General features: G+C 68.6%; 52 protein-coding genes (2 of these 52 cut by a window edge). 22 read left to right on the top strand and 30 right to left on the bottom strand.

Annotated elements, in window-relative coordinates; all coding sequences use genetic code 11:
* The 13 genes from IEX88_RS10100 to hemA all read left to right on the top strand — a co-directional run.
* Window positions 1-468 carry the 3' portion of a ferredoxin:protochlorophyllide reductase (ATP-dependent) subunit N gene (locus IEX88_RS10100; protein ID WP_188850772.1) on the top strand. It extends 768 nt beyond the left edge of the window, so 468 of the gene's 1,236 nt are visible here — the last part of the coding sequence; its start codon lies beyond the left edge, outside the window; it ends in the stop codon at window positions 466-468.
* On the top strand, window positions 468-2,036 hold the full coding sequence (gene bchB / locus IEX88_RS10095) for a ferredoxin:protochlorophyllide reductase (ATP-dependent) subunit B (protein ID WP_188850485.1): 1,569 nt from the start codon (window positions 468-470) through the stop codon (window positions 2,034-2,036). The genes IEX88_RS10100 and bchB overlap by 1 nt, the downstream gene beginning before the upstream one ends.
* Window positions 2,011-5,805: a magnesium chelatase subunit H gene (locus tag IEX88_RS10090; RefSeq protein ID WP_188850484.1), complete on the top strand. Its 3,795-nt coding sequence runs from the start codon at window positions 2,011-2,013 to the stop codon at window positions 5,803-5,805. The genes bchB and IEX88_RS10090 overlap by 26 nt, the downstream gene beginning before the upstream one ends.
* On the top strand, window positions 5,802-6,722 hold the full coding sequence (gene bchL, locus IEX88_RS10085) for a ferredoxin:protochlorophyllide reductase (ATP-dependent) iron-sulfur ATP-binding protein (protein ID WP_188850483.1): 921 nt from the start codon (window positions 5,802-5,804) through the stop codon (window positions 6,720-6,722). Before IEX88_RS10090 ends, bchL begins: the two co-directional genes overlap by 4 nt.
* A complete protein-coding gene (gene bchM, locus IEX88_RS10080; RefSeq protein ID WP_188850482.1) occupies window positions 6,722-7,423 on the top strand; it encodes a magnesium protoporphyrin IX methyltransferase in 702 nt (233 codons plus the stop codon). Before bchL ends, bchM begins: the two co-directional genes overlap by 1 nt.
* Entirely contained in the window at window positions 7,420-8,853 is a 1,434-nt protein-coding gene (locus tag IEX88_RS10075) for a BCD family MFS transporter (RefSeq protein WP_188850481.1), read from the top strand. Before bchM ends, IEX88_RS10075 begins: the two co-directional genes overlap by 4 nt.
* Window positions 8,854-8,873: 20 nt before the next feature.
* Window positions 8,874-9,638 (top strand): photosynthetic reaction center subunit H, encoded by a 765-nt coding sequence (gene puhA / locus IEX88_RS10070; RefSeq protein ID WP_188850480.1) that lies wholly within the window; start codon window positions 8,874-8,876, stop codon window positions 9,636-9,638.
* A complete protein-coding gene (gene puhB, locus IEX88_RS10065) occupies window positions 9,638-10,318 on the top strand; it encodes a photosynthetic complex putative assembly protein PuhB (RefSeq protein ID WP_188850479.1) in 681 nt (226 codons plus the stop codon). Before puhA ends, puhB begins: the two co-directional genes overlap by 1 nt.
* Complete coding sequence (gene puhC / locus IEX88_RS10060; RefSeq protein ID WP_188850478.1) at window positions 10,315-10,800, top strand: photosynthetic complex assembly protein PuhC; 486 nt, start codon at window positions 10,315-10,317, stop codon at window positions 10,798-10,800. Before puhB ends, puhC begins: the two co-directional genes overlap by 4 nt.
* The gene (locus tag IEX88_RS10055; protein WP_188850477.1) at window positions 10,797-11,108 is read left to right on the top strand and encodes an O2-dependent cyclase accessory protein; all 312 of its coding nucleotides are present in this window, start codon (window positions 10,797-10,799) and stop codon (window positions 11,106-11,108) included. The genes puhC and IEX88_RS10055 overlap by 4 nt, the downstream gene beginning before the upstream one ends.
* The gene (gene acsF, locus IEX88_RS10050; RefSeq protein ID WP_188850476.1) at window positions 11,105-12,172 is read left to right on the top strand and encodes a magnesium-protoporphyrin IX monomethyl ester (oxidative) cyclase; all 1,068 of its coding nucleotides are present in this window, start codon (window positions 11,105-11,107) and stop codon (window positions 12,170-12,172) included. The genes IEX88_RS10055 and acsF overlap by 4 nt, the downstream gene beginning before the upstream one ends.
* A 12-nt stretch (window positions 12,173-12,184) precedes the next feature.
* Window positions 12,185-13,036, top strand: a complete 852-nt coding sequence (puhE, locus tag IEX88_RS10045) for a putative photosynthetic complex assembly protein PuhE (RefSeq protein WP_188850475.1) — start codon at window positions 12,185-12,187, stop codon at window positions 13,034-13,036.
* 97 nt (window positions 13,037-13,133) lie between these two features.
* Complete coding sequence (gene hemA, locus IEX88_RS10040) at window positions 13,134-14,348, top strand: 5-aminolevulinate synthase (protein ID WP_188850474.1); 1,215 nt, start codon at window positions 13,134-13,136, stop codon at window positions 14,346-14,348.
* Window positions 14,349-14,440: 92 nt separating this feature from the next.
* Here hemA and IEX88_RS10035 read toward each other — a convergent pair whose 3' ends face one another.
* The 13 genes from IEX88_RS10035 to IEX88_RS09975 all read right to left on the bottom strand — a co-directional run bounded on the left by IEX88_RS10035 (window position 14,441) and on the right by IEX88_RS09975 (window position 25,815).
* Complete coding sequence (locus IEX88_RS10035) at window positions 14,441-14,830, bottom strand: ester cyclase (RefSeq protein WP_188850473.1); 390 nt, start codon at window positions 14,828-14,830, stop codon at window positions 14,441-14,443.
* A 46-nt stretch (window positions 14,831-14,876) separates the two neighbouring features.
* Window positions 14,877-15,269 carry a GFA family protein gene (locus tag IEX88_RS10030; protein WP_188850472.1) on the bottom strand — a complete coding sequence of 131 codons (393 nt, stop codon included), beginning with the start codon at window positions 15,267-15,269 and terminating at the stop codon, window positions 14,877-14,879.
* Between the two features lie 472 nt (window positions 15,270-15,741).
* On the bottom strand, window positions 15,742-16,665 hold the full coding sequence (gene pufM / locus IEX88_RS10025) for a photosynthetic reaction center subunit M (protein ID WP_188850471.1): 924 nt from the start codon (window positions 16,663-16,665) through the stop codon (window positions 15,742-15,744).
* Between the two features lie 102 nt (window positions 16,666-16,767).
* Window positions 16,768-17,592 carry a photosynthetic reaction center subunit L gene (pufL, locus tag IEX88_RS10020; RefSeq protein WP_188850470.1) on the bottom strand — a complete coding sequence of 275 codons (825 nt, stop codon included), beginning with the start codon at window positions 17,590-17,592 and terminating at the stop codon, window positions 16,768-16,770.
* 120 nt (window positions 17,593-17,712) lie between these two features.
* A complete protein-coding gene (gene pufA, locus IEX88_RS10015) occupies window positions 17,713-17,901 on the bottom strand; it encodes a light-harvesting antenna LH1, alpha subunit (RefSeq protein ID WP_188850469.1) in 189 nt (62 codons plus the stop codon).
* A 12-nt stretch (window positions 17,902-17,913) separates the two neighbouring features.
* Window positions 17,914-18,129, bottom strand: coding sequence for a light-harvesting antenna LH1, beta subunit (pufB, locus tag IEX88_RS10010; RefSeq protein WP_188850771.1), 216 nt, complete (start codon window positions 18,127-18,129; stop codon window positions 17,914-17,916).
* A 123-nt stretch (window positions 18,130-18,252) separates the two neighbouring features.
* The gene (locus IEX88_RS10005) at window positions 18,253-18,483 is read right to left on the bottom strand and encodes a hypothetical protein (RefSeq protein ID WP_188850468.1); all 231 of its coding nucleotides are present in this window, start codon (window positions 18,481-18,483) and stop codon (window positions 18,253-18,255) included.
* 47 nt (window positions 18,484-18,530) lie between these two features.
* Window positions 18,531-20,006 carry a chlorophyllide a reductase subunit Z gene (gene bchZ, locus IEX88_RS10000; RefSeq protein WP_188850467.1) on the bottom strand — a complete coding sequence of 492 codons (1,476 nt, stop codon included), beginning with the start codon at window positions 20,004-20,006 and terminating at the stop codon, window positions 18,531-18,533.
* Window positions 20,006-21,649 (bottom strand): chlorophyllide a reductase subunit Y, encoded by a 1,644-nt coding sequence (bchY, locus tag IEX88_RS09995; RefSeq protein ID WP_188850466.1) that lies wholly within the window; start codon window positions 21,647-21,649, stop codon window positions 20,006-20,008. The genes bchZ and bchY overlap by 1 nt, the downstream gene beginning before the upstream one ends.
* 4 nt (window positions 21,650-21,653) lie before the next feature.
* On the bottom strand, window positions 21,654-22,661 hold the full coding sequence (locus IEX88_RS09990; RefSeq protein WP_188850465.1) for a chlorophyllide a reductase iron protein subunit X: 1,008 nt from the start codon (window positions 22,659-22,661) through the stop codon (window positions 21,654-21,656).
* Window positions 22,658-23,593 carry a chlorophyll synthesis pathway protein BchC gene (bchC, locus tag IEX88_RS09985; RefSeq protein WP_188850464.1) on the bottom strand — a complete coding sequence of 312 codons (936 nt, stop codon included), beginning with the start codon at window positions 23,591-23,593 and terminating at the stop codon, window positions 22,658-22,660. Before bchC ends, IEX88_RS09990 begins: the two co-directional genes overlap by 4 nt.
* 153 nt (window positions 23,594-23,746) lie before the next feature.
* Window positions 23,747-24,931, bottom strand: a complete 1,185-nt coding sequence (locus tag IEX88_RS09980) for a methyltransferase (protein WP_188850463.1) — start codon at window positions 24,929-24,931, stop codon at window positions 23,747-23,749.
* Window positions 24,932-24,936: 5 nt separating this feature from the next.
* Window positions 24,937-25,815 (bottom strand): polyprenyl synthetase family protein, encoded by an 879-nt coding sequence (locus IEX88_RS09975; protein ID WP_188850462.1) that lies wholly within the window; start codon window positions 25,813-25,815, stop codon window positions 24,937-24,939.
* Between the two features lie 67 nt (window positions 25,816-25,882).
* Here IEX88_RS09975 and crtD point away from each other — a divergent pair, with 67 nt between their 5' ends.
* Both crtD and IEX88_RS27380 read left to right on the top strand, forming a co-directional pair.
* On the top strand, window positions 25,883-27,481 hold the full coding sequence (gene crtD, locus IEX88_RS09970) for a 1-hydroxycarotenoid 3,4-desaturase CrtD (protein WP_244640023.1): 1,599 nt from the start codon (window positions 25,883-25,885) through the stop codon (window positions 27,479-27,481).
* Window positions 27,454-28,341 carry a carotenoid 1,2-hydratase family protein gene (locus IEX88_RS27380; protein ID WP_188850770.1) on the top strand — a complete coding sequence of 296 codons (888 nt, stop codon included), beginning with the start codon at window positions 27,454-27,456 and terminating at the stop codon, window positions 28,339-28,341. The genes crtD and IEX88_RS27380 overlap by 28 nt, the downstream gene beginning before the upstream one ends.
* Window positions 28,342-28,444: 103 nt before the next feature.
* Here IEX88_RS27380 and bchO read toward each other — a convergent pair whose 3' ends face one another.
* Genes bchO through bchI form a run of 3 tightly spaced genes read right to left on the bottom strand, consistent with a single transcriptional unit; the run spans window position 28,445 to window position 32,344 of the window.
* Window positions 28,445-29,419: an alpha/beta fold hydrolase BchO gene (bchO, locus tag IEX88_RS09960; protein ID WP_188850460.1), complete on the bottom strand. Its 975-nt coding sequence runs from the start codon at window positions 29,417-29,419 to the stop codon at window positions 28,445-28,447.
* Window positions 29,420-29,423: 4 nt separating this feature from the next.
* The gene (locus IEX88_RS09955; protein ID WP_188850459.1) at window positions 29,424-31,310 is read right to left on the bottom strand and encodes a magnesium chelatase subunit D; all 1,887 of its coding nucleotides are present in this window, start codon (window positions 31,308-31,310) and stop codon (window positions 29,424-29,426) included.
* Between the two features lie 8 nt (window positions 31,311-31,318).
* Window positions 31,319-32,344: a magnesium chelatase ATPase subunit I gene (gene bchI, locus IEX88_RS09950; RefSeq protein WP_188850458.1), complete on the bottom strand. Its 1,026-nt coding sequence runs from the start codon at window positions 32,342-32,344 to the stop codon at window positions 31,319-31,321.
* Window positions 32,345-32,539: 195 nt separating this feature from the next.
* On the opposite strand from bchI, the gene IEX88_RS09945 reads away from it, so the two are divergent.
* Window positions 32,540-32,935 (top strand): c-type cytochrome, encoded by a 396-nt coding sequence (locus IEX88_RS09945; protein ID WP_188850457.1) that lies wholly within the window; start codon window positions 32,540-32,542, stop codon window positions 32,933-32,935.
* A 153-nt stretch (window positions 32,936-33,088) separates the two neighbouring features.
* A complete protein-coding gene (dxs, locus tag IEX88_RS09940) occupies window positions 33,089-35,023 on the top strand; it encodes a 1-deoxy-D-xylulose-5-phosphate synthase (RefSeq protein ID WP_188850456.1) in 1,935 nt (644 codons plus the stop codon).
* Window positions 35,024-35,358: 335 nt separating this feature from the next.
* On the opposite strand, the gene IEX88_RS09935 is transcribed toward dxs, so the two are convergent.
* The 3 genes from IEX88_RS09935 to IEX88_RS09925 form a co-directional block, all read right to left on the bottom strand.
* On the bottom strand, window positions 35,359-35,580 hold the full coding sequence (locus tag IEX88_RS09935; RefSeq protein WP_188850455.1) for a hypothetical protein: 222 nt from the start codon (window positions 35,578-35,580) through the stop codon (window positions 35,359-35,361).
* Between the two features lie 258 nt (window positions 35,581-35,838).
* Window positions 35,839-36,441, bottom strand: a complete 603-nt coding sequence (locus IEX88_RS09930) for a response regulator transcription factor (protein ID WP_188850454.1) — start codon at window positions 36,439-36,441, stop codon at window positions 35,839-35,841.
* Entirely contained in the window at window positions 36,434-38,716 is a 2,283-nt protein-coding gene (locus IEX88_RS09925) for an ATP-binding protein (protein ID WP_188850453.1), read from the bottom strand. Before IEX88_RS09925 ends, IEX88_RS09930 begins: the two co-directional genes overlap by 8 nt.
* 288 nt (window positions 38,717-39,004) lie before the next feature.
* Between IEX88_RS09925 and ppsR the strand changes: the two genes are divergently transcribed.
* Both ppsR and IEX88_RS09915 read left to right on the top strand, forming a co-directional pair.
* A complete protein-coding gene (gene ppsR / locus IEX88_RS09920) occupies window positions 39,005-40,402 on the top strand; it encodes a transcriptional regulator PpsR (protein ID WP_188850452.1) in 1,398 nt (465 codons plus the stop codon).
* A gap of 375 nt (window positions 40,403-40,777) precedes the next feature.
* Window positions 40,778-41,272, top strand: coding sequence for a MarR family winged helix-turn-helix transcriptional regulator (locus tag IEX88_RS09915; protein ID WP_188850451.1), 495 nt, complete (start codon window positions 40,778-40,780; stop codon window positions 41,270-41,272).
* 209 nt (window positions 41,273-41,481) lie between these two features.
* Here the strand turns inward: IEX88_RS09915 and IEX88_RS09910 are convergent, their stop codons facing one another.
* Together IEX88_RS09910 and IEX88_RS09905 are read right to left on the bottom strand one after the other, a co-directional pair.
* A complete protein-coding gene (locus IEX88_RS09910) occupies window positions 41,482-41,730 on the bottom strand; it encodes a DUF6894 family protein (protein WP_188850450.1) in 249 nt (82 codons plus the stop codon).
* Window positions 41,731-41,902: 172 nt separating this feature from the next.
* Window positions 41,903-44,491 carry a response regulator gene (locus IEX88_RS09905; protein WP_244640021.1) on the bottom strand — a complete coding sequence of 863 codons (2,589 nt, stop codon included), beginning with the start codon at window positions 44,489-44,491 and terminating at the stop codon, window positions 41,903-41,905.
* Window positions 44,492-44,949: 458 nt separating this feature from the next.
* Between IEX88_RS09905 and IEX88_RS09900 the strand changes: the two genes are divergently transcribed.
* Both IEX88_RS09900 and IEX88_RS09895 read left to right on the top strand, forming a co-directional pair.
* Window positions 44,950-46,209, top strand: coding sequence for an FAD-dependent oxidoreductase (locus tag IEX88_RS09900; protein WP_244640019.1), 1,260 nt, complete (start codon window positions 44,950-44,952; stop codon window positions 46,207-46,209).
* A gap of 20 nt (window positions 46,210-46,229) precedes the next feature.
* The gene (locus IEX88_RS09895) at window positions 46,230-47,231 is read left to right on the top strand and encodes a 4-hydroxyproline epimerase (protein ID WP_188850449.1); all 1,002 of its coding nucleotides are present in this window, start codon (window positions 46,230-46,232) and stop codon (window positions 47,229-47,231) included.
* On the opposite strand, the gene IEX88_RS09890 is transcribed toward IEX88_RS09895, so the two are convergent.
* The 7 genes from IEX88_RS09890 to IEX88_RS09860 form a co-directional block, all read right to left on the bottom strand.
* Entirely contained in the window at window positions 47,228-47,470 is a 243-nt protein-coding gene (locus IEX88_RS09890) for a hypothetical protein (protein ID WP_188850448.1), read from the bottom strand. The genes IEX88_RS09895 and IEX88_RS09890 overlap by 4 nt on opposite strands.
* A 127-nt stretch (window positions 47,471-47,597) precedes the next feature.
* A complete protein-coding gene (locus tag IEX88_RS09885) occupies window positions 47,598-48,623 on the bottom strand; it encodes an endonuclease/exonuclease/phosphatase family protein (protein WP_188850447.1) in 1,026 nt (341 codons plus the stop codon).
* An 11-nt stretch (window positions 48,624-48,634) separates the two neighbouring features.
* The gene (locus IEX88_RS09880) at window positions 48,635-49,549 is read right to left on the bottom strand and encodes a sugar phosphate isomerase/epimerase family protein (RefSeq protein ID WP_188850446.1); all 915 of its coding nucleotides are present in this window, start codon (window positions 49,547-49,549) and stop codon (window positions 48,635-48,637) included.
* Window positions 49,550-50,665 carry a sn-glycerol-3-phosphate ABC transporter ATP-binding protein UgpC gene (gene ugpC / locus IEX88_RS09875; RefSeq protein ID WP_188850445.1) on the bottom strand — a complete coding sequence of 372 codons (1,116 nt, stop codon included), beginning with the start codon at window positions 50,663-50,665 and terminating at the stop codon, window positions 49,550-49,552.
* A gap of 40 nt (window positions 50,666-50,705) precedes the next feature.
* On the bottom strand, window positions 50,706-51,620 hold the full coding sequence (locus IEX88_RS09870) for an ABC transporter permease subunit (protein ID WP_188850444.1): 915 nt from the start codon (window positions 51,618-51,620) through the stop codon (window positions 50,706-50,708).
* 7 nt (window positions 51,621-51,627) lie between these two features.
* Window positions 51,628-52,512: an ABC transporter permease subunit gene (locus IEX88_RS09865; protein WP_188850443.1), complete on the bottom strand. Its 885-nt coding sequence runs from the start codon at window positions 52,510-52,512 to the stop codon at window positions 51,628-51,630.
* Between the two features lie 74 nt (window positions 52,513-52,586).
* Window positions 52,587-53,933 (bottom strand): extracellular solute-binding protein, encoded by a 1,347-nt coding sequence (locus IEX88_RS09860; protein WP_188850442.1) that lies wholly within the window; start codon window positions 53,931-53,933, stop codon window positions 52,587-52,589.
* Window positions 53,934-54,497: 564 nt separating this feature from the next.
* Between IEX88_RS09860 and IEX88_RS09855 the strand changes: the two genes are divergently transcribed.
* Window positions 54,498-55,499, top strand: coding sequence for a 2-hydroxyacid dehydrogenase (locus IEX88_RS09855; RefSeq protein ID WP_188850441.1), 1,002 nt, complete (start codon window positions 54,498-54,500; stop codon window positions 55,497-55,499).
* Between the two features lie 30 nt (window positions 55,500-55,529).
* Here IEX88_RS09855 and IEX88_RS09850 read toward each other — a convergent pair whose 3' ends face one another.
* Entirely contained in the window at window positions 55,530-56,300 is a 771-nt protein-coding gene (locus IEX88_RS09850; protein ID WP_188850440.1) for a pentapeptide repeat-containing protein, read from the bottom strand.
* 249 nt (window positions 56,301-56,549) lie between these two features.
* A protein-coding gene (solA, locus tag IEX88_RS09845; protein WP_274604596.1) for an N-methyl-L-tryptophan oxidase crosses the window boundary here: on the bottom strand, window positions 56,550-56,737 show its 3' end. It continues 952 nt past the right edge of the window; the window shows 188 of its 1,140 coding nt (coding positions 953-1,140); the start codon falls outside the window, past its right edge; its stop codon occupies window positions 56,550-56,552.

Here is a 56,737-nt window from a genome sequence, read left to right as displayed (position 1 = left end):
CGTTTCGCCGCGGTCACCGATCCCGGCCGCGCCCGGGCCCGGACCGCCGTCGCCCGCTACCGGCCGATGCTGGAAGGCAAGCGCCTGTTCTTCTTTCCCGACTCGCAGCTGGAGCCGTCGATGGCGCGGTTCCTGCACCGCGAGCTCGGCTGCGAAATCGCCGAGATCGGCTCGCCCTTCCTGCACCGCACGCATCTGGCGCCGGAGTTCGCGCTGCTGCCGGACACGATCCCGATCAGCGAGGGGCAGGACGTCGACCGCCAGCTCGACCGCTGCCGCGCCGAGCGTCCCGACCTCACCGTCTGTGGCATGGGGCTCGCCAATCCGCTGGAGGCCGAGGGCCTGGCGACGAAATGGTCGATCGAGCTCGTCTTCACCCCCGTCCAGGGGTTCGACCAGGCCGGCGACCTCGCCGGACTCTTCGCCCGCCCCTTGCAGCGGGCCGAACGGTTGAAGGTGGGGATCTGATGCAGCTCACGGTCTGGACCTATGAGGGACCACCCCATGTCGGCGCGATGCGGATCGCCGCCTCGATGCGCGGCGTCCATCTCGTGCTGCACGCGCCGCAGGGCGACACCTATGCCGATCTCCTGTTCACCATGATCGAGCGGCGCGCCAGCCGCCCGCCGGTCACCTACACCACCTTCCAGGCGCGCGATCTCGGCAGCGATACCGCGGAGATCTTCAAGACCGCCTGCCGCGAGGCGGTGGACCGTTTCCAGCCCGATGCCGTGCTCGTCGGCGCCTCCTGCACCGCCGAGCTTCTCCAGGACAATCCCGGCGGCCTCGCCGATGCCCTCGGCCTCGCCATCCCGGTGGTGACGCTGGAACTGCCGTCCTACCAGAAGAAGGAGAACTGGGGCGCGGCCGAGACCTTCTACCGGCTGGTGCGAACCTTCGCGCCGGCGCCGGCCGGACGGGCCGAGCCTCGCGCGCCGGCCCCCGTCTGCAACATCCTCGGCCCGACCTCGCTGGGTTTCCGCCACCGCGACGACACCGTCGAGGTGCGCAGACTCGTCGAGAGCCTCGGCATCACCGTCAATGTCGTGGCGCCGCTCGGCGCCGGCATCGCCGATCTCGCCCGACTGCCGCAGGCCGCCTTCAACATCGTCCTCTATCCCGAGATCGCCGGCACCGCGGCCGACTGGCTGATGCGCCACCATGGCCAGCCTTCCGTCACGGTGCCGCCGATCGGAGTGCTGGCATGCGGCGACTTCGTCGCGGCGGTCGCGGCTGCCGCGGGGCTCGATAGCGAGTCGCTCCAGGAATTGCGTTCGCGCCTGCCCTGGTACTCGCGCTCGATCGACTCGACCTACCTCACCGGCAAGCGCGTCTTCATCTTCGGCGATGCCACGCATGCCATCGCCGCCGCCCGCATCGCCGCCGACGAGCTCGGCTTCACCGTCTGCGGGCTCGGCAGCTACAGCCGGGAATTCGCCCGCGAGGTCCGCGCCGCCGCCGCCCTTCATGGCATCGAAGCGCTGATCTCGGACGATCACCTCGCCGTCGAGGACGCGATCGTCGCGGCCCAGCCGGAACTGGTGCTCGGCACCCAGATGGAGCGCCATGTCGCCAAACGGCTGCGCATCCCCTGCGCGGTGATCTCGGCGCCGACGCATGTCCAGGATTTCCCAGCCCGTTATTCGCCGCAGATGGGTGCGGAAGGCGCGAACGTGATCTTCGACAGCTGGGTCCACCCGCTGATGATGGGGCTGGAAGAGCACCTCCTGCAGATGTTCCGCGACGATTTCGAGTTCAACGACGCCGCCGAGCCCTCGCACCTGCCGCAGTCCGCCATGGGCAACGCGGCGCCCAAGGCGCCCTCCCTGCCGCTCGCCGAGGAAGCGACACCCCCGCTCGCCCCGGTCGAGGCGTCGCTCCGCTGGGCGGAGGAGGCGGAAAGCGAGCTGAGAAAAATCCCCTTCCTCGTGCGCGGCAAGGCGCGCCGCAACACCGAGAAATTCGCTGCCGAACAGGGACTGGTCAACATCACCGTCGAGACGCTGTACGATGCCAAAGCCCATTTCAGTCGCTGACGCCGGCCCCTCGCGAGGGCCCCTTTCCGGAGCGCCACGCCAGGTCGTGCCGCTCAGGGTCGTCATCGTGACGATGGACACGCATCTGGCCAGCGCCACCGAGCGCGCGGCGCGCCTGCTTCAGCGCGAGCTGCCGGGCCTGTCGATCGTCCTGCACGCGGCGACCGAATGGGCCGGCGATGCCGAGCGCCTCGACCACTGCCGCCGGGACATCGCTAGCGCCGACATTCTCGTCTGCGCCATGCTGTTCCTGGAAAGCCACTTCACCGACATCCTGCCCGACCTGAAGGCCCGGGCGGAACACTGCGACGCCATGGCCAGCATGCTGTCGGACGGCGCGGTGATGAAGCTCACCCGTCTCGGCCGCTTCCGCATGGACTCGCCCCAGGGCGGGGCGCTGGGCTTCCTGAAGCGCCTGCGCGGCAGCGGCAAGGACCGCAAGGCCAGCGTCGGCGCGCAGCAGATGAAGATGCTGAAGCGGATCCCGCAGATCCTGCGCTTCATCCCCGGCACGGCGCAGGACGTGCGGGCCTATTTCCTGACGCTGCAATACTGGCTGGCGGGATCGGACGAGAACATCGCCAACATGATCCGCGCCCTCGTCGACCGCTATGCCGACGGCGAGCGGCGGTCGCTGCGCGGCGCATTGAAGCCCGCGGCCCCCGTCGCCTATCCCGAGGTCGGCGTCTACCATCCGGACATGCCGGGCCGCATCGCCGAACGCGCCGCCCTCCTGCCGGCCCATGGCCGCCGCGGCACCGTCGGCCTGCTTGGCCTGAGGTCCTACATGCTGGCCGGCAATGCCGAGCACTATGATGGCGTCATCCGCGCGCTCGAGGCGCGGGGAATCAACGTCGTCCCGGCCTTCGCCAGCGGGCTCGACTCGCGCCCGGCGATCGAGGCCTTCTTCATGCGGGACGGCCATGCCACGGTCGATGCCCTGGTCTCGCTCACCGGCTTCTCGCTCGTCGGCGGTCCCGCCTACAACGATTCCCGCGCCGCCGAGGACATGCTGGCGAAGCTCGGCGTGCCCTACATCGCCGGTCACCCGGCCGAGCTGCAGACGCTGGAACAGTGGGGCGCCTCGGATCGCGGCCTGCTGCCGGTGGAATCGACTATCATGGTGGCGATCCCCGAGCTCGACGGCGCCACCGGCCCGATCGTCTTCGGCGGCCGCTCCGACCATGCCGGCAAACCCTGCGCCGGCTGCGAGCGCGGCTGCACCTTCGCCCCGGGCCCGCAGAGCCGCGACATGCACGCCTGCCCGGAGCGGGCGGAGATGCTGGCGGCCCGCATCGACCGTCTGGTGCAGCTCCGGCGCACGGCGCGGGCGGAGCGCAAGATCGCCATCGTCCTCTTCAACTTCCCGCCCAATGCCGGCAATTCTGGCACCGCCGCCTTCCTCTCGGTCTTCGCCTCGCTGCACGCGACCCTGACCGCGATGAAGCGCGCGGGCTACCGCGTCGACGTCCCGGCGACCGTCGACGCGTTGCGACAACAGCTGATCGAGGGCAATCGTGAGTGTTTTGGCGCGCACGCCAATGTCCATGCCCGCATCCCCGCCGACACTCATGTCCGGCGCGAGCGCTGGCTGAAGGAGATCGAGGCGCAATGGGGGCCGGCGCCCGGGCGCCAGCAGAGCGACGGTTCCTCGATCTTCGTCCTCGGCGCTGAGTTCGGCAATGTCTTTGTCGGCATCCAGCCGGCCTTCGGCTACGAGGGCGACCCGATGCGGCTCTTGTTCGAGAAGGGCTTTGCGCCGACACACGCCTTCTCCGCCTTCTACCGCTATCTCCGCGAGGATTTCGGCGCGGCCGCGGTGCTGCATTTCGGCACGCATGGCGCGCTCGAACTCATGCCGGGAAAACAGTCCGGCCTGTCGGCGCGCGACTGGCCGGACCGGCTGATCGGCGACCTGCCGAACCTCTACCTCTACGCCGCCAACAATCCCTCCGAGGGCGCCATCGCCAAGCGCCGCTCGGCCGCGACGCTGATCAGCTACCTCACGCCGCCGATCGCCCATGCCGGCCTCTACCGTGGCCTGCTCGACCTCAAGGCCTCGATCGAACGCTGGCGCGGCCTTGGCCCCAACGCCGGGTCGGAGCGCGCGGACCTCGCGGTGCTGCTGCAGGCGCAGGCGGCGGCCGTCGATCTCGCCGAGGTGGCGCCCGCCTGGGAGGACGCGATCGAGGCGCGGGTGCAGAGCCTGGCGGAAAAGATCCTCGAGCTGGAATACACGCTGATCCCGCACGGGCTCCACATCGTCGGCCATGCGCCCGACGCGGCCGAACGCGCCGACATGCTGCAGGCGATCGCCGACTCCGGCCACGCGCTCCGGCTCGACCGCCGCCTCGCCGAGGCGATCGTCGCCGGCGCCGAGCCGGCCGAGGCGCTGATGCAGGCGGGCCTTGCCAGCGACGCCGCGCTGCGGGCGACGCTCGCCGATCTTGCCGCCATTGACAGGCTGCTCGCCGAGGACACCGAGATCGCGGCGATTCTCAAGGCCCTCGATGGCGGCTTCATCCGCCCGGCGCCGGGCGGCGACGTCCTGCGCAATCCGGCGATCCTGCCGACCGGGCGCAACCTGCACGGCTTCGATCCCTTCCGCATCCCCAGCGCCTTCGCCGTCGCCGACGGCGCCCGCCAGGCGGAACGGCTCGTCGCCCGCCATCGTGCCGATGCCGGCGCCTATCCGGAGACGGTCGCCATCGTCCTCTGGGGCACGGACAATCTGAAGAGCGAGGGCGGCCCGATCGCCCAGGCGCTGGCGCTGATCGGCGCGCGGCCGCGCTTCGACAGCTACGGACGCCTCGCCGGCACGACGCTCGTTCCCCTCAAGGAACTCGGCCGGCCGCGCATCGACGTCATCGCGACGTTGTCCGGCATCTTTCGCGATCTCCTGCCCCTGCAGATCAAGCTTCTCGCCGAGGCGGCCTTCATGGCGGCGTCGGCCGACGAGCCGGAGGACCAGAACTTCATTCGCAAGCACGCCCTCGCCCACCAGGCCGCGACCGGCTGCGACCTCGAGACGGCGGCACTGCGCGTCTTCGGCAATGCCGAGGGCGCCTACGGCTCGAACGTCAACCACCTGATCGAGAACAGCGGCTGGGAGGAGGAGGACGAACTCGCCGAGACCTACAGCCGCCGCAAGAGCTTTGCCTACGGCCGCGCCGGCCAGCCGGCCGCGCAGGGCGCGCTCCTGCAGGACATTCTCTCCGGCGTCGACCTCGCCTACCAGAACCTCGATTCCGTCGAGCTCGGCGTCACCAGCATCGACCACTATTTCGACACGCTGGGCGGCATCAGCCGGGCCGTCACCCGCGCCCGCGGACGCGCCGCGCCCGTCTATATCGGCGACCAGACCCGCGGCGAAGGCGTGGTGCGCTCGCTCTCGGAGCAGGTGGCGATCGAGACGCGCACCCGCATGCTCAACCCCAAATGGTACGAGGGCATGCTGAGCCACGGCTACGAGGGCGTGCGCCAGATCGAGGAGCATGTGCGCAACACCATGGGCTGGTCGGCGACCACCGGCGAGGTGGAGCCCTGGGTCTACCGGCAGGTGACGGAGACCTTCCTGCTCGACCCCGCCATGCGCGAGCGCCTCGCCGCGCTGAACCCGACCGCCTCCGCCAAGATGGCGAACCGGCTGATCGAGGCGCACGAGCGCCACTACTGGACCCCCGACCCCGCCATGCTGGATGCCCTGCGCGCCGCCAGCGACGAACTCGAAGACCGTGTCGAGGGCATCACCGTGGAGGCTGCCGCATGAACGTGTTCACCCATCCAAGGGTCGCCAAGGATGCCGAGCGGGCCGAGGCCGCCCGGCTCGACGGCGAGGGCAGCGTCCAGGTCATGCTGGACCCCAAGGTCGAGATCGGCACGGCAAAGGTCTTCGCCATCTATGGCAAGGGCGGCATCGGCAAGTCGACGACCTCGTCCAACCTCTCGGTCGCCTTTTCCAGGCTCGGCAAGCGCGTCCTGCAGATCGGCTGCGACCCCAAGCACGATTCGACCTTCACCCTCACCAAGTCGCTGATCCCCACCGTCATCGACATTCTGGAAGGCGTCGACTTCCACACCGAGGAGCTCAGGGCCGAGGATTTCGTCTTCGAGGGCTACAACGGCGTGCGCTGCATCGAGGCGGGCGGGCCGCCGGCCGGCACCGGCTGCGGCGGCTATGTCGTCGGCCAGACGGTGAAGCTCCTGAAGGAGCACCATCTCCTGGAAGACACCGACGTCGTCATCTTCGACGTCCTCGGCGACGTCGTCTGCGGCGGCTTCGCTTCGCCCCTGCAGCATGCCGAGCGGGCACTGGTGGTGGCCGCCAACGACTTCGACTCGATCTTCGCGATGAACCGCATCGTCGCCGCGATCAAGGCGAAGGCGAAGAACTACAATGTCCGCCTCGCCGGCGTCATCGCCAACCGCTCGCGCGAGACCGACCAGATCGACCGCTTCAACGACGCCATCGGACTGAAGCGCCTCGCCCATTTCGGCGATGTCGACGCCGTCCGGCGTTCGCGGCTGAAGAAGGCGGTGCTGTTCGAGATGGAGGAGTCGCCCGAGGTGCTCGCCGTCTGCGCCGAATACATGCAGCTCGCCGAAACGCTGTGGGCCGGCACCGATCCGCTCGACGCCGTGCCGATGAAGGATCGCGAAATCTTCGATTTTCTGGGGTTCGACTGATGGACGGGACCACCTACCAGCGCCGCCGCGGCGAGATCCGCACCTATTTCGACGAAACCGCCGTCGAGGCCTGGAAGCGCTTTGCCAGCGAGGCGCCGCTCGGGCGCATCCGCGCCAGCGTGCGTGCCGGCCGCGCCTTGATGCGGGCGGAAATGCTGGCCTGCCTGCCCGGGGATCTCCGGGGCTGGCGCATTCTCGACGCCGGCTGCGGCACCGGGGCTCTCGCGGTGGAACTCGCCCGGCGCGGCGCCGACGTCCTCGGCGTCGACATCGCGCCGGAAATCATCCGCTTTGCGACGGAAACCGTGCCGGCCGATCTCGGCCCCGGCCGCATCACCTTTCGCGCCGGCGACATGCTGGACGCGGGCCACGGCCGCTTCGACGCGGTGACGGCGATGGATTCGCTGATCCACTACAGCGCCGCCGACGCGGCGGCCGCCCTTGCCACCCTCGCGGCGCGCACCGAGCGCCGCATCGTTTTCACCCACGCGCCGCGCACTCCGGCGCTCACCGTCATGCACGCCATGGGCAAGCTGCTTCCCCGCGCCAACCGTTCGCCGCGGATCGTCCCGACGACGCCACAAAATTTGCTCGGCCGATTTGCCACCAACCCCGCAGCGGCCGGCTGGACGGCAGGGCGCACGGCCCGCGTCGCGCACGGCTTCTACACCTCGCAGTGTCAGGAGCTCTGCCGGCCATGAGCATCGGAGGCGCCAGACTGGCCAAGGCCTGGACGAAGGTGGGGACGCGTTTCCTGCCCTTCGCCGATGCGGCGAGCGAAGGCCTGCCGCTGTCGCGCCTCGTCCGCCTGTCGCTGTTCCAGGTCTCCGTCGGCATGGCCATGGTGCTGCTCACCGGCACGCTGAACCGGGTGATGATCGTCGAACTCGGCGTCCCCGCCTCGGTCGTCGCCTTCATGGTGGCGCTGCCGATCGTCTTCGCCCCGGTCCGGGCCCTCATCGGGCACCGCTCGGACCACCACCGCTCCTATCTCGGCTGGCGCCGGGTGCCCTACATCTGGATGGGCACGCTGCTGCAGTTCGGCGGCTTCGCCGTCATGCCCTTCGCGCTGCTGGTGCTGACCGGGGAAGGCGCGGTGCAGGCGCCCTATGCCGGCGAGATCGGCGCGGCTTTGGCCTTCCTCCTCGTGGGCGCCGGCATGCACACCGTGCAGACGGCCGGGCTGGCGCTCGCCTGCGATCTGGCGCCGGAGGAGACGCGGCCGCGCGTCGTGGCGCTGCTCTATTTCATGCTGCTCGTCGGCATGCTGATCAGCGCGCTGGCCTTTTCCGCGGTCCTTGCCGACTTCACCCATCTGAAGCTGATTCAGGTGGTCCAGGGCGCCGCCGTGATCACCATGGCGCTGAACCTCGTCGCCTTGTGGAAGCAGGAAAGCCGCAGTCCGCGCCGCACCGATCCCGCGCTTCCGCGCCCGCCCTTCCGGCAGGCGATGGCCGCCTTCGCCGCCCCGGCGCGCAACCGCCGCACGCTCCTCGCCGTCGCGCTCGGCACGGCCGGCTTCGCCATGCAGGACGTGCTCCTCGAGCCCTATGGCGGGCAGATCCTCAACCTCGGCGTCGGCGCGACGACGCTTCTGACCGCGATGCTGGCCGCCGGAACCCTCGGAGGTCTGGCGCTCGCGGCCCGCGCGCTGACGGCCGGCGTCGATCCCGCAAAGCTTGCCGCCTTCGGCGTCCTCGCCGGACTGCCGGCCTTTGCCTTCGTGATCTTCTCCGGGCCGCTCGAATCGGTCGCGCTGTTTCGGCTGGGCGCGACGCTGATCGGCTTCGGCGGCGGCCTGTTTTCCGTCGGCATGCTGACCTGCGCCATGGACCTCGCCGACGGCAGCGACACGGGCCTTGCGCTGGGCGCCTGGGGCGCAGTGCAGGCGAGCGCGATGGGCCTTGCCATCGCCGGCGGCGGCGCCATCCGCGACCTCGTCGTCGCCCTGTCGCAGCGCGGCCTCTTCACCGGCACCGCGCTCGGGCAGCAGGAGATGGCCTACGGCATCGTCTACGCCATTGAGATCGGCCTGCTGCTCGCCGCGCTGGCGGCGATCGGGCCGCTCGCCCGCTACATCCGCGCGCCCGGCGAGGGGCGCCATTTCGGCCTCGCCAGCCTTCCCGGATAGGGCCCCAAAGGGAGACGGACATGGAAAGCAACTATCTGACCAGCTATCTCGACGTCGCGCAGGTCACCCTCTACGCCTTCTGGGCCTTCTTCTTCGGGCTCATCTTCTGGCTGCGCAAGGAGGACCGGCGCGAGGGCTATCCGCTCGAGACCGATCCCGGCGGACGTTTCCGGACGAACCACTATCTCTTGATGCCGAAGCCAAAGATCTTTCGGCTGCGCGACGGCTCGACCCGCCAGGCTCCCGATGGCCAGCGCGACACCCGCCCGATCGCCGCCCGCCGTGTCGCGAAATGGCCGGGCGCACCGATGACGCCGACCGGAAATCCCCTCGTCGACGGCGTCGGGCCGGCGGCCTGGGCGGAACGGGCCGACCGGCCTGATATCACCTGGGACGGCCGTCCCCGGATCGTTCCGTCGCGGGTCGAGCCGCATTATTCCGTCGCGTCCGGCGATCCCGACCCGCGCGGGCTCCCGGTGATCGCCGCCGACGGCCGGCTGGCCGGCACCGTCACCGACATCTGGGTCGACCGCGCCGAACACGTCGTACGCTATCTCGAAGTCAATTCCGGGCTCGGCGTCGGCGCGCTGCTGGTGCCGATGACGCTGGCAAAGGTCGGGCGGGACGACGTCAAGGTGAAGTCGGTCCTCGCCGCGCACTTCGCCCAGGCGCCGCGCACCAAGAGCGCCGACAGCGTGACGCTGCTCGAGGAGGACAAGGCCAGCGCCTACTTCACCGGCGGCCATCTCTACGCCACCGCCGGCCGGACGGAGGCGCAGCTGTGATGGAGGACCACGACGATTTCGCCTTCGAGCCGATCCCCGGCCTGCCAGACCACCTGCCGCCGGGCGAGACGCTGCTCTGGCAGGGCAATTCGGACTGGCGGTCCCTGGCGCTCTCGGCCTTTCACGTCCGCAAGGTCGCGGTCTATTTCGGCCTCGTCCTTCTCTGGCGCATCGCCACGGCCGGCGAGACGACGCTGACGGAGCAGCTGTTTTCCAGCGGCTGGATCCTCGCCGCGGCCGGCGCTTCCGTCGCCATCCTCTGCAGCCTGGCTTTCCTCTACGCCCGCGGCACGATCTACACGCTGACCAGCCGGCGCATCGTCATCCGCTCGGGGCTGGCTCTGCCGGTGACGTTCAACCTGCCTCTGGCGCTCGTGGAAAGCGCCGAGGTGACGCGGGCCCGCGGCTCCGTCGGCAGCATCGCGCTGGCCGTGACGCCGCCCAACCGCGTCGCCTTCCTGGTCCTGTGGCCCAACGCACGCCCCTGGCACGTCAACCGCCCCCAGCCCATGCTGCGCTGCATCCCCCACGTCGATGCAGTGGCCCGGCTGCTCGCCGAGACCCTGAGGGCGGGGATGGGCACGGCGCCCGTCCGCGCGCCCCGGCGCGGCTCCATCGCCGCGCCGCCGGCGTCGGTGCCGGCCGGCCGGGCGAGTCCGTTCGGGGAGGCGCACGGATGAGCCAGGCGCTCGACACCCCGCCGCGACAGGCGGGAACAACCCGAACGAAAGACCCGCATGCCAAGCCGGCGCTGGCCTGCGGCGGCATGATCGCCGTCGCCCTCGCGCTGGCCTTCTTCGGCCGGCACCCGCCGACGGTCGTGACGATCGACCCCACCGCCGTCAGCCGCTCCCTCGACCTCGCCTTCCGCGATCTGCCGGACGGCAGCGTCATGGTCGTCGACGCGACCACCGGCCAGGACATCCAGATCATCGCGCCGGGCGGCGGCGGCTTCGTGCGCGTGACCATGCGCAGCTACGCCCGGGAGCGGATGCAGCGGGGCCTGTCCGACGCCACGCCCTTCCATCTCGCCGAAATGACCGACGGCACCGTGTTCCTGCAGGACAGGCTGACCGGGCGGACCATGCATCTCAACGCCTTCGGGCCCGCCAATGTCGGCGCCTTCCGGGCGATCCTCGACCATGGGAGGGCGACGCGATGACGGTGAAACTCGGACTGTCGGACCTCGGGCGACGCCGCATCGAGGTTCCCTGCACGATCGAGATCGAGAACACTTGGGAGAGCCTGCACGCCCATGTCGATCTCGAGGGCATTGCCGTGGAGCCGGGCGACGAGGTGCATGTGCATGGCGAGCCGATCGTCGTGCCCTATGGCGAAACGCGCCTCCTGCACCGCACGGCGACCGTCACCAAGGCCAGCGCGCCGGAGCGGCTCTGGGTGAAGATGACCGGCGATTTCGAATTCATGGAACTCCTGGAATTCAGCTTCTCATCGGGAGAACGGCTATGACCATCGACACAATGTCGCTGCGCGCCCGCGACACCGACGGCATGGCGCGCGAAAGCACCCTGCTGTCGCCGCGCTTCTACACCACCGATTTCGACGCCCTCGACAAGATGGACGTCTCCGGCGTGCAGCGGGAATGGGACGAGCTCCTCGCCGAGATGGAATCCGACCCCAACCGCGGCCACTTCAAGCAGGACGAGCGCTGGGACCACATCGACTTCGAGGGTCTGCCCCCGGGGCTGCGCGACGAGTTCACCGACTTTCTCGTCTCCTCGCTCACCGCCGAATTCTCCGGCTGCGTGCTCTACAAGGAGATGAAAAAGCGCGGCACCAATCCCGAGATCGTGCGCCTCTTCTCCTATATGAGCCGCGACGAGGCGCGGCACGCCGGCTTCATCAACGACGCGCTGAAGGAGTTCGGCATCGGCGTCAATCTCGGCTTCCTGACCAAGGCGAAGAAGTACACCTACTTCCGGCCGAAATTCATCTTCTACGCCACCTATCTCTCGGAAAAGATCGGCTATTCCCGCTACATCACGATCTTCCGGCAGCTCGAACGGCACCCTGACCGCCGCTTCCACCCGATCTTCAAATGGTTCGAGAAGTGGTGCAACGACGAGTTCCGCCACGGCGAGGCCTTCGCGCTGCTGATGCGCGCCAATCCGGACTATCTGAAAGGGCTGAACCGGCTCTGGGTGCGGTTCTTCCTCGTCGCCGTCTACGCCACCATGTATGTCCGCGACCATGCGCGGCCGGAATTTCACAAAGCGCTCGGCATCGACCCGACCGACTACGACTACAAGGTCTTCCACCTCACCAACGAGATCACCCGCCAGGTCTTTCCGCTCGTTCTCGACATCGAGCATCCGAAATTCCGCGCCGGCCTCGAACGGCTCCGCCGCATCAACGACAAGGCTTCGGCCCTTCCCAAAGACCAGAAGCTCGGGACGCGGCTGCGCCGCGTCGGCCTCGGCGCGTCGGCGGCCCTCGCCTTCTCCAGGCTCTACCTCGTCCGCCCGAAATCCAACGCGCTGCCGGACACCAGCCGGCTCCAACCAGTCTGGTAGGGGGCGGGGCGCGTGACGGGCTATCTCTCGCCGATCTTCTTCGCCCTCTTCGTCTGGTGGTTCTCGACCGGCGCGATCATCTATCTCGACGGCCTGCCGCGCCGGACCTTCAAATGGAGCATGCTGGCGGCGACGGGCGCTTTCGGCGTCTCGCTCTACGGGTTGTGGGAGACCGGCGACGACGACAGCGTGCGCGGCGCCCATCTCGCCTTCGCCGCGGCGCTGGTCGCCTGGGGCTGGCACGAGATCAGCTTCTACATGGGCTATGTCACCGGCCCGCGGCAGCATGAATGCGCGGAAGGCTGCCGCGGCTGGAAGCATTTTGGCCACGCGCTGCAGGTCAGCCTCTGGCACGAGCTCGCGATCCTCATCTCCTTCGCCGTCATCGCCGCCCTCACTTTTGACGGCGCCAACGAGATCGGCCTGTGGACCTTCCTGATCCTGTGGGGGATGCACGAGAGCGCCCGGCTCAACGTCTTTCTCGGCGTGCGCAATCTCAACGCCCACTTCCTGCCGCCGCACCTCGCCTATCTCCGGAGCTTTCTGCGGGAAGCGCCGATGAACCTCCTGTTCCCGGTCTCGGTGACGGTCTCCACGGTGATTGCTTTCATGCTCATCTCGGCCGCGGCCACCGCTCCGACCGAGTTCGAGCAGACCGGCTACACCTTCCTCGCCACGATCATGACCGTCGCCGTGCTCGAGCACTGGTTCCTCGTCCTGCCGATCCCGGCCGAGGCGATGTGGAACTGGAGCATGAAATCGCGCGAGCGGCCGGGCCTCCCCGCACCGCGCCCGACCTGCGCGCATCGGTCGGACGCCCTCCGGGCGCCGCGGCCGGTCGCGGTGGCCGCCAACCCGGACTGAACGCCGAGGACAAGCCGCCGGCGGCCCACCATCTCGATGCCTGCCGAAATGCCAGCGCGGCCGAAACAAAAGCGCCGCCCACGCCAGGAGGAAACACATGGACTTCGAAGCGATCTTCGCGACGCGGATCGACGACCTCCACCGCGAGGGCCGCTACCGCGTCTTCGCCGAGCTGGAACGCCGGGCGGGCGATTTTCCAAGAGCCCGGCGCCATCATGGCGGCGGCACCAGCGACGTCACCATCTGGTGCTCCAACGACTATCTCGGCATGGGCCAGCATCCCAAGGTCATCGCCGCCATGCATGCCGCGCTCGACAGCTGCGGCGCCGGCGCCGGCGGCACGCGCAACATTTCCGGCTCGGCGCACGAGCACGTGCTGCTCGAGCGCGAACTCGCCGACCTGCACGGCAAGCAGGCCGCCCTCCTCTTCACCTCGGGCTATGTCTCGAACTGGGCCGCGCTGTCGACGCTGGGATCCGAAATCCCGGGCTGCGTGATCTTTTCCGACGAGGGCAACCATGCCTCGATGATCGAGGGTATCCGCCATTCCCGCGCCGAAAAGCGGTTGTGGAAGCACAATGACCCGGCCGATCTCGACCGGCTCCTGTCAGAATACGGGCCCGAGGTGCCAAAGCTCGTCGCCTTCGAATCCGTCTACTCCATGGACGGTGACATCGCGCCGATCGCCGCGATCTGCGACGTCGCGGAAAAGCACGGCGCGATGACCTATCTCGACGAGGTCCATGCCGTCGGCCTCTACGGCCCGCGCGGCGGCGGCATCGCCGAGCGCGACGGCGTCATGCACCGCCTGACCCTCATCGAGGGCACGCTCGGCAAGGCCTTTGGCGTCGTCGGCGGCTATGTCGCGGCGTCGGCAAAACTCTGCGATTTCATCCGCAGCTTCGCCTCCGGCTTCATCTTCACCACCGCGCTGCCGCCCGCCGTCGCCGCCGGCGCCAGGGCCTCGGTGATGCATTTGAAGCAGAGCCCGTTCGAGCGCGCCCGCCACCGCGACCGCGTCGCCCGGGTGCGCAGCCGGCTGCAGGGTCTGGGCATTCCGATGCTCGACAACCCCAGTCACATCGTGCCAGTCATGGTGGGCGATCCCGTGAAGTGCAAATGGATCAGCGACCAGCTGCTCGACCAGCACGGGATCTACATCCAGCCGATCAACTACCCGACCGTGCCGCGCAAGACCGAGCGCCTGCGCATCACCCCCTCGCCGCTGCACTCGGACGAAGACATCGACCATCTCGTCGACGCCCTCTCCGGCCTCTGGTCGCAATGCGCCATGGCGCGGGCGGTGGCGTGAAGCGGGGTACACCCCACATCGCGGGACGGGACGGGCAAGACGGCAGCTCTGGCTTGCGAAGGGAATACGTGCGCCGCTCCGGATGCGCCGCTTCACGAAAGCTGAGCCTCGATGGCAGCCTTGTCGATGACCGACCACACCGCCTTGATCCGGTCGCCGGCAAATTCGTAGAACACGTTCTCCGTGAGGGATACGCGCCGGCCGCCGATGTCGAGGCCGAGAAATCGGCCGACCGGCGTGCAGTCGAAAATCAGGCGGCTGGCGATCAGAGGCGGATCGCATGCGAGAAGCTCGACCTCGAAACGCAGGTCGGGAATCTCCCGAAAATCCCGCTCCAGCATGTCACGATAGCCCGACAGGCCGACGGACCGACCGTTGTGTGACACCGCCTCATCGACGAAACGCCCGAGCTGCGGCCAATCCCTTGCGTTGAGACAATCGATGTAGCGGCGATAGATCGCCGAAAGACTGGAATCTGTCACTGCAGGTGTCCTGCTTGTCGTTCAGGTGCAGCCCCGAGAGAGGCCATCAATCGAATCCGTCATGCTGCGGAAGATCGTCGGTGATGTCGTACCAGGGCGCCTTCGATCCGACGAAGATGTGGTGCGTCGGCCGGATGCTCGGCGCGTCGACGAGCGTGCCCATGGGAACATGGACGAAGGTCCCCTCCCGGACGGTGGCGTAGAGCAGCGAGCCACACTTGCCGCAGTGGCGGTATTGCGCCTCGTCACCATAGCGGACGGTGCTCTCCTCCCCCTCGACGATCGCGATCTTCCCGATCTCGATCCCCGCTAGCGGCTTGAAGGCGGACCCTGTCGCCCGCCGGCAGTTCGAGCAGTGGCAGTTCACGGCGTAGGCAAAGGCGTCCTCCACCGCGTAGGTAACCGCCCGGCATCGGCACTGGCCCTTGAGGATCTTCATCGACGTGTCTCCCCCACTGCCCGTACCGCCGGCCATACCGCCTGCCGGGGGCAATCCGCCGCCCTTCAGGACCCGGCCCCGAGTCCGCGGCCCCTCAGAATAGTCATTCCCGGGCTTGACTGGAGAACCGATGCCGAAACGCCGGACAAGCCCAATCGGGGTCCGAACGCCTCATTTTGATCCCGCTGAAGTCCGGCTCCGACATGGCATGGGTCCTCGGATCAAGTCCGAGGATGACTAATTCTGAAGAGCCGCTGCCGAGACAACGGCGGACGGTCGCCGGCATCATAGAGCGCATCTTTCAGACGCCGCTATCTGACGCCGCGCGCGGATCATATAGCTCAGGAGTGCCTACGCGGCGCACAGACGGCGTTTTCAGCCCGAAATCGTCCCGCCCCTGAAACGGGGACGACCGGCTCCGCTCATGCGGGCCGGCCGTCAAGATTACCCGGAAACTCTCCTCGCTGGCGGCCTACAGCGGCGCGAGGCCGTGTTTCTGGCCCCATTCGAACCAGTTGTCGACGACGGTGCCGCTGAGGAGGATGCCGATGGCGCCGGTCAGGGGGCAGAGGACCGCGAACCACCAGGCCCAGCGATGGATGGATTCGAACGTAGCGTTGAAGCCCATGGTCCAGCGCCAGAACAAAGCGGCGCGCTCGGCCGCCGTGCCGCGGTCGACGATCTGCTCGATCTCGCGCTCGCCACCGAGGCGGCTGACGGCGAGGATCGTCGCGCCGTGCATGGCGAACAGCACGGCCGATCCGTAGAGGAAGACGATCGAGAGCATGTGGAAGGGATTGTAGAAGAGATTGCCGTGGTTCAGCGAGAAATTGTTGGTCCAGTCGAGATGCGGGAAGATGCCGAACGGCACCGCCTCGCTCCACGAGCCCATCAGGATCGGCCGGATGAAGCCGAGGCTGAGATAGAGGAAGATCGCCGCGGCGAAGGCCCAGGGAATATGGGTGCCGAGCCCCAGTGCCCGCGCCCGCCGGTACATCCGCGCCCACCACAGGAGGATCGCCGTGGTCAGGAAGAAGCCAGCCATCAACCACCAGCCGCCTTCCTTCAGCGGCGGGAAGATTTTCAGCCCGTGCTCGGGCAGCGGCGGATCGAGCGACAGCCAGAAGAACTGTTTGATGAATTCCTGCGGGCTCCAGTTCACCTTGGCCAGCATGTTGAGACCGATGATCTCGATCGCGACGAAGCCGCACATCAGCGACGCCAGCCCGAGAATGCCGAGGTAGAACGGCCCGATCTGCGCGTCGCCGATCTTGCCGAGCCAATAGGAATAGCGGACTTTTCCTTCTCTCTGCCAGACGGTCGTTCGGATCGGTACGCCTTGATCGACCTCGCCGCGCAGCTGCACCCGCGTGAAAATGTTCTGATATTCGGCCATGGAGGCCTCCTCGCCCCATCAGGGAAAGCGCCGGGCGCCTTCCGTTAAAGCTCGAACTTCATGATCGGGACCGCCGGCCGGCCCCGGGCCGATCGGAAGCGCTCAGCTCCAGATCGGAATGCGCTGCCACCAGTCCCACCATTCCGGCCAGCCCTCGGCCCACAGCGGACCGGAGATGACGATGCAGACGGCGCTGAAGAAGGAGGCGGAGACGGCGAGGAAGAGGCCGAGACGGTGGATGCCGAGCGTGCCGATGGAATAGCCGATCGTGTCGCGGAAATAGGCGTTCTCGTGCTCGGCCGTCTTCACAAAGCCGCCCTTGCCGGGGTTCGTCGCCGACAGGATCAACCCGCCATGCAGCGCCAGCGCCAGGCAGTTGGTGAAGAAGAAGGTGATGGCCACCATGTGGACCGGGTTGTAGTGGAAATTGCCGTACTGGTAGCCGGTGTTGGACACCCAGTCCAAATGCGTGATGATGCCGTAGGGAAAGCCGTTGGCCCAGGCGCCCATCAGCACCGGCCGGATCACGACCAACGTCACATAGGCGAGGATGGCGAAGCTGTAGGCCCAGGGAATGTGCATCCCCATGCCGAGCTTGCGGGCGATCTCCGCCTGGCGCATGGCCCAGGATCCGAAGGCGCCGATGGCGCAGATGGTGATCACCTGCCACAGGCCGCCCTCCTTCAGCGGGGCGAAGCCGAGGCCCACCTCCGGGGCGGGCGGGTTGATGCTGATCTGCCAGAGGTTCCAGGTCGGACCCAGCGCCGCGCCGTAGACGATGAGCAGCGTGCCGAGCGTGGCGAAGAAGATGGTGGTGACCCCGAAGAAGCCCACCCAGAACGGGCCGATCCAGAAATCGAAGAGGTCGCCGCCGATCAGGGTGCCGCCCCGCACCCGGTATTTCCGTTCAAAGCTGAGCATGGCCATGGGCCTATCCTTCCCTGAAACAGCTTTTGCACGGCGTCGGCCCCCCCGGCGCCGGGGGCGCGGGCGACGGGGCTTGCCGGCCGCCCGCACATCTTTCGTCTGGTCGGGCCGGTCGCCCGGTCAGGCCACGTCCACCGTCTGTTCGATCGTCAGCGAAGCCGCCGGCGCGGGCGCCTGCGGGCCTTCCAGCCAGTTGAACCGGTTGGTGCTGAGCAGGATGAAGTGAATCACCAGCGCCAGGATGAACAGGAACAGGAACAGGGAGATCAGCGTCCGGCGGGGATCGAAGAGAAGCCAAACTTTCCACATGTCGGTTCCCTCCTAGCTCAGCATGGTGAGGACGGTGCCGGCAGCGTTCCGGACTCCGTCTTCGAGCATGGCGTAGCCATTGGGACCGGGCAGCCAGGGGCGCCACATCCAGGCAAGGATATGGGCGACCACGGCAACACCGACGAAGACCAGGAAACTGGTCACGAAGATGCTGTGGAATTCCTTGGCTTCCGCTTCGGTCATGCCGGAAACGGGACCATCGTGCATTGACATGTCTACCTCCTTCTCCAGGCCTTTCGGCCAGCTGCCGCACGAACCATGCGGCCGGCTTGCCACCGCCCTTCCGGGCCGTGGCGCTTTCCGGACGTCGCCGGCCGGAAATCCTACCGTTCACATGAAGGCGAACGGGATGCAGGCCGCCGTCGCCGCCTTCGCCTCGGCGAAGACCGAGCGCCGGGGCGCGTCGCCAAGGGACGGGCGGCTTCCCCCCGCGATGCGCTCCACGATCGTCGTCATCAGCATGGGCAGGTAGGCGACACAGAAGATGAGCCAGTATTCCCGGCTTTCGGCGCGCCGGCGGCTGAGATAATCGGAATGCTTGTGGGTCTGGGTAACGGCCATCGACTTTTCTCCCCTCAGATCCCCAGTAGCCGGCGCGGGTCTCCGCGTCAGGCCGGCTCGGGCGAACGTTCCAATGTTGCTGCCACGCGCATGACGCTCACCCGGCTTTCGCCGGACCGTCGCGCCTGTTCCTCCACTCGGTCGCGCAGCCGCTTGGCGGCGGAGATCCGGACCAGCACCGGCTGTGCGGCGATCTCGTCGTCCATCATCGCCAGCGCGTCGGCGTCCCACGGCAGCTCGCGGTGCAGACGGCTCGCCGTCGGCTCGACCTTGTCGAGCTCGGCCGCCAGCGGCAGGATCCTGAACAGCGCGTCGAACAGCGCGTTGCAGACCTCCTGGACGATGTAGGTGGCGCCGGAATAGCCCATGAACGGCGTGCCGGTGTGGCGCCGGATGATGGCGCCGGGAAACGACGCCGGGATGTAGGACGAGCGCCCTCCCGCCTCGGAGGCATACATGCGCTCGTTGAACGAGCCGAAGAGCACCAGCGGCGCCTTGCTCTGGACGGCCTTGCGGACCGCGTCGTTGTCGGTCTTCTCGCCGGCGCGCCGGGCGATGGCGAAGGCGCAGGGAAAACCCATGTCCGTCTCGAGGAAATGCCGGACGCCCCGCGCGTAAGTCTCATTGGCGACGATGCCGAAACTGGCGGTGGCGAAAAAGTCCTGCGTCACCGAGCGCCAGAGGTCCCAGAGCGGCTTGATCGTCGTCATTTTCTCCCGGGCGATGAAGGGCTCGGTATCGACGCCCGTCAGTTCGCCCAGCCGGCGCAGGAAGGCGGTCGTCGAATGCAGCCCGATCGGCGCCTGCAGATAGGGTTTTCCCAGCGCCTCGCAGAGCTTTCGCCCGAATTCGCGGTAGAGGCAGACATTGACTTCGGCGTCGGCCAGCCGGCCGACATCGGCGATATCGGTGCCGAGCGGGAAGACGAGATTCACCTCGCAGCCGATGCCTTCGACGAGCCGTTTGATCTCGGCGAGGTCCGACGGCATGTTGAAGATGCCGTAGATCGCGCCGATGATGTTCACGCGCGGCTTTCTGGCCGGCGCTTCGCTTGCCTGTCCCTGGGTTTTCGGCGTCTTGATAACGGGCCGCTTCGGCTTCTTCTGGCCAAATTCCTTCCACAGCCAGGACAGCGCCCGGTCGGCGGTCTGCCACTGGTCCTCGTCGATGGTGCGCGGCAGGAAGCGCATGATGCGCGTGCCCTCGGGCGTCACCCCGCCGCCGATCATTTCGGCGATCGAGCCGGTGACGACGACGCTGGGCTTCTGCGGATCCAGCACCGCATGCGCCCGCTTCATCGCCCCTTCCGTGCCCTTCTGCCCCAGTTCCTCCTCGCCGAGCCCGGTGACGACGATCGGCAGTTCGTGCGGCGGCAGCGCGTCGGTGTAGTGCAGCACCGAGGTCACCGGCAGGTTCTCGCAGCCGACGGGACCGTCTATGATCACCTGCAGCCCCTTCACCGCGGTGAAGACGTAGACCGCCCCCCAATAGCCGCCGGCGCGATCGTGATCGAGGACGAGCATCAAAAGTCCTCCATCGCGACGGAGGTCTTGGCCGCCACCAGCGGCGCCGTCGGGGCCAGGGCCGATGGCGCGCTGGGAAGGCGCATCGCGTCCGGCCAGACCCCCGTGGTATGGCCGGTGCCGACGCCTTCGAAGAAGGCCGTCATGGTGTCGAACCGCTGCTGATTGCCGACCGCGGCATTGACGACGGCGGCAAGCGAGCCGGCGCCGGCCGGGCCCATCAGCGGGCGGGCCGAGATCAGATTGGTGAAGTAGAGCGCCGGAATGCTCTTCTGCTTGGCGTGCTGAACGACCGGCGTCGTGCCGATGGCGAGTTGCGGGGCAAAGCTGTCGACCGCCGCGATGTCCTTTTCGAGCGACGCCCGGAATTCGACATGCACGCCCTGCGCGGCGAGCCAGTCGGCATCCTCCGCGTTCCACCGCGTCTTCGGGCAGGCGGTGCCGACATAGCGCAGGTCCGCGCCCGACTCCTTCAGGAGCCGCCCCACGATCAGCTCCGATCCCTCGTAGCCCGACAGCGTGATGCGCGCGGTGATCGGCGCCGAGTCGAGTGCCGCGCGCGTCGCGGCGAGGATCGGGGCCTTGGCGGCGTCGACCTTGGCGGCGGGGATGCCACAGGCGGCGCCAATGGCGTCGAGCCAGGCGGCGGTGCCGGCGACGCCGACCGGCGCCGAGCCGACGACGCCGCGGCCGGCCGCCCCGAACTCGCGCACGCTGGCCGTGTAGAAGGGATGGAGGGCCGCAACGACGGCGCAGTCGAGCGCCGCGTAGAGCTCGCGCCATTCGCGCGTCGGCACGACCGGGCCGGCGGCGAGACCCATCGGCTCCAGCATGCGGCCAATGGCGACGGGATCGGCCGGAAAGATCTCGCCGAGCAGCGTCACCGTCGGCAGGCTGGAGCGGCCGCCGCGCGGCTCCGGCACCGGGCCGGCGGCCACTTCGTGGCGGGCATAGGCGAGCATCGCGGCGGCCAGGACGTCCTTGGCCTCGGCATGCGTCGGCACGCCGAAACCCGGCACGTCGATGCCGATGACGCGCACGCCGTTGATCTCCTTCGGCAGCGCCCTGAGCGGCACGCCGGACGCCGTCGGCACACAGAGATTGGTGACGATGATCGTGTCGTAGAGCGCGGGGTCGGCGAGGAGGTGCACCGCGTCGCGGATGTCCTCGTAGAGCTTGCCGGTGACGAGCGTCTCCGAATTGAACGGGACATAGCCGACGGTGCGCTTGGCGCCGTAGAAATGCGAGGTGAAGGTGAGGCCGTAGACGCAACAGGCCGAGCCCGACAGCACCGTTGCCGTGCGCCGCATCCGCAGCCCGACCCGGAGCGAGCCGAAGGCCGGGCACATCGACTGCGGCTGGTCGTGAGGCCCGAGCGGATAATCGGTGCGCAGCGCCTCCAGCAGTTCGCCATTGCCCGCGGCCTCGGCCGCCCGCGTGAGCTCCGCCTTGCCACCGTGGCAGCCTGCCCCCTCCGCCAGCGCCGGCGCGACCGCAGCTTGCGGTGCGCCGCCAGCGTCCAGGCCCGATGCCGCTCTCACGCTCTCGGCGGCCGCGCCGTCGAGCACGGCCAGCCCGGCGCGGTCGTAGACGACCTCCTGCGGGGGCGGATCTCGGTGGGGGATGGTGGGGCGCTCGTTCATCGCCTCAGACCGCGTCGTAGACGACTTCGAGGGACGGCCGGGTAACGACAATCCCGCCGCGCATGTCGGCCTGGCTCGCCGGCTCCAGCACGACGTTGCCGCCGGTCTGGTCGCAGGAGAAAAGGCCGAGCAGCTGGTCCTGCGTCAGCGGCACCGGGCGCTGCGGCAGGGAGGTCGCGACATTGGCCGCCAGTTCCTCGAACAAAGGCCCCCAGCGCGTGCCGGGCTCGCCGATGATCTGGTAGTTGGCGCTCTTCTTGCGGATGTCGTCGTCGGCGGGAATGGCCGCGAGAACCGGGATGCCAGCCGCTTCGGCAAAGGCCGCGGCCTCGCCGGTGCCGTCGTCCTTGTTGATGACCATGCCGGCGACGCCGACATTGCCGCCGAGCTTGCGGAAATAATCGACCGCCGAGCAGACATTATTGGCGACGTAAAGCGACTGCAGGTCGTTGGAGCCGACGACGATGACCTTCTGGCACATGTCACGGGCGATCGGCAGGCCGAAGCCGCCGCAGACGACGTCGCCGAGAAAGTCGAGGAGGACGTAGTCGAAACCCCAGTCGTGGAAGCCGAGCTTTTCCAGGAGCTCGAAGCCGTGGATGATGCCGCGGCCGCCGCAGCCGCGCCCGACCTCGGGCCCGCCGAGCTCCATGGCGAAGACGCCGCCCTTCTTGAAGCAGACGTCGCCGATCTCGACCTCCTCGCCGGCCGCCTTCTTGCGTGACGAGGTCTCGATGATGGTCGGGCAGGCGCGGCCGCCGAACAGCAGCGAGGTGGTGTCGCTCTTCGGATCGCAGCCGATGAGGAGCACGCGTTTTCCCTGCTGCGCCATCATGTGCGAGAGGTTGGCGAGGGTGAAGCTCTTGCCGATGCCGCCCTTGCCGTAGATGGCGATGATCTGCGTTTCCTTCTTGGCTTCGCCCGTCGGCACGGCATCCGGCTCGAAAGCCGCCTCCGCCCGGACGCTGTCGACGAGGGCCTGCAGCCCGCTTTGCGGTGTCAGCGCGTTCATGCCGCCTTCCTCCAGTCGAGCACCATTTTCAGGCAGGCCGGATCGGTGAAGGCCGTGGTGTAGGCGGCCTCGAATTGATCGGGCGAATGGGTGTGGGTGATGAAGCCGTCGAGCGACAGCCGGCCGGCGGAGAGCATCTCGCCCACCGCCACGAGGTCGTTGCGGCGGAACTCGGCCGCGACGCGGATGGAGGCTTCGCGCATGAAGGCGGGCGGAAAGGCGAAGGACAGGCGGTCGTAGAAGCCGGCGAGGACGATTTCGCCGCCGGGGGCCAGGCGCTGCACCAGGCTGTCGAGGATCGCGCCATCGCCGCTGACGTCGCAGATGCGGCGGTAGTCGCGGCGCGCGTCTTCTTCCGGCGCGACGACTCGGTAGTCCTCGCCACCCGCCCTTCGGGCCGGATTGGTCTCCCAGACCGTCGGGGCATGGCCGCCGGCGACCACGATGCGGGCGATCAGCCGGCCGAGCACGCCATGGCCGACGATGAGTTCGGGCGCCTTGCGGGTATCCGGGCAGACCGCGTGATGGGCGGTCGCCGCGAGTGCCAGGAGGACGGCCCGTTCGCCGAGGCTCTCGTCCACCGGCATGACCTTGGCGCCGGCGACGACGACGCGCGAGGCGGCGCCGCCGAACAGGCCGCGCGCCTCGCGGTAGCAGTTGGCGCCGGGCACGAAGACCCGCTCGCCGGTCCGGCGGCCGCTCTCCCGTCCCGCCTCGACGATCCGGCCGATCGACTCGTAGCCCGGGACCAGCGGATAGCCGAAGCCGGGAAAGGGCGGCATGGAACCCGACCACAACAGCTTTTCGGTGCCGGTCGAAATTCCCGTCCATTCCATCTCGACGACGACGTCCTCGGGACCGGGATCGTTCAGTCCGAGCTGCGACAGGGCCAGTCGGCGCGGGCCTTCGAGAATGATCGCCCAGGCATCCATCTCGCTCGCCCTCCCCGCTTCGTCTTTTCCAGATGTCCGGCGTGATCTTGATGTCTGCCGGTGGTGAATGTCAGATTATATTGACGGTCAGAGTTGTCAAATAGATTGTACACTTTGTCCAGGGATCGTGCCCACGCAGTCCAGGGCGGGCGCTCAGCGCGCCGTCGTTGGACGCGCGGAAACAAGGCGGGCGATCATCGGCGTGTGGGTCGGATGAACCGTCGCGCCGTCGAAGCCGGCCTGCGTCAAAAGGGCGACGATCTCCGGCAGGGTGCGCGGGCGACCCTGGCCCATGGCGAGGAGATAGAAGCCGAAATAGGCGTCGCCGCTGGCCCGCGCGCCGGGCGTCCCCGCCATCGGCTCGGCGACGAGCAGCACGCCGTCCGGCGCGATCGCCCGGCGCACCGCCCTCAGCAGGCGCAGAACCTCGGCGTCATCGTGATCGTGCAGGATGCGGTTGAGGGTGACGAGATCGGCGCCCGTCGGCAGGGGATCGGCGAGAAAGCTGCCCGCGGTCACCGTCGCGCGGGCGGCGAGGCCCGCGGCCGCCAGCCGGCCTTGCGCGATTCGGGCGACCGCCGGCAGTTCGAAAAGGGACAGGGCGAGATGCGGCGCCCGCGCGCCGGCGGCGACGAGAAAGGAGGCGTCGCCGCCGCCGACATCGAGCAGCCGCCGATGCCGGTCGAGCGGATAGGCGTCGAGGATTTCGGCCGCGACCATCGCCTGCGACGCCCCCATCAGCGCGGTGTAGCCGGCAACGCTTGGCGGATCGTCATGGCCGCCGGGCCCGTCGTTTTCGGGGGCGCCCCGGTCGGCATAGCTCCAGAAGCGGTTCAGCTCGGCCCGGCGGCGCCCCGAGAGAAGGGCGATGGGATCCTCCAGATCGCGGTAGAGCATGTCGTGATGCGCGATCATCGCCGTGACGCCCGGATTGCCCACCATCGCGGCGCCGAGCGGGCCGAGCGCGAAGCGGCCGTCGCGCCGCTCCTCCAAAAGATCCAAGGAGGCTGCCGCGCGCACGAGGCGCAGCGCCCCGTCCAGCGGCAGGCCGGTGCGGCCGGCGATCGCTGCCGGCGCCAGCGGGCCCGGCGCCAGGAGATCGAAGAGCTCGGCGCGCACGCAGGCGCGCAGGATCTGCGCATAGACGAAGCCGGCGGCCAGGTCGAACAGCGCGGCGGCCTGCCGGCGAGCGAAGGGCCGCGTCAGGAAGAAACGCGCGGCAAAGCGGCGAAAGCCCGGATCGGCGACCTTGCGATTGCGCAGGTCGCGCAGACGGTCGAGCCAGACGGCCAGCATCGACGCCGCCGGAACGGGATGCGGGAGCGGCTCGGCCGTCATCGCCGTCAGGCCGCGTGCTGCGCGGCTTCCTTCGGCAGGAAGCGGCTCGCCTGCGCCCGGATCTGGGCGCGCAGGGCGTCCGCCCCGGCGCAGTCCGGCACACGCTCGGCCGCCTCTTCGACCAGCGCCATCAGCCGCCGCGCGGCGCCGCCGATGCCGAATTCCTGCACGGCGCTCGGCCGTCCGTGGAAGACGTCCTGCCCCACCGGCTTGCCGAGGGCCCGCGCCTCGCCGACGACGTCGGCGATGTCGTCGGCGACCTGGTACGCTTCGCCCAGAAGATGGCCCGTCGCCCCCCAGGGCTCCGCCGCGCATCCCGCCGCCGCCGCGCCGGCCATCGCCGCCCCGGCAAACAGCGCGCCGGTCTTGGCCCGCTGGTAGAGCCCGAGATCGGGCGCCGCCTCGCTTTCCCAGCCCTGTCCGGCGACGATGCCGTGCGGCATGCCGACGGACCGCGCGATGATCAGCGACAGGCTGGCGGACCGGACAGGGTCAGCGACGGCCGCCATCGCCACCGTCTCGAAGGCGAGCGTGATCAGGCCATCGCCGGCGAGCAGTGCCAGCGCCTCGCCATGGGCGGCATGCACGGATGGCCGCCCCCGCCGCATCATCGCGTTGTCGAAGCAGGGCATGTCGTCGTGCACCAGCGAGGCGCAGTGCAGAAACTCGACCGCCGCGGCCGCCGCGCCGGAAACCAGGGGCTGGTCGTCGCCGCAGGCGAGCGCGACGGAAAGGCAGAGCCGCGGCCGGATGCGCTGGCCGCCGGGAAACACCGCATGCGTCAGCGCCGCGGCCAGACGCGGCGGTGCCGCCGAACCGGTCACCCGGGCCAGCGACCGGAGGAGACTGTCCTCGATCCTGGTTGAAACATCCTCTCCCGGCATTGCCGCTTCCTCCCGGTGTCAATTTGTGTAGACTAGGATGCATGTAAATCATTTTGGACACAAGTCTGTGCGCGGCATCCCGGACACCGCCTCCCGCAACACACCGTCCCGGCGCGTCGTCGTCGTTGGCGCCGGGGTCGGCGGGCTGGTCAGCGCTCTTCTGCTCAGCGCCTCGGGGCTCGAGGTGACTGTCGTCGAGCGGGCCGCCCGCGCCGGAGGCAAGCTGCGGGAGATCGACGTCGCCGGCCAGGGCATCGATTCCGGCCCGACCATCTTCACCATGCGCTGGGTGTTCGAGGCGATTTTTGCCGCCGCCGGCGCGCGGCTCGAGGATCATCTCTCCCTCGCCAAGGCGGGCATCCTCGCCCGCCACTCCTTCGACGACGGCTCGGTCTTCGATCTCCACGACGATCTGGAAAAAACCGTCGAGGCCGTGGAAAGGCTGGCGGGCGCGGCGGAGGCCAAGGGCTACCGCGCCTTCTCAGCGCGCACCGAAGAGGTGTTCCACACCTTGAACGGCAGCTTCATGGAGCACCCGGCGCCGAGCCCTCTGGGGCTCGCCCGAGCCTCCGGCCTGGGCGGGCTCGCCGCGCTGTCGCGCATCCAGCCCTTCACGCCGCTGTCGGCCGTCATCGCCCGCTATTTTCGCGACCCGCGGCTGCGCCAGCTGTTTGGGCGCTACGCGACTTATTGCGGCGCCTCGCCCTTCCACGCGCCGGGCCCCCTGATGCTGATCGCGCATGTCGAGCGCCTCGGCGTCTGGCTGGTGGACGGCGGCATGGCGCGCCTGGCCGGGGCGCTGGAGCGGCTGGCGTCGGAGCGCGGCGCCGTGTTCCGCTATGGCACCGAAGCTTCGGAAATCGCGGTCGGCCAAGGCCGGACGACCGGCGTGCGGCTGCGCTCGGGCGAGCTCCTGCAGGCCGATGCGGTCGTCTTCAACGGCGATCCCATGGCGCTGGCGACCGGCCTTCTCGGCACCGCGGCGCGGCCCGCTTTGCCATCCTGGCCGAAGTGCGATCGCTCCCTGTCGGCCCTCACCTTCTCGATGCGCGCACGAACCCATGGCTTTCCGCTGTCGCGCCACACGGTGTTCTTCTCGGCCGACTACGCGCGCGAGTTCGACGACCTGCTCGTCCGCCAGCGCCTGCCCGAGGATCCGACGATCTACGTTTGCGCCCAGGACCGCGACGCCGGCGACGGACCGGCGCCGCAGGGGCCGGAGCGGCTGTTTCTCCTCGTCAATGCGCCGGCCACCGGCGACAGCAGTCCCTTCAGTCCAGCGGAGATCGCGTCATGCGAGACACGGGTGATGCAGCGGCTGGCGCGCGCCGGCCTGACCTTGTCGGATGGGATGGCGGCGCCGGTGACGACGGCGCCGGCGGACTTTGCGGCGATGTTTCCGGCGACGGGGGGCGCCCTCTACGGGCGGGCCTCGCGCGGCTGGGCCTCGTCCTTCCAGCGCCCGAGCGCGCGGACGAAGCTGAAGGGCCTCTATCTCGCGGGTGGCGGGGTCCATCCGGGGCCGGGGATTCCGATGGCGGCGCTGTCGGGCCGGCACGCCGCCGTGTCGCTGATGGCGGATTTGGCTTCGACCGCGCCGTCCCGCAAGGCGGCTACCTCTGGTGGTATCTCGATGCGATCAGCGACGACGGACGTAACGCCCTGACCGTCATCGCCTTCGTCGGCAGCGTCTTCTCGCCCTATTACGCGGCCGCGCGCCGCCGGGGCCCGGCCGACCCGCTCGACCATGTCAGCATCAATGCCATCCTCTACACGCCACGCGGCAAGTACTGGTCCCTCACCGAGCGGGGAAAGGGACAGCTCGATCGGCGCGCCGACCGCCTCGCCATCGGGCCGAGCAGCCTGACCTGGACGGGCGGGCGGCTCGTCATCGACATCGACGAGTGGACCGTTCCGCTGCCGCGGCGCCTCCGCGGCCGCATCACCGTCGAGCCGGGGCCGGTGTTCGCCGAAACCCATCGTCTCGACGAGGCCGGCCGCCACCGCTGGCGCCCGATCGCGCCCTGCGGCCGCGTCGACGTCGCCTTCGACCGGCCCGGCTTGGCGTGGCAGGGCGGCGCCTATGTCGACATGAACGTAGGGGCCGAGCCGCTGGAGGCGGGATTTCGGCGCTGGGGCTGGGCGCGCGAGGACGACGCCGGGACCACCCGCATCCGCTACGATCTCGTCGGCCGCAGCGGCGACCGCCGCCGCCTCGCCTTCGAATACGGGTGCGATGGCCGCATGCAGGCGATCGAGCCGGCGCCGATGCACAGGCTGGCGCGCACCGGCTGGCGCGTCGCGCGCGAGGCGGGCGGCGCAGCGCCGCCCCGCGTCCTGCGCACGCTCGAGGACACGCCCTTCTACAGCCGCTCCATGCTCGGCTGCGCCGGCGCCGGCGCCGAAAGGCGGGCGATCCACGAGACGGTGGATCTCGACCGATTTTCGGCGCGCTGGGTGCAGATGCTGCTGCCCTTCCGGATGCCGCGCTGGACACGAGGATCGGCAGGGGGAAGCGGCCGCTGAAACAGGGTAGCCCGATCCCGGCTTTCCGGCTTTCCGGCTTTCGGGACGATCACGCGACATTCCGAGCAAAGGCGGACCGCGTGTTGGGAAAAGCCGCCCCGCCTCAGGCGGACGCGGCGTTGGCGGCCGCCCGCTTGCCGGCCGGCAGGGCGTCCCCGGCGTCGCCTTGCGGGGTGCTGGCGGGTTCGTTTCCCGCCAGGATTCCGAACTCGCCGGCCAGCTGCAGCAGAAGCGTCGCCATGCCTGCCGGGTCCTCCTCATGCGCGAGATGGCCCCCTTGGGCGAGCGCGATGGCACGGACCATCGGCCCCTGCTGAGCGAGGATCTCGGCATCCGCCGGCGGAACCGCGCGGTCGCCGGCGGCGGTGATCAGGACGAGCGGCAGGCTGAGGCGGGCGAGCCGCCGTTCGAGCCCCGAGAGGTCCCATTGCGCCATCATGCCGAGCGTTCCCGCCACATGCCCGGGACGCCGGAACAGGCGGGCATAGAGGTCGATGCCGCGCGCATCGAGGCGCGACCCGGTATCGGCAAGAAGCTTAGCGGTCGCCGCCCGCGACCGCGCGCGATGAGCGAAGAAGCGCGGCGCCAGCGGATTGAGGAACAGGAGCTTTGCCAGCGGCGAGAACAAAGCGGCGCCGGGAATGGGGCGCAGCGCCCCGTTGATGGCGATCACCGCCGCGGGCTGAATCGTGCCCTGCAGCGCCATGGTCGCCAGGATCGCCGCCCCCGCCGAATGGCCGACGACGAGTTTGGGCTCGCAGTCGATCCGGGCGAGCACGCCGGCGACCAGCCGCGCCATGCCGTCGAGCGAGAGGCCCGCGCGCGCGGGCCGTCCGGTGAAGCCATGGCCCGGCAGGTCGAGCATCAGAACGCGAAAATGCCTGGCGAGCATCGGGGCGAGATCGCGGAAGGAATGCGTCGCGGCGCCGGTGCCGTGCAGGAGCAGCAGCGCCGGCCCTTGCCCCATCTCCTGCACATGCCAGGTCAGTCCGCCCGAGGTCAGGAAGCGGCTGTGTTCCCGGTTCGGCCAGTCGCGGCCGTCGATCGACCAGAGGGGCGCCTGCGGCTCGCCGAGCATGCCGCTAGCCCTCCATCCGGGCGCCGACGGCCCGCGCCACGGCGTCGGACCCGGCGCGCGGCAATGGCAGATATTCGGCGCCGAGCGCACGGGCGAGTTCTGCTGCCCGCGGCTGCGGCCGCTGCGCGGTGTCGATGAGCAGCGCGCGCAGGCCGGCCCCCCGGAACTGCCGCGCGGCCCGGCCGGTATCCTCCTCGACCCGCGCCCGGAGCGTGCTGCCGTCGAGGGCGACATTGCCGCGACCGTCGGTGAGGAAGACGGAGATGACGCTCTGTCCCCGGCGGGTCGCGGCGAGAGCGAGGCGCAGCGACAGGACGATGCCGCCCGGCAGGGGCGTGCCGCCGCCGCCGGGCAGCGCCGAGAGGCTGCGCTTGGCGCGCACCAGCGAGCGCGTCGGCTCGAGCAGCGTCTCCGCCTGCCGGCCCCGGAAGGCGACGAGCGCGACGCTGTCGCGCCGGATATAGCACTGCCCGAGCAAGAGCTCGATCGCCCCCTTCGTCTCCGCCAGCCGTTCGAGCGCCGTCGAGCCAGAGGCATCGACGGCGAAGATCGCGGTGGTGCCGGTCCGCTCGCGCCGGCGCAGATAGCGGAAGTCGCGCGCACGCACCTGCAGCCGGCCTGCCTCGGCCCCCTCGCCTTCCTTACCAGCCTTGCTGTTCTCGCCGCCGCGCAGCCGCTGCCAGGGCGCGGCCTCGCGCAGCGTCGCCAGCACGTCGATGCGGGCACGGCTCTGCGGCGGCCGGTCGGCGATGCCAAAAACCCGGCCGCGCGCCGCGCCGCCGCGCTCGGCGCCGGCCTTGCCGGCATCGCCCTGCCCCCGCATCCGGGCCGGCGGCCCCAGACCGGCGAGAAGCCAGCCCGGCACCGATGCCGACACGGCGGCGATCACCATCTCCTGAAGCGATTGGCTGGTCGGCAAGTCCGGCGCCTCCGGCTCGCCCTCGCCCTGATCGTCATCGCGTCCTTCGGCAGCACCCGAGATTTCCGGGGCCGCCTCCGCGGGCGGATCGGCCGGCGACGGCGCGTCCTCGGCGGGGGCTTCGGCTGGCCGCTCCTGGGGGGCTTCAGCATGGGAAGGTGCCGCCTGCAGACCCAGCACCAGGCGCGCGGCGAGCGCGGCATCATCGACCGAGACCGCCGTGCGGCCGCCGAGCGCCGCCGCGGCGCGCGCGGCGCGCAGGAGATGCAGGCTGGCGCGCAGCGAGGCATGGCCTGAAGCCGCGGCCAGGGCGCACAGCGCCTCGACCATCGCATCCGCGACCGTCACCGAGGGCAGAAGCGCGCGGGCCTCGTCGAGCGCCATGTCCGGTCCGGCGGGTTCGCAATCGCGGCAGCCGACGGCGCCGAGATCGACACGCAGGCCGAGCCTGTCGGCGAGCAGCGGCGTCAGCCTTTCGTCCGCCTCGACGCCCTCGTCGAGGGCGATCAGCGCGAAGGCCGCCGGCTGGCAGACGGAAAGGCCGTCGCGCTCGATCCGCACCTGGCCCTCGTCCAGCGCCGCCGCGATCACCGCAGCGGTCGGCACCGGCAGCCGCTCCGCCATGGCGAGCACCACGAGACCGCCGTCGGCCGCGGCCAGCACGCCCGTCTCCACCACCTTGCGGCCGACGGCCAGCGTCGCGCCGATGTCGAGCCCGCCCGTCAGGCGCGCCTCGGCAATGCCGGCACCGATGCGGCGCGTCGGCAGGTCCGGTCCGAAAGGGGCGGCGAGCAGGCGCAGAAAGCGGTCGCGCACCGGTCCCGCCCGGGCCCGGACCTGGATCCCGCCGAACCCCTTGGGATCGATCGCCAGCATCGCCGCGGCAAGGCAGGCGTCCTTCCAGGCAGGAGGAGGCTCGCGCGGCGAGCCCGGCCGGGCCCGGTCGAAGCGGGTGGCATCGTGGACGGACATGGGCTCTCTCACGCCGCCTGCAGCGCACCGAGGGCGCGCTCGATCCGGGCGCCGCTGCCGGTCTCGTCCAGCGGATCGCGGCGCAGCCGGTGGCGCAGCGCCGAGACCGCCACGGCGTCGATCGCCTCGATCGTCACCGTGGTGCCGGCCGCCAGCGCGGTTTCGGCGCGCGCCGCGCGCATGAGGGTGAGTTCTCCGCGCAGGCCGTCGACGCCGAGCGACAGGCAAAGGCTGGCCGCGTGCTCCAGCACCGCGTCGGGAACGCGGATCTCGCCCAGACGCTGGCGCGCCGCGCCGATCTGCCGACGCATCGCCGCATCGTGCCGCTTCCAGGCCTGAGCAAAGCCCTTGGGGTCGCGGTCGAAGGCATCGCGGCGCTTGACCACCTCGACCCTCGACGCGACGTCGCGTGGCGAAGCCACCTCGACGGAAAGACCGAAACGGTCGAGCAGCTGCGGACGAAGGTCCCCCTCCTCCGGATTGCCGCTGCCGACGAGCACGAAGCGCGCGGGATGGCGGATGCTCAGCCCCTCGCGCTCGACGACGTTGATGCCGGAGGCGGCGACGTCGAGCAGAAGATCGACGAGGTGGTCCTCGAGGAGATTGACCTCGTCGATATAGAGAAAGCCGCGATGCGCGCTGGCCAAGAGCCCCGGCTCGAAAGCCTTTTCGCCCGAGACCAGGGCCTTTTCCAAATCCAGCGCCCCCGCGACGCGGTCCTCGCTCGCTCCGAGCGGCAGGTCGATCACCGGCACCGGCGCCGCCTTGCCGCGGAGCCTTCCGACGGCGATTTCGGCGCGGCAGCGGGTGCAGGGCTCGGCCGGCTCGCCCGGCGCGCAGTTGAAGCGGCAGTCGCTCGCCACGCGCATCGGCGGCAGCAGGCCGGCAAGGCCGCGGACGGCCGTCGTCTTGCCCGTGCCGCGATCGCCGAAGACCAGAATGCCGCCGATCCTCGGATCGATGGCAGCCAGGATCAGAGCGCGCTTCATTTCCGCCTGGCCGACAATGGCCGAAAATGGATAGGTCTGCCCCATGCCCAACCCTTCCGTTCCGTCCTCCGCGCGAGCCTGAATGGGCTCGGCGCAAAGACGATCCGCCATCGTCCCGCGGCATCATTGGTGCGCGCAATGCCAGCAAAGTGTCAAATAGATTTTACGTTTTTCATGTTGACACTTCGAGCCATCGTCGTAGCTTCGACCGGCAATCGACAAAGTCCTGAGGAGACCCGCATGAGATTTCTGACCGGAGCCACCGTCCTGGGAGCATTGGCCCTTTTGGCCGCAGGCAGCGCCAGCGGCGCCGAGGGCAATGCCGAGGCGGGCAAGAAGGTCTTCAACAAATGCGCCACCTGCCACGGCATCGGCGACAAGAAGGGAGCGGTCGGGCCGAGCCTCAACGGCGTCGTCGGCCGCACGGCGGGGACGCTGGAGGACTACAAGTCGAAATATTCCAAGCCGATGGTCGCTGCCGGCGCCGCCGGACTCGTCTGGAGCGAGGCCGAGCTCGCGGCCTGGGTGGCCGACCCGAAGAAGAAGGTTCCGGGCACGAAGATGGTGTTTCCCGGCCTCAAGAAGGAGCAGGAGATCGCCGACGTCGTCGCCTACGTGAAGAGCTTTTCGCCGTAACGAACGCAGGGAGGCGCCAGGGCAAGGGCGCCGGTCCGGGTGAGACAAAGGCGACGATCGCGGCCAGCGGGGCGTCGGGAAAAGGCGGGGCATCAGAAAGCGGGCGTTCGGCGCGGAAAGCGAGTGCACGCCGATTTGGCTGGGAGAGGGACGATGAAACGCACGGGCAGCATCCTCGACACGATCGCCTCTCCCGCCGACTTGAAGCGCCTGACGGTGCGCGAACTCGTCCGCCTCGGCGACGAACTGCGCCGGGAGACGGTGTCAGCGGTCTCGGTCACCGGCGGGCATCTGGGCGCGAGCCTCGGCGTCGTCGAGCTGACGGTGGCGCTGCACGCGGTCTTCGACACGCCGCGCGACACGCTGATCTTCGACGTCGGTCACCAGTGCTATCCGCACAAGATCCTCACCGGACGGCGCGACCGAATGCGCACCTTGCGCCAGGGCGGCGGGCTGTCCGGCTTCACCAAGCGCTCGGAAAGCGAATACGATCCTTTCGGCGCCGCGCATGCCTCGACTTCGATCTCGGCCGGCCTGGGCTTCGCCGTGGCGCGCGATCTCCTCGGCGACGGCGGCGACGTCGTCTGCGTGATCGGCGACGGCGCGCTCTCGGCGGGCATGGCCTACGAGGCCATGAACAATGCCGGTCATCTCGGCAAGCGGCTGATCGTCATCCTCAACGACAACGAAATGTCGATCTCGCCGCCGGTCGGCGCCCTGTCGAAGCATCTGATGCAGCTCTACACCGAACGAAAGTTCCAGGATTTCAGGGCCCTCGCCCGCGGCGCAGTGGCGCTCCTGCCGCCGCCGCTGCAGAAGGGCGCGGCGCGCGCCCGCGGCCTCGTGAAGGACCTCGTCATCGGCGGCTCGCTGTTCGAGGATCTCGGCTTTTCCTATGTCGGCCCGGTCGACGGCCACGACACGCGGCAGCTGCTCGCGGTGCTGCGCACGGTGAAGGACCGGGCCGACGGCCCAGTGCTGATCCACGTCCTGACGGAGAAGGGCAAGGGCTATGGCCCGGCCGAGAAGGCCGCCGACAAGTATCACGGCGTCTCGCGCTTCGACATCGTCTCCGGCCGCCAGCACAAGGCGGCGCCGCAGGCCCCGAGCTACACGGCGGTGTTCGCCGACGGCCTGATGCGCGAGGCCGAGCGTGATCCGCGCATCGTCGCCGTGACGGCGGCAATGGCCTCGGGCACCGGACTCGACAAGTTCCAGCAGCGCTTCCCCGATCGCTGCTTCGACGTCGGCATCGCCGAGCAGCACGCCGTCACCTTTTGCGCCGGCCTGGCCGCGGCCGGCATGCGGCCCTTCTGCGCGATCTATTCCACCTTCCTGCAGCGCGGCTACGACCAGATCGTCCACGACGTCGCCCTGCAAAAGCTGCCGGTGCGCTTCGCCATCGACCGGGCCGGCCTCGTCGGCGAGGACGGCGCCACCCATGCCGGCGCCTTCGACATCGGCTTTCTCACCAATCTGCCGGGCTTCGTGGTCATGGCGGCGGCCGACGAGGCGGAGCTCGTCCACATGATCGCGACCGCCGCCGCCCTCGACGACACTCCTTCCGCCTTCCGCTATCCGCGTGGCGAGGGGACGGGCGCCCTGCTGCCGCAGCGCGGCGTTCCTCTCGAGCCCGGCCGCGGCCGCGTGGTGCGGCAGGGCGGCAAGATCGCGCTGCTGTCCCTCGGCGGCCGGCTGACGGAGTGTCTGAAGGCGGCCGACGAGCTCGATGCCCGCGGCCTTCCCACCACCGTCGCCGACGCCCGCTTCGCCAAGCCGCTCGACCGGTATCTGATCCTGCAGCTCGCCCGCCACCACGAGGTGGTCGTCACGATCGAGGAAGGCGCCGCCGGCGGCTTCGGCGCGCATGTGCTGCATCTCCTGTCGGCTGAAGGCGTCCTCGACCGCGGCCTGACGATCCGCACGCTCTGCCTGCCCGACCGCTTCATCGACCACGATACGCCAGCGGCGATGTATGCCGAGGCGGGTCTCGATGCCGCCGCCATCGTCTCGGCGGTGCACGCCGCGCTGGGCATGCACCGCCGCCGCGAAATCCTGCCGCTCGGGCTCGCTTCCGCGATCGCCTGAAGCAGAGTGCCGAAAGCCGGCCTTCCGGCCTTCGGCAGAGATCAGGCGACAACGGGAGGTCGAAGAGGGCAGGCCTGCCGGCAAGGCCGCAGCGCACCCAGCGTTTCGCCTGGGCCGGATCGCCTGTACGGCTCTTGGGCACGATCAACATTCTTTCCCGCTTCGACGGGTGCCAGATCGAGCGCCGATGTCCAGTTCCGTCGCGCGGAGGCGCTCGAGGCAAATGCCCNGCCCTGCCTGGGGGGGGGGGGGGGGGCAGGCAGGCCAGGCATCTGGATCGGGGCTCAGGCTGGCGCAGGCCCTTGCCGGCGCCTGGTGCTCTGCCGCAGCCGGGTCTAGAGCCGAGGCTGGAGCGGGCCGAAACGCGATGCCGCTTCCGCATCGTCGGCGTCACCGGGCGATGCAAAAAGTCCCGACAGGGCCGCGTCGCGCGCGCTCGTGGCCATGCGATAGATGCGGCCGATCTCGCTCATCAGGCCGAGCCGGACGAGCTCGCCCAGCGCCTCCGATTGATTGGAAAGCCCGTGCGCCTGCCGCCAGCCTTCGACGGCCGCCATCACCTCGTCGTTGAGCGTGACTTCGATCGGGCGGCGTGCGGCAAAGCTGATGCCGGCGCCTCCCCGGTCGGTGGATGAGTGGCCAATGGGCAAGGCACACCACCTCTGTTTCTGCGCCGGGCGTTCTTTGGCGCCCTGTCCGCATCTGTTTCCTCTGCGTCAGCTTACAAAAACATTGTCGCTGCTTTCTATCTCGGAAATACCGCTACGTAGAAACTACCTATGGCTGCGGCGGACGCCCCGCGCCCGCGACAATGCCTAGCGCATCATCTTGATGAGATCGGCTAGGCCGCGGGCCTCCATCTTTTCGCGGATCCGCGCCCGGTGGATCTCGACCGTGCGCTGGCTGATGCCGAGTCGATCAGCGATGTGCTTGCTCGTCATGCCGAGAACGAGGTGATCGAGCACCTCCTTTTCGCGGCCGGTGAGGCGCGCCAGCCTTTCGGAGACGACGCGATCGGGCACCGCCGTCGGCGGGCGTTGCGACGCCCGGGCGCCAGCGGCATCGATCGCGGCGAGGATCTGCGCCTGACTGCCCGGCTTTTCGATGAAGTCCACGGCGCCGCGTTTGACCGCCTCGACCGCCTGGGGAATGTCGCCATAGGCGGTGAGGATGATCACCGGCAGCGTCCGCCCGCTGTCGATCATCAGCCTTTGCAGCTCGATCCCGCCCAGACCGGGCATGCGCAGATCGACGAAGGCACAGAGGCCGGCCTCGGAGCCGAGATCGGTCAGAAACGCCTCGGCGCTGGCATGGGCGATGGCCTGGAAACCGTGCGCGGTGAGGAAGGCACACAGCGAGTGGCGGGCCGAGGGATCGTCGTCGACCACATGGATGCGGGAGCGGGCGGGATCATCCATCGGTCTCACCATCGGCGATCTTGAGGGTGAAGCTGACCTCGGCGCCATCGGTGACCGGCCGGACACGGATGCGGCCGCCATGCGCTTCGACGATCGAGCGGCAGAGCGACAGCCCGATGCCCATGCCGCTGGTGGTCGACGGATGGAAGGGCTCGAACAGGCGGTCCTGCAGCGCGGCATCGATCCCGGCGCCGGTATCGCGCACCGCCACCTCGACGAACCGTCCGAAACGCCGGGTCGACAGGGTGAGGACGGGGTCGGCCCGATCCTCCATGGCCGCCAGGCTGTTGCGCACGAGGTTGAGGACGACCTGCGCCACCTGCACCGGATCGACGCTGAGCAGCGGCAGATCCGGCAGGAGCTGGTAGACGACGGTCGGCGGATCGCGGCGCGATGCCGCCAGCGCCAGATCGGTGCCGCGCCGGATGACGGCATTGAGATCGGACGGCTCGACCGAAATCTCGCCCTGGCCGATCAGGTTGCGCAGGCGGCGCACCAGGTCGGCGGCGCGGGAGGATTCGGCCACCGCCCCGTCCATCAGCGCATGAACGTCCCCGGGGACGGCGACGCCGTGGTTCTTCAGCTCCTGGCGGCAGGCGTTGACATAGTTGGTGACGGCAAAGAGCGGCTGGTTCAGCTCGTGCGCCAGGGCGGAGGCGAGCTCGCCCATCGATCGCGACCGCACGGCATCCATCAGCGCCAGCCGCAGCCGCGCCTCCTCGGCCTCCGCCGCCGAGCGGGCCGCCACCGCGGCCCGCTCGCGGTCGAGGCTGTTCATGGCGAATAGGGCTCGGCGCACGATGCGCAGGAACTCCGCGTCGATGGCCGTGAATGGCTGGCTGCGCCCGCGCCGCTCCTCGCGCCACAGGGCAAAGGAGCCGCGGGGCGACAGCCGCAGCGTGCCGTCGCTTCCCACCGTCTCGCGCTTGCCCGGCTTCCCGGCCCAGGTGATCGTGTGCTCGAACTCCTGGCGAAACAGGATCAGCCAGTCCTCGCCGTCGTCCGACAGTTCCATCATCGCGGCGCCGGCAATGCCGTTGCTGCCGGAAGCATCGTGCGGCGACAGGCCGGCCAGATGGTTCGAGGTGGCGATGCCGTCGAAGAGGGCCGCGCTGAGGGAGGCGGGGACGACCTGCCTTTCCGGCACGCGGCCGCGCGCGACGACCTGCCCGCCGAGCCGGAGCATCATCCCCTCGGCGGCGCCCTGTTCCATCAGGGCGTCGGCCTCATCGGTGACGACGGCCCGCAGGGGCCTGCCCTGCCGGGCCTGGCGTTCGATCGCGAAGGCGGTCTTCTCCGCCCGGATGCCGTGGGCGAGCTGGATGCGGTTTTCCAGGCTCTGCAGCAGCGCCGACATGGTGCCGCCGAGGAGCTCGCAGAACCGCAGCCGGCTCCAGGAAAGATGCAGCGGCCCGTAGTGATGGCAGGCGACGAGCCCCCAGAGCTGGCCGTTGGCGATCAGCGAGATCGAGCAGCTGGCCCCGACGCCCATATTGCCGAGATATTCGATATGGACCGGCGCCACGGCCCGCAGCTTGGAGAAGGTGAGATCGAGCGGCCGCCCCTGCCCCGCCCCGGTGGCAAGCGCCCTGATCGGCACGGGCGGCGCGGTGATGTCGGGAATGCTGCGGATGACGTTGAGGACGAAATGACGGCGGGCCGGCTCCGGAATGTCGGAGGCGGGATAGTGCAGGCCGAGGAAGGTGTCGGCGCGCACGGTGCTCTCGGCGATCACCTCGCCGTGCCGGTCGGGCGCGAAGCGGTAGATCATCACGCGGTCGAAGCCGGTGACGTCGCGGATGATCTCGGCGCCGATCCGGGCGAGGCCGGTCAGCGTGTCCGGCTGGATCAGGTCCGAAATGATGCGCTGCCGCACCAGATCCTCTTCCCAGACCGCGGCCGGCCCTTCCTGCCGGTGGACGAATTCGAGGATCAGGCGGCCGTCATGCACATGGCAGAAACATTCGAGCGCCGCCTCGCGGCCGTCGGGCCAGGCAAGGCTCAGGAAATGCGGGCGGAGAAGGTCGGGCTGGGTCGGTTCGAGCGAGCGGGCGAAGAGACCGGCGCACTGGCTCTCGCCGAGGAGCGCGACCAGGGGCAGGCCGAGCAGCTGGTCGGCGGAGCGACCGAGATAGGCGTCGACATTCTCGCTGGCAAATTCGATCCGGGCCCGCGCCACGTCGGCGGCGATGAGGGCGCCGTTCGGCTGGATGGCGCCGATGATGTGGATCGGCTCGCGGTCGCAGGCGTCGAGATCGACCGCGCTCGTCAGCATGGCGCCAGGCATCCCGGTGTGCATCTGGCCCGCCGCATCGGGCTCCCTGCTGCGGCAAATTTTGCGCGCAGCCTTGGCAGCCTCATTCCACGTCCCACTTCAAGGGTGTTCGGATCGAACGACACGATACAGTGTAACGCCACCATGACAGATCGCGCAATGTGCCGCTGGACAAAAGCGGACGGACAAGAGACAAGCGCCCCGACCGGCATTCGCTTCATTCCAGCCCGCACGGCATCGCTTCCGCGTCGCCTTCCCAGCCCCTTCGAACCGCCAGGCTCCTCCCTCATGGCCTCCAGTCCCCCTCTCCCCGATCTGCAGCTGCCTGCGATCGACGCGCGAACGCTGGCCCATCTGGTCTCGGCCTCCGCCGATCTCGCCCTCGTCGTCGGCAGCGACGACGTCATCGACGATCTGTCGCTGAACATGCGCGATCTGCAGGCCTCCGCCATCGCGGGCTGGCGCGGACAGACGATCGGCGCCGTCGTGCGCCATGACAACCACGCCGCCCTGCAGACAATGCTTGTCTCGGCGCGGGAAGGAAAGCCTGCCCGGCGCTTCGACCTCAATCATCCCCTCGGCAAGGGCCGGGACCTGGCGATGCAGTATTCGGCCATGAAGATCGGCGCCGACGGCCAGGTCGTCATGGTGGGGCGCGACCTCAGGCCCGTCGCGGAGCTGCAGGCCCGGCTCCTGGCGAACCGCCAGTCGCTGGAAGAAAACAGCCAGCGCCAGCGGCAGGCGGAAGCCCACTACCGGCAGTTGTTCGAGACGGCGTCGGAAGCGCTCCTGATCGTGGATGTCGACAAGGGCCGGGTGCGCGAGGCCAATCCCCGCGCCGCCTCACTGCTCGGCCTCGCCTCGCCCGATATCGCCGGCAAGAAGCTCCCGGCGCTGTTCGACAAGTCTCGGCAGGCCGATATCCAGGCGCTGCTGGCGCATGCCCTGGCCTCGGGGACGCCGGTGTCGCTCACGATCGCCTCCCGTCACGGGCTCTTGCTGACGCTGACGGCGCAGCTGTTCCGGGCGGGCGAGCTGAAGCTCGTGCAGTTGAGCCTGGCGACGGCGGAGGAGAGCGGCAGCGCAGCGCCCGATGCCCATCTCGGCGATCTCGTCCGCCACGCGGCCGAGGCGGTGCTGCTGGTGGACGAGGCCGGCAAGGTGGTCTGGGCGAACGAATCCTTCCTGGTGCTGGCGGGCCTGTCCCTGGCGGATCACGCCAGCGGCAGGGGCGTGGAGGACTTCCTCCAATGGAGCGGCATCGAGCAGGACGTTTTGTTTGCGAAGATCCGCCGCAACGGGCGCATCCCCCTGTTTCCTGGACGGGTGAAAGGGGCTCACGGCCAGTCGACGGAAGTCGAACTCTCGGCGGTGTGGCGCGCCGACGGCCCGCAGCCGGGATTCGCCTTCGTCATGCGCACGCGCAGTCCCGAGGAGGGTCGCCTCGGCCGCGGCAACAGCGACCTCACCCGCACGGCGGAAAGCCTGATCGAGATGATCGGCCGCGTGCCGATGAAGGACATGGTGCGCGATACGACCGACGTGATCGAGCGCATGTGCATCGAGGCGGCGCTGAAGCTGACCGGCAACAACCGCGCCTCGGCGGCCCGGGTCCTCGGCCTCAGCCGCCAGGCCCTCTATCTGAAGCTCCATCGCTTCGGCATTGCCGAAGACGAGGAGGCCTGACGCCCCGCCCTCGGCCCCCATTCCGGCCTTAGAGCACCAGTGCGCCGACTGTTCCGCCGTCGCCACGCCCGCCCTGGCGCGCTCGGCGCATCGCCGCAGGCTGGCAATGCCTCGCCAGCCAGGCCGCGGCAGCAACCTCGCCGCTGGCGGAATTGCATGACCCGCCAGGCGTTCGGCTCGCGGGAACAATTCGAGTGTCGACAGGTTACGCCAAGGCCCGCCGGCTCTGCGCCGCGGGCGATAGTGACGACCCACTGAGCTTGACAGTCCGACGTTGTCTCAAGACAAATTTGTACGGTTGCGTACAGCAACCGTTTGCCAGCCAATTGACTATACCGATACCCCAGCAATTGGCGAGCGGTCGAGGATATCCTGATGACTTTGAAATCCCAAAAGATCTCGGCGCTGCCGTCGGAACAGCTGGTCCCGGACGGTTTGGCCAATCCCCTGGTGCCGACTTTGCTGTCGCTTTCGAAGACGACGCGCGCGCTGATGGGCATCCGGCTGACGGAACTGGGCCTGCATCAGGGCCAGGACGAATTGTTGATTGCGCTCGACATGGGCGAACCGCTGTCCGTTTCGGCCCTCTCGGAAAAGCTGTTCGTGCGGCCGTCGACCGTCTCGAAAATGCTCGACCGGCTGTGTGCCAAGGGCCTGGTCGACCGCGTCCCCACCGCACGCGATGCCCGGCTCACGCTGGTGCGGCTGACGGAAAAGGGCAATGAGGCCAAGACGCGGGTCCGGCAGCTCTGGGACATGATCGATGGCGAACTGGCGGGCAAGATGCCCCCGGCCGGCAGGGACTCCGTGATCGGCGCGCTCGGCACGATCGATGGGATCATCGGGTCGAAGCTGATGCGCCTGCGGTAGAGACGCGCGCAACCAGGTGTCTGAGCAGACGACGGGGGAATGCAGCGCAGTCCCAAGTCCCGGAACAGCAGAAACGCGTCATCCAAGCGGCCGCCCAGTCATTCTTCGGCAGACCCAAGAGCACGATCCCGAAGGAGGCCCTCCCTCGGAAGATCGCGCGGCGACAAAAGGCTAAAGCGGGCCGGCTAGTCGAAGAAAGCCATTCCGCTTTAGGACGAGGGTTTGTGCGCCACCAGCTGGTCTCGGAACACCACGGTGGCGACACACGAGCCCGCCTCATTCCAGATCTCGATGACCTGGCCGTCGAGGGCCTCGCCCTGCCTCACCTTTTCCGCCATCATCTGGCGCGCCGACACGACCGCGTCGTCCCTTGCCGCGTCCAGGCTTGAATAATCCTGCCCCTCAAAATCCTCGATGAACCGGTCACCGTCGCGGATATGAAGAAAATAACGCGACATCGCACACTCCCATAGCGTGGCCGATATTACCCGATCCGCGATGCCAGAGGTGAAAGATTTAGGCAGGCGCGAAACTGTGCCGGCCGGATCTTTGCCGGACAGCGTGGCATGGTGCGGCGAGCCTGCCCGCCAGGGGCCGTGAAGAGGGCCGTCACGCAGGACGGCCCCGTCTTCAGGCCGGCGCGCGGCCGAGCGACGCGGCACCGGCTTTGCGCACGGCGGCTTCCAGCGCGTCCATGTCGTAGGGCTTGGGCAGGATCACCGCGTCGCCTGCACCCTCCACGTGCGAATCGCCCGTCGCAAAGACGACGCCGATCCCCGGCCTCAGCCGCCGGGCCTCCTGCGCCAGCTCCGGGCCGGACATGCCGGGCAGGTTGACGTCGGTCAACAGCACGTCGATCGACCCTGTTGGCAAGAGTCCGAGCGCCTGCTCCGCGCTGCCAGCCTCGATGACGACATGGCCGGCATCCCCGAGCATGTCGGCGCAATGCATGCGGATCAGCGCTTCGTCCTCGACAAGCAGCACCGTCAGGGAGTGCGGCGACATGGGGCTGGCCTCTTCGTCTGGCGATGGGGATGCAAGCGTCCCCAGGGGCAAGGATGGGCGGCCCGGCGGTGCGGCGTTCGACAGAACGTCGCGAACCTTGCGGGCCAGCGTTTCTCGGCTGTACGGCTTGGACAGGAGTTCGACCCCCGGATCAAGCCGTCCGCCATGAACGATCGAGTTTTCGGTGTAGCCCGAGGTGAACAGGACCGCAATGTTCGGCAGCCTCGCCCGCGCCTTGCGCGCCAATTCGGGACTTTTCAGGGTACCCGGCATGACCACGTCGGTGAACAGGAGGTCGATCGGCACGCCGCTCTCCACCACCGCTAGGCCCGACTGCGCATCGACGGCCTTGAGCACGCGGTAGCCGAGATCGGCGAGCATTTCGACGACGATGTCGCGCACCCCTTCGTCGTCCTCGACCACCAGGATGGTCTCGCTACCGCCCGCCACCGGCGCGAAGGAGAGCTTGACCTCGGAGTCCTCGGCCTCCGCCGAGCGCGGCAGATAGAGGCGGACCGTCGTGCCGTGGCCCGGTTCCGAATAGATCTTCACATGCCCGCCGGACTGCTTCACGAAGCCGTAGACCATGGACAGGCCGAGCCCTGAGCCCCGGCCCTCGGGCTTGGTCGAAAAGAACGGCTCGAAAACCTTGTCGAGGATTTCCGGCGGGATGCCGGAGCCTGTGTCGCTCACCGCCAGCATGACATACTGGCCTGCGGTGACATCGGGGTGAAGGCGCGCATAGGCGTCGTCGAGACTGACATTGCCGAGTTCGATGGTCAGCCGGCCCTGGCCGCCCATGGCGTCGCGGGCGTTGATGGCGAGGTTGAGAAGCGCGTTCTCGATCTGGGTCGGATCGATGAAGGTGTTCCACAGCCCACCGCCCACGACCGTCTCGATCTCGATCGCCTCGCCGATCGCCCGGCGCAGCATGTCGTCCATCGCGCGGACGAAGCGCGTGACGTTGACGACCTTGGGCTCCAGGGCCTGGCGACGTCCGAAGGAGAGCAGCTGGCTGGCGAGCCTGGCGCCGCGCGAGACGCCGGCCAGAGCGTTCTCGACCCGCTGTTCGGCCCGCGGCTTGCCAGCGACATCCTTGGCGAGCAGCTGCAGATTGCCGGAGACGACCTGCAGCAGATTGTTGAAGTCGTGCGCCACGCCGCCGGTCAGCTTGCCGATGGTCTCGAGCTTCTGCGATTGCGCCAGCGCCCTTTCCGCCTGCTGCCGCTCGGCCAGCACCGTCAGGACACGGTTCTCCAGGCTCTCATTGAGGGCCTTCAGCTGCTCCTCGGCGCGAAGCCGGTGCCGCACCTGCCGTTCCAGTTCGGACGCCTGTCGGCGCAAGGCTTCCTCGCTGCGCTTGCGCTCCTCGACGTCGAAGACGAGGACGTGAAAGCCATCGACCGCCCCTTGCGCGTCCCGCCGCGGAATATAGCGGATCTCGGCCGCCCGCCGGCTGCCGTCCCGATGGGGCATCCAGCCGTCCGAGGCGATGATCTCGCCCGCGAGGGCACGGTCCATCAGCGGCCGGCGCGTCGCATAGGCTTCGGCACCGACCACCTCGCTGGCGTGCCGGCCGATGACCTCACCGAGATCGAGGCCGAACCAGTCCTCGTAGAAGCGGTTGGCGAATCGATAGACGTGATCACGGTCGATGAAGGAGATCAGCACCGGCAGCGCGTCCGTCACCGTCCGCAGCTCTTCGGTCCGGCGCAGGAGTTCGCGCTGCGCTCGCACCTTCTCGGTGTTCTCGATGACGGTGCACAGAACCCCGCCGACGCTGCCGTCGTCCGCATGCATCGGGGTGTAGAAGAGGTCGAAGGTGACTTCCTCGGGCGTGTGGTGGCGATGGAGCACCATCGTCTGGTCGCGAAAAGCGTGGATCTCGCCGCGGAACCCCGCCTCCAGAATGCGCGCGTTCCAGTCCCAGATCTCCGGCCAGATCGCCGGGACTGTAGCGCCGAGCGCCCTGGGATGATTGCCGCCGGCAATCGCGATATAGCCGTCGTTGTAGATCATCACGTGATCTGGGCCCCACATCAGCACCTTGGGCACCGGCGAGTTGACGATCATGTCGACGCTCATGCGCAGGTGCGCCGGCCAGGCCTCGATCGGCCCGAGCGACGTTGTCGACCAGTCGAAGGCCCGGACCAGGACCCCGGTCTCGCCGCCGCCGATCGGCCACTGAGGGTCGGAAGAAGTGGGATGATTCACTGCTCGAATGCCTCGATGGATGGCATCGTGGCACGCCCTGCTGCCCGTTCATGCCGTTCTTCGTCATGGCGGAGGACACGCGTCGCACCGAAATCGCGGTGTGGACCCGGGCCTCCCGTGTCAGACGGATTGATAGCCTGTCGCTGGCCGGCCGGCTCGCCTCATCGTGGTCGCGGCAAAAGACATTGCCGCCGTGCCGAAAGAAGCGCTCGCAACAGCGTCGGCCAGCGCCCGGCTCCGTCGGCTCTTTGTATTTTCAAAAGCGTGGTGTAACCAGCGAAGATGAGCCGACAGACGAACAAAATGTCCCCCGTCTCCCCCGTCGACGAGGGCGCCACACCCTTGCGGATAGGGGCTTGCGCGCAGTCGGTGGAGGCGCGCCTTCGCCTCGACATCGCCGATCCGTCACGGGTGCCGGGAGGCCTGCCCGATGCGCCCTCGCAGGAGGGCGGGCGACGGTGAGCGGCACAAAGGACAACCCCGTCGACGTCGCCGTGATCGGCGCCGGCATCATCGGCATCACCGCCGCCTATTTTCTCCAGGACGAGAAGAAGTCGGTCGTGCTCGTCGACAGGGCCGGGCCGGCGGAGGCGACGAGCGCCGGCAATGCCGGTGCGCTTGCCTTCACCGACGTGCTGCCGCTCGCCTCTCCCGGCATCATGCGCAAGGCGCCCTTCTGGCTGCTCGACCCGCTCGGGCCGCTCTCCATCCCGCCCGCCTATGCGCTGAAGATCGCGCCCTGGCTGAGACGCTTCTGGGAGGCGAGCCGGCCTGCGGCCTACGCGGCGTCGACCCGCGCGCAGGTGGCGCTGATGCGGATCTCGCGCAACGAGATGACGCAGCTGGTCGACAGCGCGGGCCTCGCACACATGGTCCGCTCCGACGGCTGCCTGGAAGTCTACGAGGGGGCGGCGCAATGGCAGGCCTCCCTGCCCGGCTGGCAGGCCCGGCAGCGCGAGGGCATCGTCTTCCGGCATGTCGAGCGCGACGGCATCGACGCGCTGCAGAAGGGACTATCGCCGCGCTTCACGCACGGCACCTTCGTGCCGGAATGGCAGAACGTTAGCGACCCCCGGGATTTCGCCCTCGCGCTCTACGCCCGGGTGGCGGAGCGCGGCGCCACTTTTCAGCGCGGCCTGGTCGAGACCGTCGAGCCGGAAGGCGAGACCGTCGTCGTGCGTTTTGCCGACGGCACGACGCTTCATGCCAAGCAGGCGATCATCGCCGCCGGCGCCTGGTCGAAACCGCTGGCCGAAAAGCTCGGCGACGACGTGCCGCTGGAAACCGAGCGCGGCTACAACACCACTTTGCCGCCCGGCGCCTTCGACCTGAAGCGGCAGATCGTCTTCGGCGGCCACGGCTTCGTCGTTTCGGCGCTGTCCACCGGCATCCGCGTCGGCGGCGCGGTCGAGCTCGGCGGGCTCGACCTGCCGCCGAACTTCAAGCGCTCCAAGGCGATGCTGGACAAGGCCAAGGCCTTCCTGCCCGGCCTCGACACCACGGGCGGCCAGGAATGGATGGGCTTTCGTCCCTCCATGCCGGATTCGCTGCCGGTGATCGGCCGTTCGAAGGTCAGCGCCCGCATCGCCTACGCCTTCGGCCACGGCCATCTCGGCCTGACGCAGTCGGCCGGCACCGGACGCCTCGTCGCCGACCTCCTGGAACGGCGCATGCCCGCCATCCCGCTCGAACCCTTCCGGCCCGGCCGGTTCTCCTGATCATCGCGAAAGGCCAGACCATGGCGCGGCACAGCTTCTTCTGCATCGACGGCCACACCTGCGGCAATCCGGTCCGCCTCGTCTCCGGCGGCGGCCCGAACCTTAACGGCGCCACGATGATCGAGAAGCGGGCGCATTTTCTCGCCGAGTTCGACTGGATCCGCACCGGACTGATGTTCGAGCCGCGCGGCCACGACATGATGTCGGGCTCCATCCTCTACCCGCCGACGCGGCCGGACTGCGACGTCGCCATCCTGTTCATCGAGACCTCCGGCTGCCTGCCGATGTGCGGCCACGGCACCATCGGCACCGTCACCATGGCGCTCGAACACGGGCTGGTGACGCCGAAGGAGCCGGGCGTGCTCCGGCTCGACACGCCGGCCGGCCTCGTGGTGGCGACCTACCGGCAGGAGGGGCAGTTCGTCGAGGAGGTCCGGCTGACCAATGTGCCGGCCTTCCTGCATTCCGAAGCTCTGGAGATCGACTGCCCGGGCCTCGGGTCCCTGACGGTCGACGTCGCCTATGGCGGCAATTTCTACGCCATCGTCGATGCCCAGGACAATTTTCGCGACATGGCGGATTTCTCCGCCGGCCAGCTCGTCCAGCTGTCGGGGCCGCTGCGCCGGGCGCTGAACGAGCGCTACAGCTTCGTTCATCCGGAGAAGCCGGAGATTCAGGGCCTCAGCCATATCCTGTGGACCGGCGCCCCGACCGTCGCGGGCGCCACGGCCCGCAATGCCGTGTTCTACGGCGATAAGGCCATCGACCGCTCGCCCTGCGGCACCGGCACCTCGGCCCGCATCGCGCAATGGGCCGCGAAGGGCAAGCTCGCCGTCGGCGACGACTTCATCCACGAAAGCATCATCGGTTCGCTGTTCAAGGGCCGTGTCGAAGCCGAGGCGATCGTTGGCGGCAGGCCCGCCTTCGTCCCCTCGATCGCCGGCTGGGCTCGCACCACCGGCTACAACACGATCTTCATCGACGACCGCGACCCGTTCGCGCACGGGTTCCAGGTGCTTTAGGACGGCCGATCTTTCGGGGTAACATCTGGAAGATCCGCCCCAGGCATATCCCCGGTATCGGGTTTCGGATCGAGGCAGCGATCGAGCATCTCGGCGGGATCCTCCGGCAGGACCTCGATCTCCTCCGCCTCGCCGTCGGGATCGTCGAGGAGGCCGCCGGGATCTAGCGACAGGTCGCTGTCGCCGATATCGAGTTCCTTGCGCGTCATGCCGTCATTGGGTGGGGGAGTGCGTGACATCTTCTGCATCCCTTGGCTGGGAGGCACCGGGCGCCGCTGCGGTCCCGCCATGCCTCGGCCTTGCCCGGGAAACCAGCGGGTGCGCGACATGGTTCCGCGACTCCCGCAAGGCCCATGTTCCCTCGCCTCAGCCTCCGAAGGCGAAGTCGGCGACCACCAGGTCATGGTCCGAAATCGCGCGCCCCCCGGCGTCGACTGCCGCGACCGTGGCCGGATTCGAGGCGACAAGGCCGCGCACGAACAGCCAGTCGAGCCGCTTGTGCGGCGGCTTTGGCTCACCGTCGGGCCGGGTGCGCGTGGTGATTTCCGGCCGGTTGGCGGCGCGCCAGTCGAAGCCGGCCTCGCGCATCAGCTGGAACAGCGGCTCCAGGTCGGAGGGATCGTCGAACCAGGCGGTATCGTCGCAAAACAGCGGCTTGGTGTTGAAGTCGCCGCCGATGACCACCGGCAGGCCGGCCGCCAGCGTCTCGACATGGCCGAGCAGGCGCTTCACCTGCGCGGCGCGGTCGGCCGGATCGGTCTTGCTCTCCAGATGCACCGAGATGACGACGACCGGGCCGTCCGATGTCTCGACGCGGCCGCCGATCGCCATGCGCCAGCCGAGCCGCCGCTGCCCCTTTTCGGCGTCGAGGAACCAGACAGCGCCGTCGTCGAGCCGGACGAGGAAGGGATCGGCGAGCGTCGTGCGGCTCAGGAGGGCATTGCCGTGGAAGCCGACGGCGTTCGTCTGGCCGGCGCACTCGGCCTCCTCGCGCGTATCGCCGAGCCCGAGCTCCAGGAACTCGACGCCATAGGCATAGCCCATGCCGAGCGACGCCGCGAGATCGGCCGTCGTGTGGCGGTTGCCGGAGCGGGCCATGCCGAGATCGGCCTCGGTCAGGAAGAGCACGTCAGCATCGACACCATTGAGCATCGCGACGGAAGCGTCGTGGAATTTCAGCCGCTCGGCATTCCAGGCGGCGGCGCGGAAGCCGGAAGGTGCCAGTCCCCCCGGCGCCGGCATCTGCTCGATGGCGCCGAAGGCGGAAACCCGCGCGGCGAGCCGGTGATGCTCGGCGACTGTGTTGTCGACGATCCCGGCCTCGGACAGCACCGAGGGCGAGGGAACGGCGAGTTTGGCGACGGCGTGCCGGATCAGCTGGCGATGGGGCATGGCGGTTTCTTTCAGGCGGCGGCGCGGGCGCCGCGATCGTTGATGATTCCGGCCAGGTGCCGGGCGACGGCGAGGCTTTCGGCCCGCTCGGTCGCGAAGCGCTCGCCGATCTCCATGATCATGGCGGTCCCCGGCAGAATGTCGATCTCGGCGAAGATCGCCTCGAAGGGAAGAGCGCCCCAGCCAAGCGGCAGATGCAGGTCGCCGATCCCCAGCGCGACGGATTCGCTCGGGTGGAAGAACTCGGTCATCGTGTAGGGCAGGCCGAAATTGTCGTGCAGGTGCAGATGCCCGGTGACAGGCGCCATCGAGCGCACCTCTTCGCGCCAGTCGAGGCCGAGCCGGGTTCCCTCGATATAGGCATGGCCGAAGTCGATCAGGCCGACGACGTTCGGGTGGCCGACGGCGCGCACGGTCTCGGCGATCTCGGACGGCGACTGGCGGTATTCCCCGACCTCGACGCCAAAAATGTTCTCGAAGGCGATGCGGACGCCGCGTCCCCTGGCGACCTCGGCCATCTCGGCCAGCGCCTCACGCTCCATCCGGTCGACCGCAGCGCGATAGGGCGCGGTTCCGATTGTCGAGCGGCCGCAATGCTGGACCAGCACGTCGGCCCCCACCCGCTCGCAGAGCTCCAGCATGGCGCGCACCACCGCCTTCTGGCGGTCGAGATTCACCGGATCCATGAAGTTCGAAACGATCTGGCCGTGCGCGGTGTAGCGCAGCGGAAATTTCGCGCAGATCTCGGCCAGCGCCTTCGCCCGGCTTTCGATCACCCGCCCGCCGGCGATGAGGTCGTGCCCGAACAGGGACAGCTCGGCGACATCGGCGCCGAGATCGGCGATCTGCGCCAGCGAATTTTCGAGGCGGGTCAGATCGCCGTCGCCGGCGGTGACGCTGAATCCGACATGGGTGATCACGGCCATTCAGGCCTCCTGCAGCTGGGGGGTGACGACGAAGGGCGCGTGGCGATCGATGCGCCGACCGCTCTCGCGGGCGAAGAAATGCAGATGTTCGCTCGGCAGCTCGACGCCCACCCTGTCGCCGGCGACGAGCGGCGTCGGCTCGGAGAACAGGACGGCGAAGGCGATCCCCCCGAGGTCGGCATGGACGACGCGCGAGGCGCCGAGCTCTTCGACGAAATCAACGGTCGCGACGAGGCAGTGCGGGGTTTCCGGCGGCACCAGCCGGGCGTGCTCGGGCCGGATGCCGATCGCGACCTTCCGGCCGGCGGCGGGCATTCCGGATCCTGCGCCGATAAAGAGCGAGCGGTGCTCGTCGATCTGGAAGCGGCCGGCGTCGACGACCTGGCCATCGACGAGGTTCATCGGCGGGGCGCCGATGAAGCCGGCGACGAAGCGGCTCGCCGGTCGGCCATAGACCTCGGCGGGCGTGCCCACCTGCTCGACCTTGCCGGCATTCATCACCACCAGCCGGTCGGCCAGCGTCATCGCCTCGACCTGGTCATGGGTGACGAAGATCGACGTCGCACCGAGGCGCTTGTGCAGCCGGCGGATTTCGGCGCGCATGGTCACGCGCAGCTTGGCGTCGAGATTGGACAAGGGCTCGTCGAACAGGAACACCTTCGGCTCGCGGATCATCGCCCGGCCCATGGCGACGCGCTGGCGCTGGCCGCCGGAGAGCTGCATCGGCTTGCGGTCGAGAAAATCCTCGAGCCCCACCGTCGTGGCGACGGCGAGGATGCGCGCGCGCCGCTCCGCCTTCGGGACGCCGGAAACCTTCAGGGCGTAGCCGATATTGTCGGCTACGCTCATATGCGGATAGAGCGCGTAGTTCTGGAACACCATGGCGCAGCCGCGCTCGCGCGGCTCGAGCTTGTTGACCACCACGCCGTCCATGGCGACCTCGCCAGCGGTGATGCTTTCGAGGCCGGCAACCATGCGCAGCAGCGTGGACTTGCCGCAGCCGGACGGCCCGAGGATCACGATGAATTCGCCGGTCTTGATGTCGAGGTCGACGCCGTGGACCACGGCGGTCTTGCCATAGTCCTTCTTGACGTTGCGGATCGCGATATCGGCCATGGGGCCTCCTGTGTCGGTCGAATGGGGCGTGCCGGACGGACTACTTGTCGGTGGCGACGAGGCCGCGGACGAAGAAGCGCTGCATGGCGATCATCACGACGAGCGGCGGCAGCATCACCAGAAGCGTTCCGGCCATGGCGATCTGCCATTCCGGCACGCCCTCCTTGGCCGGGATCAGCTCCTTCAGCTCGGTGGCGGCGGTGCCGAAGCTCGGATCGGTGGTGACGAGCAGCGGCCAGAGATACTGGTTCCAGGCCCAGACGAACATGATCGTCGCCAGCGCCGCCATGTTGGCCTTCGACAGCGGCAGGAGGATCTGGAAGAAGAAGCGCACCGGCCCCGCCCCGTCCATCTTCGCCGCCTCGGCGAGCTCGTCCGGCAGGGTCAGGAAGAACTGGCGGTAGAGGAAGGTGCCGGTCGCGGTGGCGACCAGCGGCAGCGCAAGGCCAGTGTAGGAATTCAGCAGGCCCCAGTGCAGGTCGACGGTGATGCCGGAGACGGTCGCGATCAGCCAGGTCAGGCCGGTGATGTCGAGGATCGCCTGGAAGGGCTGCAGCGCGTTCGCCGCCACCGCATAGGTCGGCACGATGCGCACTTCGAGCGGCAGCATCAGCGTGACGAAGATCGCCCAGAAGATCAGCATGCGGCCGGGGAAGCGGAAATAGACGATGGCGAAGGCCGCCATCGAGGCCAGCGCGACCTTGCCGAAGGCGACGGTGGCGGCGAAGACGAAGCTGTTGAAGAGCTTCGTGCCGAGGTCGGCGCGGACCCAGGCGACGGCCATGTTGTCGAGAAAATGCGTGCCGGGCATCATCGGCATCGGCACCTGGTTGACCGCGCGGATGTCGTGCGTCGCCGCGATCAGGACGATCAAGAAGGGCGTCACCGCGATGACCAGGCCTACGAACAGGATGACCTGGCAGACCATGTCGAAGATGGGGGAGCGTTCGATCATCTCGGCCTCACTTGTAGTGGATGCGCCGCTCGATGAAGCGGAACTGGACGACCGTGAGGCCCATCACGAGGATCATCAGGATGATGCTCTGGGCGGCGGCGCCGGAGTAGTCGAGGCCCTTGAAGCCGTCGAAATAGATCTTGTAGACCATCAGCTCGGTCGCCCGCGCCGGCCCGCCGCCGGTCATGATGTCGACGATGCCGAAGGAATCCTGGAAACTTTCGGTGATGTTGATCACCAGCAGGAAGAACAGGGTCGGCGTCAGCAGCGGCAGCTGGATGTCGCGCATGCGCCGGAAGGGGCCCGAGCCGTCCATGGCGGCGGCTTCCGTCAGCGAGCGCGGAATGCCCTGCAGCGCGGCCATCATGAAGATGAAGTTGTAGCCGATGTATTTCCAGGCGAAGGCGACGATGATGGCGATCATGGCATCCTTGCCGTCGAGCGCCGGATTCCAGAGGCCCGGCCAGATCTGGTTGATCGAGGACAGGAGGCCGGCCTGCGGCGCAAGGATGAAGCTGAAGGCAAGGCCGAGCGCCGGCGCGGCGATGGCGTATGGCCAGATCAGCACCGACTTGTAGAGCCGGTGCCCCGTCAGTTCCCGGTCGGCCATCAGAGCCAGCGTGAGGGCAATGCCCATGGCCAGCATGGTCGAGCCGAAGCTGAACACCATGCTCTTGCCGATCGAGTTCCAGTAGACGGAGTCGCTCAAAAGCTGCTGGAAATTCTGGAAGCCGACAAAAGTGTTGCCGCCGCCCCAGGGCTGTTCGAGGGTGAAGGCCCAGTAGAGCGCCTGCCCCGTCGGCCAGTAGAAGAACACGAAGATCAAAAGGATCATCGGCAGGGCGAAGAGCAGCCCGGTGCCGGTCGCCGAAAATGTCGCCCGCTTTTCCATGGTCTCGTCCCGCCGGATGCCAGTGAATTCGCTCCGGAGCCGAGGCTCCGGAGCGTCATGTCGTCGGGGACGGCTTACGGCAGCTGCTTGCCTTCGTAGGTCTGCTCGAAGCGGCGCAGGATCGCGTTGCTGCGCGTCGCGGCTTCGTCGAGCGAGGCCTGGACGTCGGCATTGTTGATGAAGATCGCCTGCAGGCCGTTGGAGATTTCCTGGCGGATCTGGAGGAGACCACCGAGACGCTGGCCACGGGTGACCTCGGTCGGCGGCGTCGCGGTCAGGCTCTTGATCGCCAGCTCGCGGCCCTTGTACGGCGCCTTGTCATAGAACTTCTGCGACTGGAGGTAGTCGAAGCCGGACTGACGGACCGGGATGTAGCCGGTGACGGTCGACCAGGTGAGCGCCTCTTCAGGCTTGGCGAGGAAGTTCAGGAAAGCGGCCGCGGCCTTGTATTCCTCGTCCTTCTTGCCGGCGATGACCCAGAGCGAGGCGCCACCGACGAGCGAGTTCTTGCGCTCGGTGCCCTCGTAGACGGGCAGCATGGCGACGTCCCAGTTCAGGCCTTCCTTGGCGCTGCGGCCGATGCCGCCGTGGTCGCCGACGGAGGACAGGATCGTCTGGCAGTCGCCGGCGGCGAAGGCGTCGACGAAGGTCTGGCCGGTTTCCTTCGACTTCAGCACGGCGTAGCCGGCGTCGTACCAGGACTTCCAGTCGCGGACGAACTGGACCCACTTGCCCTTGTTGAAGGCCATCTCGGCGTCGAGGCCGCCAAAACCGTTGCCCTTGGTGGCGTTCGGCTCGCCATGAACGGCGAGGAACTGCTCTTCGAACTGCCAGACTTCGTCGCGCGAGATGTTGAAGCCGAGCGGGCATTCGTAGCCCGCTTCCTTCAGCGCCTTGAAATCGGCGGCAGCCTCTTCCCAGGTCGCCGGGCCGTGATCCTTGCCGATCTTGGCGTAGGCGTCCTTGTTCCAGTAGAGCAAAGCCGTCGAGTTGTTGAAGGGCATCGAGTACATCTCGCCCTTCGACGTGGCGAAGTAGCTCGAAATGCCGGAGAAATAGTCGTTCCAGTCGACCGTGTAGCCGTTGTCGGCCATCAGCTTGTTGACGGGGTAGAAGGCGCCGGAGAGCATGATGTCGAGCGTGCCGGCATCGGAGACCTGGGCGATGGCCGGCTGCTGGCCGGCGCGGAAGGCGGCGATCGTGTTCTGCAGCGAGGCGTCGTAGGAGCCCTGGCTGGTGCAGACGACTTCGTAGTCGGCCTGGCTCTGGTTGAACCGGTCGCACTGCTCCTGCACGCGCTTGGAGATGTCGCCGCTGTTGCCGTACCAGAAATCGATCTTCACGGGGGCCGCCAGGGCGGCGGTTGCGAGTGTGGCCGAAAGCGCGAGAGCGCTGACCGCGCAAAGGGTCTTCGTCAGCATGGAACACCTTCCTAGGGTTGAAAGAGGCGCCGTCCCGCCGCACGGGATCTGGCTGGCGCCGAACTAGGAGATCGTCAGGCTGAAGTACAATGAACATTGGATGACAGCCGGCCACCCGTTCGACCCCAGATTGCTTCCGTCAGGCGACTTCTTCTGGGACGGTGGAATAAAGAGCGCCCAGCGCGAACCAATCGATCCACTAACCTATTGTCTTGAAGAGATTTTCGTCTTCTCGGCCCCGGTCTGCGTCTAGGTGGAGGCAGCGCATACGCTGAGCCGCGACGTCCCGCGGAAGGGCGTGGACCAGCGCCGCGGCCCCGGAGAGGCGCTGTCACACTGGCTTCACCGCCCAGTGATAAGATGTCGAGAATGCACTCTTTGCGTGCAGTTGGCTCGACAACCGTCCGGCCACTCTTCTCCCGCCTCATCCTTCCTCCGGCGCCGCCCTTCGGCCGCGCAAAGCTTCCCCGCGGGCGGCAAGCGTGCAACATGCTGGTCATTGTGCAGTGCGGCAGTGGCCGACGCGACGGGCCGCGTGCCTTGCTCCATGCGGAGGGATCACCGATGGACGTCACCGTCTTCAGCACCAAACCCTACGACCGCGCTTTTCTCGACGCGGCAGCCGGGACGCGCCACCGGCTGCACCATCTCGAGGCCCGCCTTTCTCCCGCCACCGCCGTTCTCGCCAAGGGCGCCGGGGCCGTCTGCGCCTTCGTGAACGACACGGTCGACGCCGCGGTTCTCGCCGAGTTCCAGCGTCTCGGCGTCGGCCTCGTCGCTCTGCGCTCGGCCGGGTTCAACAATGTCGACCTCGCTGCCGCAAAGGGTGCCGGCATCGCCGTCGCACGCGTGCCCGCCTATTCGCCCGAGGCGGTGGCGGAGCACACGGTGGCGCTGATCCTGGCGCTCAACCGCAACATCCACCGGGCCTACGCCCGGGTGCGGGAAGGCAATTTCGCCCTCGAGGGCCTGATGGGCTTCAACCTTCACGGCCGCACCGTCGGCGTCGTCGGCACCGGGCGGATCGGCGTCGGCGTCATCCGCATCCTGATGGGCTTCGGCTGCCGAGTGCTGGCCTTCGACCCGTTTCCGAATCCCGAGACAGCGGCCCTCGGCGCGACCTACGTGCCGCTCGCCGAACTCCTGGCGGCGGCCGAGATCGTCAGCCTGCACTGTCCGCTGACGCCCGAGACGCATCACCTCGTCGATGCCGGGGCGATCGCCACGATGAAGCGCGGCGTCATGCTGATCAACACCAGCCGCGGCGGCATCGTCGACACGAGGGCCGTGGTCGACGGCCTGAAGGATGGCGCCATCGGCCATCTCGGCCTCGACGTCTACGAGGAGGAAGCGGACCTCTTCTTCGAGGACCTGTCCGATCATGTGATCCGCGACGACGTGTTCGCGCGCCTCCAGACCTTTCCGAACGTTCTGATCACCGGCCACCAGGGCTTCTTCACCGCCGAGGCGCTTTCCGCCATCGCCGAGACGACCATGGCCAACATCACCGCCTTCGAGGAGACCGGCGAAGCGCTGCATCCCGTGACGATGGCCCATCGCGCCTGAAGGGCTCAGCGTTGCGGACGGCGAAAGGGTTCAGCGCAGTTTCGCCTTGTCGCGGTTCTTCGGATCGCCCTTGAGGTCGGCCAGCACCGCAGACTGGATCATCATCCCGTCGAAATCGGCGCCGGAAACGTCGGCGCCGGTGAAATTCGCGCCTTGCGCCTCCATCTTCGCCAGATTGCCGCCGACGAGGCTGGCGCCGCGGAAATCGGCGAATTTTGCCTGCGCCCGCGACAGGTCGGCGCCGTCGAAGCGGGCGCCCTGGAGCTTGGCGGAATTGAGCACGCCGCGCATCATGCCCATCGACTGGTTGCGCATGTCGGCGGAGAAGTTCGCGCCGGCAAAATTGGCGCCCAGCATCGAGGCACGGGAAAAGTCGGCGGTCAGCCGCGCGCCGGACAGATCGGCCCCATCGAACTTCGTGTCCATCATCTGCGCCTGGAACAGGCTCGCACCCTTGAGGCTGGCGCCGGAAAAGTCGGCTTTCAGCGCCCAGGCCTGGTCGAGCACGGCCCCGTCGAGCCGGGCACCGCTGAGATCGGCACCGTTGAGATAGGCCGAGCGCATGACGGCTTTGGAAAAGTCGAGGCCGGAGAGGTCGAGGCCGTTCAGCGAGACGAGCGTGAAGTCGGCCGGCCCGTCCGGCGTCGCCTGTGACAGCCGCGCCTCGACCTCGGCCCGCGTCATCGTCGCCTGCGTCATCTTGGGCGAGCCCATGTCGAGCCCCGCCATCTGGGCGGAGGTCAATGAGACCGGCGCGCCCATCAGCACGAGCGCCAGCGCGACGATGCGTAAACCCGTCATGATGCCTCCCATGGCGTCGGGACTGTCGCCATTCGCGTCGCCGGGGCTCGCCCGGGGACAAGACGCGCGTCCCGTTGCGGCGGAGGATGGCGAGCTTTGCGGTCGCCGGCAAGGCGGCCGCCGTCACGATGGATTGAGCCCCGCCTCCTGCGTCTGGCCGCCCTGCAGTACGACCGGTTGCCGGAAAGAGACACAGGGTCGCGCGCCGCCATTCCTCGGCGGTGGCAGCAGCGCAAGGCCTGCCCTGCCTCAGCCTCGTTTGGCGTCGAGGGCGGCAAAGGAAAATGCGCCGATCGGCAGGGCCGTCCCGCCCTCCGTCGCCAAATCGGCCAGAATCTCGCCGACGACGCTGGCGAACTTGAAGCCGTGGCCCGAACAGGGTGAGGCGACGACGATCCGCGGCTCGCCGGGCAGATGGTCGAGGAGAAAATCCTCGC

Source organism: Aureimonas glaciei, from assembly GCF_014643375.1.
GTDB classification, from domain to species: Bacteria; Pseudomonadota; Alphaproteobacteria; order Rhizobiales; family Rhizobiaceae; genus Plantimonas; species Plantimonas glaciei.
Note: the sequence above shows the minus strand (reverse complement) of the source record. Positions and strands in the feature narration are given on the sequence as shown.

Coding starts and splice junctions, on each gene's coding strand:
- bchB (WP_188850485.1), top strand. CDS start 468: ATGCAGCTCACGGTCTGGACCTATGAGGGACCACCCCATGTCGGCGCG.
- IEX88_RS10090 (WP_188850484.1), top strand. CDS start 2,011: ATGCCAAAGCCCATTTCAGTCGCTGACGCCGGCCCCTCGCGAGGGCCC.
- bchL (WP_188850483.1), top strand. CDS start 5,802: ATGAACGTGTTCACCCATCCAAGGGTCGCCAAGGATGCCGAGCGGGCC.
- bchM (WP_188850482.1), top strand. CDS start 6,722: ATGGACGGGACCACCTACCAGCGCCGCCGCGGCGAGATCCGCACCTAT.
- IEX88_RS10075 (WP_188850481.1), top strand. CDS start 7,420: ATGAGCATCGGAGGCGCCAGACTGGCCAAGGCCTGGACGAAGGTGGGG.
- puhA (WP_188850480.1), top strand. CDS start 8,874: ATGGAAAGCAACTATCTGACCAGCTATCTCGACGTCGCGCAGGTCACC.
- puhB (WP_188850479.1), top strand. CDS start 9,638: ATGGAGGACCACGACGATTTCGCCTTCGAGCCGATCCCCGGCCTGCCA.
- puhC (WP_188850478.1), top strand. CDS start 10,315: ATGAGCCAGGCGCTCGACACCCCGCCGCGACAGGCGGGAACAACCCGA.
- IEX88_RS10055 (WP_188850477.1), top strand. CDS start 10,797: ATGACGGTGAAACTCGGACTGTCGGACCTCGGGCGACGCCGCATCGAG.
- acsF (WP_188850476.1), top strand. CDS start 11,105: ATGACCATCGACACAATGTCGCTGCGCGCCCGCGACACCGACGGCATG.
- hemA (WP_188850474.1), top strand. CDS start 13,134: ATGGACTTCGAAGCGATCTTCGCGACGCGGATCGACGACCTCCACCGC.
- IEX88_RS10030 (WP_188850472.1), bottom strand. CDS start 15,269: ATGAAGATCCTCAAGGGCCAGTGCCGATGCCGGGCGGTTACCTACGCG.
- pufM (WP_188850471.1), bottom strand. CDS start 16,665: ATGGCCGAATATCAGAACATTTTCACGCGGGTGCAGCTGCGCGGCGAG.
- pufL (WP_188850470.1), bottom strand. CDS start 17,592: ATGGCCATGCTCAGCTTTGAACGGAAATACCGGGTGCGGGGCGGCACC.
- pufA (WP_188850469.1), bottom strand. CDS start 17,901: ATGTGGAAAGTTTGGCTTCTCTTCGATCCCCGCCGGACGCTGATCTCC.
- pufB (WP_188850771.1), bottom strand. CDS start 18,129: ATGCACGATGGTCCCGTTTCCGGCATGACCGAAGCGGAAGCCAAGGAA.
- IEX88_RS10005 (WP_188850468.1), bottom strand. CDS start 18,483: ATGGCCGTTACCCAGACCCACAAGCATTCCGATTATCTCAGCCGCCGG.
- bchZ (WP_188850467.1), bottom strand. CDS start 20,006: ATGCTCGTCCTCGATCACGATCGCGCCGGCGGCTATTGGGGGGCGGTC.
- bchY (WP_188850466.1), bottom strand. CDS start 21,649: ATGAACGAGCGCCCCACCATCCCCCACCGAGATCCGCCCCCGCAGGAG.
- IEX88_RS09990 (WP_188850465.1), bottom strand. CDS start 22,661: ATGAACGCGCTGACACCGCAAAGCGGGCTGCAGGCCCTCGTCGACAGC.
- bchC (WP_188850464.1), bottom strand. CDS start 23,593: ATGGATGCCTGGGCGATCATTCTCGAAGGCCCGCGCCGACTGGCCCTG.
- IEX88_RS09980 (WP_188850463.1), bottom strand. CDS start 24,931: ATGACGGCCGAGCCGCTCCCGCATCCCGTTCCGGCGGCGTCGATGCTG.
- IEX88_RS09975 (WP_188850462.1), bottom strand. CDS start 25,815: ATGCCGGGAGAGGATGTTTCAACCAGGATCGAGGACAGTCTCCTCCGG.
- bchO (WP_188850460.1), bottom strand. CDS start 29,419: ATGCTCGGCGAGCCGCAGGCGCCCCTCTGGTCGATCGACGGCCGCGAC.
- IEX88_RS09955 (WP_188850459.1), bottom strand. CDS start 31,310: ATGTCCGTCCACGATGCCACCCGCTTCGACCGGGCCCGGCCGGGCTCG.
- bchI (WP_188850458.1), bottom strand. CDS start 32,344: ATGGGGCAGACCTATCCATTTTCGGCCATTGTCGGCCAGGCGGAAATG.
- IEX88_RS09945 (WP_188850457.1), top strand. CDS start 32,540: ATGAGATTTCTGACCGGAGCCACCGTCCTGGGAGCATTGGCCCTTTTG.
- dxs (WP_188850456.1), top strand. CDS start 33,089: ATGAAACGCACGGGCAGCATCCTCGACACGATCGCCTCTCCCGCCGAC.
- IEX88_RS09935 (WP_188850455.1), bottom strand. CDS start 35,580: ATGGCGGCCGTCGAAGGCTGGCGGCAGGCGCACGGGCTTTCCAATCAA.
- IEX88_RS09930 (WP_188850454.1), bottom strand. CDS start 36,441: ATGGATGATCCCGCCCGCTCCCGCATCCATGTGGTCGACGACGATCCC.
- IEX88_RS09925 (WP_188850453.1), bottom strand. CDS start 38,716: ATGCTGACGAGCGCGGTCGATCTCGACGCCTGCGACCGCGAGCCGATC.
- ppsR (WP_188850452.1), top strand. CDS start 39,005: ATGGCCTCCAGTCCCCCTCTCCCCGATCTGCAGCTGCCTGCGATCGAC.
- IEX88_RS09915 (WP_188850451.1), top strand. CDS start 40,778: ATGACTTTGAAATCCCAAAAGATCTCGGCGCTGCCGTCGGAACAGCTG.
- IEX88_RS09910 (WP_188850450.1), bottom strand. CDS start 41,730: ATGTCGCGTTATTTTCTTCATATCCGCGACGGTGACCGGTTCATCGAG.
- IEX88_RS09895 (WP_188850449.1), top strand. CDS start 46,230: ATGGCGCGGCACAGCTTCTTCTGCATCGACGGCCACACCTGCGGCAAT.
- IEX88_RS09890 (WP_188850448.1), bottom strand. CDS start 47,470: ATGTCACGCACTCCCCCACCCAATGACGGCATGACGCGCAAGGAACTC.
- IEX88_RS09885 (WP_188850447.1), bottom strand. CDS start 48,623: ATGCCCCATCGCCAGCTGATCCGGCACGCCGTCGCCAAACTCGCCGTT.
- IEX88_RS09880 (WP_188850446.1), bottom strand. CDS start 49,549: ATGGCCGTGATCACCCATGTCGGATTCAGCGTCACCGCCGGCGACGGC.
- ugpC (WP_188850445.1), bottom strand. CDS start 50,665: ATGGCCGATATCGCGATCCGCAACGTCAAGAAGGACTATGGCAAGACC.
- IEX88_RS09870 (WP_188850444.1), bottom strand. CDS start 51,620: ATGATCGAACGCTCCCCCATCTTCGACATGGTCTGCCAGGTCATCCTG.
- IEX88_RS09865 (WP_188850443.1), bottom strand. CDS start 52,512: ATGGAAAAGCGGGCGACATTTTCGGCGACCGGCACCGGGCTGCTCTTC.
- IEX88_RS09860 (WP_188850442.1), bottom strand. CDS start 53,933: ATGCTGACGAAGACCCTTTGCGCGGTCAGCGCTCTCGCGCTTTCGGCC.
- IEX88_RS09855 (WP_188850441.1), top strand. CDS start 54,498: ATGGACGTCACCGTCTTCAGCACCAAACCCTACGACCGCGCTTTTCTC.
- IEX88_RS09850 (WP_188850440.1), bottom strand. CDS start 56,300: ATGACGGGTTTACGCATCGTCGCGCTGGCGCTCGTGCTGATGGGCGCG.